The 56392-nt window shown below is 68.7% G+C and carries 52 protein-coding genes and 6 pseudogenes; 41 read left to right on the top strand and 17 right to left on the bottom strand.

The genetic code is table 11. The annotated features are described in order from the left end of the window. Nucleotides 1-200: 200 nt before the first annotated feature. The 4 genes from AB0D85_RS48555 to AB0D85_RS48540 all read right to left on the bottom strand — a co-directional run bounded on the left by AB0D85_RS48555 (nucleotide 201) and on the right by AB0D85_RS48540 (nucleotide 5482). Nucleotides 201-923, bottom strand: coding sequence for a helix-turn-helix domain containing protein (locus tag AB0D85_RS48555; RefSeq protein WP_362336796.1), 723 nt, complete (start codon nucleotides 921-923; stop codon nucleotides 201-203). Next, nucleotides 923-3040, bottom strand: coding sequence for a hypothetical protein (locus AB0D85_RS48550; RefSeq protein WP_362336793.1), 2118 nt, complete (start codon nucleotides 3038-3040; stop codon nucleotides 923-925). The genes AB0D85_RS48555 and AB0D85_RS48550 overlap by 1 nt, the downstream gene beginning before the upstream one ends. A 25-nt stretch (nucleotides 3041-3065) precedes the next feature. Next, complete coding sequence (locus AB0D85_RS48545; protein ID WP_362336790.1) at nucleotides 3066-3665, bottom strand: helix-turn-helix domain-containing protein; 600 nt, start codon at nucleotides 3663-3665, stop codon at nucleotides 3066-3068. Nucleotides 3666-4036: 371 nt separating this feature from the next. After that, a complete protein-coding gene (locus tag AB0D85_RS48540; RefSeq protein WP_362336788.1) occupies nucleotides 4037-5482 on the bottom strand; it encodes a hypothetical protein in 1446 nt (481 codons plus the stop codon). Between the two features lie 750 nt (nucleotides 5483-6232). Between AB0D85_RS48540 and AB0D85_RS48535 the strand changes: the two genes are divergently transcribed. From AB0D85_RS48535 to AB0D85_RS48510, 6 genes are all read left to right on the top strand, one after another. Next, nucleotides 6233-7225, top strand: coding sequence for a hypothetical protein (locus AB0D85_RS48535; protein WP_362336785.1), 993 nt, complete (start codon nucleotides 6233-6235; stop codon nucleotides 7223-7225). A 686-nt stretch (nucleotides 7226-7911) separates the two neighbouring features. Continuing rightward, the gene (locus AB0D85_RS48530) at nucleotides 7912-8571 is read left to right on the top strand and encodes a TnsA-like heteromeric transposase endonuclease subunit (protein WP_362336834.1); all 660 of its coding nucleotides are present in this window, start codon (nucleotides 7912-7914) and stop codon (nucleotides 8569-8571) included. Continuing rightward, nucleotides 8568-9881, top strand: a complete 1314-nt coding sequence (locus AB0D85_RS48525) for a hypothetical protein (protein ID WP_362336782.1) — start codon at nucleotides 8568-8570, stop codon at nucleotides 9879-9881. Before AB0D85_RS48530 ends, AB0D85_RS48525 begins: the two co-directional genes overlap by 4 nt. Before the next feature lie 151 nt (nucleotides 9882-10032). Further along, nucleotides 10033-10731, top strand: coding sequence for a hypothetical protein (locus AB0D85_RS48520; RefSeq protein ID WP_362336780.1), 699 nt, complete (start codon nucleotides 10033-10035; stop codon nucleotides 10729-10731). After that, entirely contained in the window at nucleotides 10719-12275 is a 1557-nt protein-coding gene (locus AB0D85_RS48515) for a replication-relaxation family protein (protein ID WP_362336778.1), read from the top strand. Before AB0D85_RS48520 ends, AB0D85_RS48515 begins: the two co-directional genes overlap by 13 nt. Before the next feature lie 507 nt (nucleotides 12276-12782). Further along, nucleotides 12783-14117, top strand: coding sequence for a 3'-5' exonuclease (locus AB0D85_RS48510; RefSeq protein ID WP_362336775.1), 1335 nt, complete (start codon nucleotides 12783-12785; stop codon nucleotides 14115-14117). 195 nt (nucleotides 14118-14312) lie between these two features. Here AB0D85_RS48510 and AB0D85_RS48505 read toward each other — a convergent pair whose 3' ends face one another. Together AB0D85_RS48505 and AB0D85_RS48500 are read right to left on the bottom strand one after the other, a co-directional pair. Next, nucleotides 14313-14477, bottom strand: coding sequence for a three-helix bundle dimerization domain-containing protein (locus AB0D85_RS48505; protein ID WP_362336831.1), 165 nt, complete (start codon nucleotides 14475-14477; stop codon nucleotides 14313-14315). Between the two features lie 69 nt (nucleotides 14478-14546). Beyond that, nucleotides 14547-14939: a luciferase family protein gene (locus AB0D85_RS48500; protein ID WP_362336772.1), complete on the bottom strand. Its 393-nt coding sequence runs from the start codon at nucleotides 14937-14939 to the stop codon at nucleotides 14547-14549. A gap of 322 nt (nucleotides 14940-15261) precedes the next feature. On the opposite strand from AB0D85_RS48500, the gene AB0D85_RS48495 reads away from it, so the two are divergent. The 7 genes from AB0D85_RS48495 (at nucleotide 15262) to AB0D85_RS48465 (ending at nucleotide 20421) form a co-directional block, all read left to right on the top strand. Then, entirely contained in the window at nucleotides 15262-15426 is a 165-nt protein-coding gene (locus tag AB0D85_RS48495; protein WP_362336769.1) for a hypothetical protein, read from the top strand. Nucleotides 15427-16810: 1384 nt separating this feature from the next. Continuing rightward, entirely contained in the window at nucleotides 16811-17353 is a 543-nt protein-coding gene (locus tag AB0D85_RS48490) for a carbonic anhydrase (protein ID WP_362336766.1), read from the top strand. Nucleotides 17354-17679: 326 nt separating this feature from the next. Continuing rightward, a complete protein-coding gene (locus AB0D85_RS48485) occupies nucleotides 17680-18333 on the top strand; it encodes a hypothetical protein (RefSeq protein ID WP_362336763.1) in 654 nt (217 codons plus the stop codon). Nucleotides 18334-18643: 310 nt separating this feature from the next. Beyond that, the gene (locus AB0D85_RS48480; protein WP_362336760.1) at nucleotides 18644-18973 is read left to right on the top strand and encodes an alpha/beta hydrolase; all 330 of its coding nucleotides are present in this window, start codon (nucleotides 18644-18646) and stop codon (nucleotides 18971-18973) included. A gap of 112 nt (nucleotides 18974-19085) precedes the next feature. After that, nucleotides 19086-19466 (top strand): cyclophilin-like fold protein, encoded by a 381-nt coding sequence (locus AB0D85_RS48475; protein ID WP_362336757.1) that lies wholly within the window; start codon nucleotides 19086-19088, stop codon nucleotides 19464-19466. A 133-nt stretch (nucleotides 19467-19599) separates the two neighbouring features. Next, nucleotides 19600-19803, top strand: coding sequence for a hypothetical protein (locus AB0D85_RS48470; protein WP_362336754.1), 204 nt, complete (start codon nucleotides 19600-19602; stop codon nucleotides 19801-19803). Next, on the top strand, nucleotides 19804-20421 hold the full coding sequence (locus AB0D85_RS48465) for a recombinase family protein (RefSeq protein WP_362336828.1): 618 nt from the start codon (nucleotides 19804-19806) through the stop codon (nucleotides 20419-20421). It begins immediately after the preceding gene. Here the strand turns inward: AB0D85_RS48465 and AB0D85_RS48460 are convergent. The 3 genes from AB0D85_RS48460 to AB0D85_RS48450 all read right to left on the bottom strand — a co-directional run bounded on the left by AB0D85_RS48460 (nucleotide 20390) and on the right by AB0D85_RS48450 (nucleotide 23466). After that, nucleotides 20390-21619, bottom strand: a complete 1230-nt coding sequence (locus AB0D85_RS48460) for a glycosyltransferase (protein WP_362336825.1) — start codon at nucleotides 21617-21619, stop codon at nucleotides 20390-20392. The genes AB0D85_RS48465 and AB0D85_RS48460 overlap by 32 nt on opposite strands. A gap of 490 nt (nucleotides 21620-22109) precedes the next feature. After that, a complete protein-coding gene (locus AB0D85_RS48455) occupies nucleotides 22110-22853 on the bottom strand; it encodes a class I SAM-dependent methyltransferase (protein ID WP_362336751.1) in 744 nt (247 codons plus the stop codon). 136 nt (nucleotides 22854-22989) lie between these two features. Then, nucleotides 22990-23466: an Lrp/AsnC family transcriptional regulator gene (locus tag AB0D85_RS48450; RefSeq protein WP_362336748.1), complete on the bottom strand. Its 477-nt coding sequence runs from the start codon at nucleotides 23464-23466 to the stop codon at nucleotides 22990-22992. A 113-nt stretch (nucleotides 23467-23579) separates the two neighbouring features. Between AB0D85_RS48450 and AB0D85_RS48445 the strand changes: the two genes are divergently transcribed. The 22 genes and pseudogenes from AB0D85_RS48445 (at nucleotide 23580) to AB0D85_RS48340 (ending at nucleotide 44644) form a co-directional block, all read left to right on the top strand. Further along, complete coding sequence (locus tag AB0D85_RS48445) at nucleotides 23580-24137, top strand: alpha/beta fold hydrolase (RefSeq protein ID WP_362336745.1); 558 nt, start codon at nucleotides 23580-23582, stop codon at nucleotides 24135-24137. Nucleotides 24138-24414: 277 nt separating this feature from the next. Then, complete coding sequence (locus AB0D85_RS48440) at nucleotides 24415-24888, top strand: carboxymuconolactone decarboxylase family protein (protein WP_362336742.1); 474 nt, start codon at nucleotides 24415-24417, stop codon at nucleotides 24886-24888. 97 nt (nucleotides 24889-24985) lie between these two features. After that, on the top strand, nucleotides 24986-25471 hold the full coding sequence (locus tag AB0D85_RS48435) for a carboxymuconolactone decarboxylase family protein (protein WP_362336739.1): 486 nt from the start codon (nucleotides 24986-24988) through the stop codon (nucleotides 25469-25471). Nucleotides 25472-25547: 76 nt separating this feature from the next. Next, entirely contained in the window at nucleotides 25548-25910 is a 363-nt protein-coding gene (locus AB0D85_RS48430; protein WP_362336736.1) for a DoxX family protein, read from the top strand. A gap of 315 nt (nucleotides 25911-26225) precedes the next feature. After that, the gene (locus tag AB0D85_RS48425; RefSeq protein ID WP_362336822.1) at nucleotides 26226-27143 is read left to right on the top strand and encodes an RNA polymerase sigma-70 factor; all 918 of its coding nucleotides are present in this window, start codon (nucleotides 26226-26228) and stop codon (nucleotides 27141-27143) included. Nucleotides 27144-27182: 39 nt separating this feature from the next. Further along, nucleotides 27183-27311, top strand: a pseudogene (locus tag AB0D85_RS48420) (RacP protein); the annotation flags it as partial. 56 nt (nucleotides 27312-27367) lie between these two features. Beyond that, nucleotides 27368-27631: pseudogene (locus tag AB0D85_RS48415) on the top strand (transposase); the annotation flags it as partial. A 125-nt stretch (nucleotides 27632-27756) separates the two neighbouring features. Then, nucleotides 27757-29820, top strand: a pseudogene (locus AB0D85_RS48410) (DUF4158 domain-containing protein); the annotation flags it as partial. 206 nt (nucleotides 29821-30026) lie between these two features. Then, nucleotides 30027-30473, top strand: coding sequence for a hypothetical protein (locus tag AB0D85_RS48405; RefSeq protein ID WP_362336734.1), 447 nt, complete (start codon nucleotides 30027-30029; stop codon nucleotides 30471-30473). A gap of 53 nt (nucleotides 30474-30526) precedes the next feature. Beyond that, a complete protein-coding gene (locus tag AB0D85_RS48400) occupies nucleotides 30527-31366 on the top strand; it encodes a transposase family protein (RefSeq protein ID WP_362336731.1) in 840 nt (279 codons plus the stop codon). Between the two features lie 694 nt (nucleotides 31367-32060). Next, complete coding sequence (locus AB0D85_RS48395; RefSeq protein ID WP_362336728.1) at nucleotides 32061-32537, top strand: acetate uptake transporter; 477 nt, start codon at nucleotides 32061-32063, stop codon at nucleotides 32535-32537. A 311-nt stretch (nucleotides 32538-32848) separates the two neighbouring features. Then, nucleotides 32849-33721, top strand: a complete 873-nt coding sequence (locus AB0D85_RS48390; RefSeq protein WP_362336725.1) for an SDR family oxidoreductase — start codon at nucleotides 32849-32851, stop codon at nucleotides 33719-33721. Nucleotides 33722-33867: 146 nt separating this feature from the next. Continuing rightward, nucleotides 33868-35523 carry an NAD-dependent malic enzyme gene (locus AB0D85_RS48385; RefSeq protein ID WP_362336722.1) on the top strand — a complete coding sequence of 552 codons (1656 nt, stop codon included), beginning with the start codon at nucleotides 33868-33870 and terminating at the stop codon, nucleotides 35521-35523. Further along, a complete protein-coding gene (fumC, locus tag AB0D85_RS48380) occupies nucleotides 35520-36977 on the top strand; it encodes a class II fumarate hydratase (RefSeq protein WP_362336719.1) in 1458 nt (485 codons plus the stop codon). Before AB0D85_RS48385 ends, fumC begins: the two co-directional genes overlap by 4 nt. A gap of 24 nt (nucleotides 36978-37001) precedes the next feature. After that, complete coding sequence (locus AB0D85_RS48375; RefSeq protein WP_362336716.1) at nucleotides 37002-37832, top strand: alpha/beta hydrolase; 831 nt, start codon at nucleotides 37002-37004, stop codon at nucleotides 37830-37832. A 66-nt stretch (nucleotides 37833-37898) separates the two neighbouring features. Continuing rightward, on the top strand, nucleotides 37899-39281 hold the full coding sequence (locus tag AB0D85_RS48370; RefSeq protein ID WP_362336713.1) for an NADP-dependent succinic semialdehyde dehydrogenase: 1383 nt from the start codon (nucleotides 37899-37901) through the stop codon (nucleotides 39279-39281). 42 nt (nucleotides 39282-39323) lie between these two features. Further along, nucleotides 39324-40232 (top strand): NAD(P)-dependent oxidoreductase, encoded by a 909-nt coding sequence (locus tag AB0D85_RS48365; protein WP_362336710.1) that lies wholly within the window; start codon nucleotides 39324-39326, stop codon nucleotides 40230-40232. Between the two features lie 61 nt (nucleotides 40233-40293). Continuing rightward, nucleotides 40294-41097: a maleylpyruvate isomerase family mycothiol-dependent enzyme gene (locus AB0D85_RS48360; protein ID WP_362336707.1), complete on the top strand. Its 804-nt coding sequence runs from the start codon at nucleotides 40294-40296 to the stop codon at nucleotides 41095-41097. A 543-nt stretch (nucleotides 41098-41640) separates the two neighbouring features. After that, nucleotides 41641-41901: pseudogene (locus AB0D85_RS48355) on the top strand (Tn3 family transposase); the annotation flags it as partial. Nucleotides 41902-42076: 175 nt separating this feature from the next. Continuing rightward, nucleotides 42077-43765, top strand: coding sequence for a site-specific integrase (locus AB0D85_RS48350; RefSeq protein ID WP_362336704.1), 1689 nt, complete (start codon nucleotides 42077-42079; stop codon nucleotides 43763-43765). 16 nt (nucleotides 43766-43781) lie between these two features. Continuing rightward, nucleotides 43782-44267 (top strand): hypothetical protein, encoded by a 486-nt coding sequence (locus tag AB0D85_RS48345; protein ID WP_362336701.1) that lies wholly within the window; start codon nucleotides 43782-43784, stop codon nucleotides 44265-44267. Between the two features lie 140 nt (nucleotides 44268-44407). Continuing rightward, nucleotides 44408-44644 carry a Tn3 family transposase gene (locus AB0D85_RS48340; protein WP_362336819.1) on the top strand — a complete coding sequence of 79 codons (237 nt, stop codon included), beginning with the start codon at nucleotides 44408-44410 and terminating at the stop codon, nucleotides 44642-44644. Between the two features lie 145 nt (nucleotides 44645-44789). Here the strand turns inward: AB0D85_RS48340 and AB0D85_RS48335 are convergent, their stop codons facing one another. Next, a complete protein-coding gene (locus AB0D85_RS48335; RefSeq protein ID WP_362336698.1) occupies nucleotides 44790-45566 on the bottom strand; it encodes an SDR family oxidoreductase in 777 nt (258 codons plus the stop codon). A 42-nt stretch (nucleotides 45567-45608) separates the two neighbouring features. Continuing rightward, the gene (locus AB0D85_RS48330; protein ID WP_362336695.1) at nucleotides 45609-46448 is read right to left on the bottom strand and encodes an SDR family NAD(P)-dependent oxidoreductase; all 840 of its coding nucleotides are present in this window, start codon (nucleotides 46446-46448) and stop codon (nucleotides 45609-45611) included. A 206-nt stretch (nucleotides 46449-46654) separates the two neighbouring features. Here AB0D85_RS48330 and AB0D85_RS48325 point away from each other — a divergent pair, with 206 nt between their 5' ends. Continuing rightward, nucleotides 46655-47530 carry a helix-turn-helix transcriptional regulator gene (locus AB0D85_RS48325; protein ID WP_362336692.1) on the top strand — a complete coding sequence of 292 codons (876 nt, stop codon included), beginning with the start codon at nucleotides 46655-46657 and terminating at the stop codon, nucleotides 47528-47530. Nucleotides 47531-47629: 99 nt separating this feature from the next. Here AB0D85_RS48325 and AB0D85_RS48320 read toward each other — a convergent pair. After that, nucleotides 47630-48034, bottom strand: a pseudogene (locus AB0D85_RS48320) (site-specific integrase); the annotation flags it as partial. Between the two features lie 28 nt (nucleotides 48035-48062). On the opposite strand from AB0D85_RS48320, the gene AB0D85_RS48315 reads away from it, so the two are divergent. Further along, nucleotides 48063-48287 (top strand): transposase, encoded by a 225-nt coding sequence (locus AB0D85_RS48315; RefSeq protein ID WP_362336689.1) that lies wholly within the window; start codon nucleotides 48063-48065, stop codon nucleotides 48285-48287. A 246-nt stretch (nucleotides 48288-48533) separates the two neighbouring features. Here AB0D85_RS48315 and AB0D85_RS48310 read toward each other — a convergent pair whose 3' ends face one another. From AB0D85_RS48310 to AB0D85_RS48300, 3 genes and pseudogenes are all read right to left on the bottom strand, one after another. After that, a complete protein-coding gene (locus AB0D85_RS48310; RefSeq protein WP_362336686.1) occupies nucleotides 48534-49019 on the bottom strand; it encodes a lysophospholipase in 486 nt (161 codons plus the stop codon). An 85-nt stretch (nucleotides 49020-49104) separates the two neighbouring features. Next, nucleotides 49105-49284, bottom strand: a pseudogene (locus tag AB0D85_RS48305) (alpha/beta hydrolase); the annotation flags it as partial. 253 nt (nucleotides 49285-49537) lie between these two features. Further along, nucleotides 49538-50116: a TetR/AcrR family transcriptional regulator gene (locus AB0D85_RS48300; protein WP_362336683.1), complete on the bottom strand. Its 579-nt coding sequence runs from the start codon at nucleotides 50114-50116 to the stop codon at nucleotides 49538-49540. A 559-nt stretch (nucleotides 50117-50675) separates the two neighbouring features. Here AB0D85_RS48300 and AB0D85_RS48295 point away from each other — a divergent pair. The 4 genes from AB0D85_RS48295 (at nucleotide 50676) to AB0D85_RS48280 (ending at nucleotide 55023) form a co-directional block, all read left to right on the top strand. Continuing rightward, nucleotides 50676-51563, top strand: a complete 888-nt coding sequence (locus AB0D85_RS48295; RefSeq protein WP_362336681.1) for a PDR/VanB family oxidoreductase — start codon at nucleotides 50676-50678, stop codon at nucleotides 51561-51563. Between the two features lie 37 nt (nucleotides 51564-51600). Further along, entirely contained in the window at nucleotides 51601-52377 is a 777-nt protein-coding gene (locus tag AB0D85_RS48290; RefSeq protein ID WP_362336678.1) for a dienelactone hydrolase family protein, read from the top strand. Continuing rightward, a complete protein-coding gene (locus AB0D85_RS48285; protein WP_362336675.1) occupies nucleotides 52377-53327 on the top strand; it encodes an MBL fold metallo-hydrolase in 951 nt (316 codons plus the stop codon). The genes AB0D85_RS48290 and AB0D85_RS48285 overlap by 1 nt, the downstream gene beginning before the upstream one ends. An 88-nt stretch (nucleotides 53328-53415) precedes the next feature. Continuing rightward, nucleotides 53416-55023: a DHA2 family efflux MFS transporter permease subunit gene (locus tag AB0D85_RS48280; RefSeq protein WP_362336672.1), complete on the top strand. Its 1608-nt coding sequence runs from the start codon at nucleotides 53416-53418 to the stop codon at nucleotides 55021-55023. A 147-nt stretch (nucleotides 55024-55170) separates the two neighbouring features. Here AB0D85_RS48280 and AB0D85_RS48275 read toward each other — a convergent pair whose 3' ends face one another. Both AB0D85_RS48275 and AB0D85_RS48270 read right to left on the bottom strand, forming a co-directional pair. Continuing rightward, nucleotides 55171-55323 carry a hypothetical protein gene (locus AB0D85_RS48275; RefSeq protein WP_362336669.1) on the bottom strand — a complete coding sequence of 51 codons (153 nt, stop codon included), beginning with the start codon at nucleotides 55321-55323 and terminating at the stop codon, nucleotides 55171-55173. A 328-nt stretch (nucleotides 55324-55651) separates the two neighbouring features. After that, nucleotides 55652-56239, bottom strand: coding sequence for an SMI1/KNR4 family protein (locus AB0D85_RS48270; protein ID WP_362336666.1), 588 nt, complete (start codon nucleotides 56237-56239; stop codon nucleotides 55652-55654). Between the last annotated feature and the right edge of the window lie 153 nt (nucleotides 56240-56392).

Below are 56392 nucleotides of genomic sequence, written 5' to 3'. Positions count from 1 at the left end.
CTCGCGGGGCTCCGGCATACCGCAGTGCGCGGCTGCGACAGTGCCGAGCAGAGGGGCAACAGGGAAGGCCCTTGGGCCCCTGCCTGTGATTTCCATGCCGCTGCAGTCGGCTGTCCAGCAGGCAGCCGCAGGGCCGTGGTCACTCAGTGACAGCGGGATGCAGGCGCCCGAGGTCTTGCCGAACCCCCGCTCCTGACACGTCAGCGCGGGCGCCAGGTGCGGATTTCCAGGTGGATGATGTGCGCATCCGGGCGGATGCGGCCGGTCTCTACCAGCCATTGGTGGACGGCTGCGGTGACGTCTCCGCCTGCGGCGTCGACGCGTTGAGCGAAGCTGGCGGCGTCGTGCCCGCCGGTCTGGGAGGAGCCGTAGGAGCGCTCCTCGGTGTGATCGGTGCGCTGGATGACATCGCGGCGGATGCCGGGGGAGTCGGTGCGGCTGCCGGAGGGGTGCACGTAGCCGGTCTTGGCCAGGCGGACGGTGAAGGCCAGGCGCAGGCCGTGGCGGACGGCTTCGGCGATCAGGGGGCGCAGGCGGGAGGAGCCGGAGGCGATCGCCTGGGCTCCGACGCGGCCGGTGCCGGAGCCGGTGGGGGTGATCAGGACAGCTTTGCTGCGTACCCGGGCTGTGGCACCGGAGGTGGTGGTGCGGCGGGTGATGTGTCGGCTTGCGATGGAGGCGAGGTCGGTGAGGTCGGTGATGCCGCCTGTCTGGACGGCGGCCAGGACCTGGCGCAGGGCAGGGACGAAAGCTGCGCCTTTGTTCTTTGTGTAGAACTGGGACACCAGGGAGGCGTCACGGTTGATGATGCGGGCGATATCGCGCTTGGTGTAGCCGACTGACTGCAGTTGGTCGGCCAGCTGAGCGGCCTCGTTCAATTCGCGTTGCCCGGTGGGGCGGTTGCGGCGGGGGCGGGGTGGCATCAGGCCTCTCCTGCGCTGGGGGTGAGGGCGGTGCGTCCGGCGTCCCGCAGGGCGAGGAGTTCTGCCTCGGTGGTGGGTGCGGCTACGGGACCGATGAGGTGGCCCTTGAGGAGGTAGTCGCCGGGCTGATGGTGATGCGGCCAAGCCTGCGGCTGGGTGAGGTAGAGGGCGTCGGTGCGGAAGGCGACGACGCTGCCCGGTTCGGTGTGCAGGGCGCCGGCGTAGGTGTTGTCGTCGCGGTGGCGCTGGGTGAGAAGGGCTGCGCGGGCGCCGGACCAGATCGCGGCGGCCCATTCGGGGTGGGCGTTGGGGTCGCGGCTGAAGCCGGTGGGTTTCTGCCAGGTGATCTGTTCGTCGTCGAAGCCGATGATTTCGGCGTCCGGCGGGATGTCGCGTTCCAGGGTGCGGGGGGTGGTGCCGGTGACCATGCGGGGGCGCTGGGCGAAGGAGCCGATGCCGTACAGGAGGATGGCGCGTACCGCGCGGGAGGCGAGGTGGGCGGCGCGGGCCTGCTGGGCGTCGCCCTGGAAGTGGGCCTGGGCGGAGAGGTTGGTCCAGGTCTCTTTGAGTTTCTTGGCCCAGTCGTCGAGGGGTTTGCCGTCCTCCCACAGGATGCCGTCGAGGATTTCGATCTTCCACGGGGTGAGGGGGTTGGTCAGGGCGGTGTGGATTTCGGGGCCGCCGGCCCAGGTGGTGAAGGTCGTGCCCGGGGTTGCCGGGTAGTGCCAGGCGCGGTCGCCCGGTGCGGGGGCGGGCAGGATGCCGACGTGGTTCCAGGTGTCGGGGACGGTGGCCCGCACCTGCCAGTGGCCGCAGCCGTACAGGGCCCGGGTCTGTTCCTTCTCGCTCCAGGAGGCGAAGGTGGCGGCGGTGATCCGGCGGGGGGTGCCGACCGGGGATTTCCAGGTGTGTTTGGCGTAGGCGAAGGTGCGGTCGTACTCGACGAGTTGGGGCAGTTGGTCGGGCACGCGGGGCGGGAGGACGAGTTCGTTGCGTCCCTGGCCGGCGGTGGCGTGCAGCAGGCCGCGCAGTTCCTCGGACAGGACGGGAAAGCCTTCGGCGTGCTGGCCGCGGGTGGGGATGGTGCGGGTCCACAGGTCGCGGCCGGTCTGCGACGGGGAGCCCATGACGACGGCATCGGTCCAGTGGCGGCGCAGCGCCTGCCACAGCAGCACAAACGCGTCCCGGACAGTGGCCGGGTCGTCGCCCCCGGTGTCGAACCACTCCCCCACCGAGCGGATTTCGACGTGGCCCTCGCCGTTGTCGCGCTGGTAGCGGCCGACGGGATGGCGGGCGTGGACGAAGTGCCCGGCCATCCGGTCCTTGCCGCGGCCGGTGTCGGTGCGCCAGCCCGGCGTGGGAGCGTTCAGCCAGGCCGCGACGGCATCCCTCAGGTAGGGGTAGCGGTCGGCGTCACGGTGCCAGGGGTCACCGGCGGTGATGTAGATGCGCTCCGTGCCCTCGGGCAGGGTCTGGAAGACGGCGGTCAGAATAGCGGCGACCGAGGTGTCGGCCAGGTCGAGGCGGTAGGTCTCACTGCGGTGCACCAGCACGCCCGTGTCCGTGTCCAGGAAGACCGTTGACCGGGCCTGCTGGGTGAAGTTCGGCGGCGTAGAAAGCAGGTTCGGAGTGTGCGTGAACCAGCTACTGCCCACAGCCCCCTCGGGGATCGACGGGAGGGCACGCGGCGCGTCCGGGGCTGCGGACTTCGCGCGGGCAGGGTCCTTGGCAGGAGCAGCGGGAGGCGGGACAGCGGCGGGCGGTGCCGGCGGGGCGGCGGCCATCGCGGGCGCCACCGCTCCTGCAGGGGCGGGAGGGTGGGGTGAGCTCTTCGTGCCGTCAGCAGCTGGGACGTCCGGCTCGGAGTGGGCCGGGCCGGTCTCGGCCGTGGTGAGGCGGTCGGGGGCCAACGTGGGGGCCAGGGTGACGATGTCGGCCACGCTCAGTCCGGCCGCCGGGGCGATCCGTTCCGCCTTCGCCTTCACATAGGAGGCCAGTTGGATGATCAGCTTGTCGCGGTCCGCTTCCTGTTTCATCAGTACGGCCCGGGTCCTCTTGATCTGGTCCCGCACGGTGCGCAGATCGGCGAGCGCTGTGCTGTAGCTCTGTGCGTCCATCGGGCGTTCCTTGTCCGGGCCGGGTTCAGTCGACGGTGGCGTGAGTGGAAACGTAGGCGAGGGTTCCGCCCGAGTGGGAGACCAGCCGCGCGCCCAGCAGCTGTTCGGCAAACTGCCGGTCGCCTCCGATCTGGGAGGTGACGCATGTGTGCGGGGCGGCCAGGTCGGTGACGTAGCCAGCCAGACGAGCGTCAGGAAAGGCGTGACGGCCCTCGGAGTTCTTCTCCCACCGCTGAAGGCCAGTCAGGACAGCCACCACGTAGCCCGCGAGCGTGACCGGCAGCACTACCCCGGCCGCGACACTCGCCGGGTCGCACCGCCACCAGCCGCGCAGCGCCTTAAGTAGATCCTCGGGCGGAAGGGCGGCAGCGAAGCCGAGCCAGGAGCGTTCCGGTCCCTCCATCCGCCGGGCCACATCCACCCGCAGGACGGCGATCTCCTCGACCGGCAGTCGATCGAGCGGCGCCTGCCGCCGCGTCTGCAGAGCCTGGACGACCTCAAGCGGGATCATGACGCGTACGCCGCGGCGGGACAGGCCCGGCAGCAGCCCGGCAGCGATGAGGCGGCGGAACGTGGTGATCGCGCAGCCAAGCTCTTCCGCGGCCTGTCCAGTCGTCAGCAGCACTCCACCCCTACCTCATCCCTGATCAGATATCTGATTCGGCATGAAGTGTAGTTCGGAAGACGAAAGGGCGTCAAACTCTTGCTGGCATGGCATGGCCAGATTCGCCGACCCAACCAGCAGAGGACGCGCATACCGGACCATGACCCAGGCCGCCCGCTGCCAGGCAGCGCAGGCGTCCTGCGGACCGCACCGGCTGCGGCCTTTGGCTGCACTTCGGCGGCCCGCAGGCAACAGCGGCTGGCAGCCGGGGAGTTGCCCGCGAACTGCGGTTCGGCAACGGCCGCGACCCGAGGCAACCACATATCGCCGGTTCGCCGGGAGGGCTTACTGGCCAAGCGGAAGCCTGATGTTCTCTGGTCCGCCAGTCCTGGTCAGGTGGAAGAATCGAGTTGATCGAGCCATGCGCGGGCGGCACTGGCTGCACGGCGGATAACCTGCTCATCGGCACCGACCCTGCTGATCACTCCGATCCTGCGGTTAAGGCGTGCGTTCACTTCCCGATGTGTGGCACCTGTCGCTTTGACGAGATCGTTGACCATGGCCGTCAGTCGGACGTGAGGGTTTGGACCGGTATCGACTTCACCGTCATACTCTCGATCCCACTCGGGTTCCGGGTCATATAGTGACTCGCGCTCCGAGCAGTCAGCGCAAAACTCTAAGACTCCCTCGACCTGCGCTTGCCCGCAGCTCACGCAGACCCAGCTGTCGCAGTTCGCGCACGACGTCAAGGCCCCGTCGGAGTCGTGTCCCCAGGCACGTTCCTGCGACGTGCACTGGCCGATGCACGGCCGCGACGCGAAGGAGGGGTTCGCTGCAGGTTCCAGCACGCCGTCGTGGGCCTCGCGAGCAGCCAGTTCTGCCTTCCAGCGGGCACGGTTTTCCTTTCCACGCCGATTGCGTGCCTGCTCGAGGGCTTCCCTTTCTTCAGGCGTGAGGTGGCCAGCGCACGCGGCTACAGGAGAAGGGAGGTCATCGTAGGCTGGCCATTCGGCGACCGGGCGGCGGCATCGGCGACCAGTGGTCTTGCCATACCGGGTACATACTGACGTCTGGCCCCTGACGAGATCCTCCCGGCCGACGGCGGAGGATGCTTCCTTGGCGTGCGTCTTGGACGCCTGCTCGGAGGCTGCTCCCTTGTCCAGCTTTGCCTGCAGGATTTGCCGCCAGTCGTCACCGATCTCGGGAAGCGCAAGAGCGGCACTGACGCCATCGACCTGCAGGCCATGCCGTCCCGCCACGTGCACGAACACCGGCTGAATGGCTGCGAGGACCTCATCGGTGAATTGGGGGACGCGATAGGGCGACACGATGAGAACGGCGTCTGCCCGCCCCCCGGAGCGGTTGCCCGGTATCAGTTCCACGTTTTCTACATCCGCCAGCAGGGCAGCAGCCTCGCTATTGCCCTGCTCATACATCAAGAACGCCGTTTGACCCAGCACGCGATGCAGGGTGGATGCCGCTGACGCGGCTGGCCGGGGCGGCAGGGCAGCAGTGGCGGCAGGTGCATGCGCTGGCACCGCCGTGCTTGCCGGCATGAAATACAGGGGCGCAGGTGGTGTTTGCTCGAGGACCGACTCAACGGCGGCTGGACGGCTGAGAACTTCCTCAAGCACCGCCTCGAGCACGGGCGCGGAGTCCGAACTGACGAAGTTGTCCACCGCGCCCTGGTTGACCCAGGCCAGTGTCAGCGTGGCCCCGTCGTAGAAGGACACGTTCGCGTTCTGACTCAACAAAATCCAGGTGAACCGCCGCCGTTTCTTCACTGCTTCCAGCACCTGCGGCCACAGCTCCTGCACGACCATCGTCTCGTCCGCCATATCCGCTCCCCATGTGATGCGCTTTTAGCAGCGTAGAAAGAGGCACTGACAACTAGGTTCACCACAAGGGCAGTTGGCTTGACCTCGGCAACCGTTGCTGACCCGTCATGACATCGCTGCGTGCGACGAAGCAAAAGCCCCTGATCCGCAGCACCGTCGGTGCCGGGTGGTTCCGGTCGACGGTGCGGGGCACCGGATCGAGTTGATGCACGCGGAGGCCGCCGGCGGAGGCACCACGACTCGAGCAGGGCCAGGTTCAGTCGTCAGACGTGCTGCGGCTGATGTGCCTGCCGCAGACGGCGCGTCGAACACATTTCGAACTTAGAGCGGATCCATACTCGGCAAGATTTTTTCGGTCATTTGTTCCTATGTGTTGCCCGGATTCAACGCGCGTAGCACGCGGCAGTCCGCCGTCTGCCTTTAGTCGACGGGCCCTGGCTGGAAGTTCGGCTCGCTGCTGGTCACCGGCAGGATGTTCCGCCTCGCCTTGGCGTTCGAAATGTCATCAGCGCAGGTTAGAGCGCACTTTTGACGGGCAAGAGTGGGAACTCTGATTCGCGCCCTTGCACAGGGGAGGGGCACTGTAGAGGCAGGGTCTGACAATGGGTCGGTTCGGCCGGTGCGGCGGATATGGCGTGAAGTTTCGGCTACCGCCCGGTACCGCAACCAGACGCTGCATGTGCTGCCGGAACGGTGCGCCAGGATGCGCCTATGAGTCTCACCTCGTCCCTCAAGGAACCGACGTCAGCGATGTCGCAGTTCCTCACCGAGCATCTGCCGGGCGTCGATGATCTGTTATCTGACTACCGCAGGCGTCTGGTCCGTTATCCGGCGCCGGTGGGTCCCGCTGCCGGCATGGGGCAGCGACCGGAGTACCGGATGCTGGGTCACACGATCGACCACCGGCTGCGGATCAGTCTCGGAGCGTCCACCGGCCAGCCGATCAAAGAAGGGATCGTGCGGGCGGCTATCGACGACGACGGCTGGCCGGCTCCTGACGTCATCAGCACGGTGCAGGCAGCGGGCGCGGTGTTACTGAAGGAACTGGACCAGTACGAAAGCAGCGAAGGCCAGCCGCTGGCGTGCGACTCCGAGACGGAGGACCGTCTGGTGCGGCTGTGCCACGTCGCCTCGAGCTTCGAAGCGATCTTCCGCCACGTGGGATGGATACGCGGCAACAGTCTGGGCTCCAGCCGGCCAGGTGCAACGCTGGATGAAATCGTCGATGCCGTACCGCCCTACATCGTCGACGACATCCGCCAGCAGATGAGGTTGGCCGCACATCCCGGCCCCTTCGACGGCCTACGGCAGCTGCCCGCCGCGCAGCGCCTCTGCGGGCCCGTCTTCGACGGCAGCCTCCATGTAGGAGGAGCCGACGCCGACTTCATCCTCCGCGGCCAGTTGATCGACTGTAAAGCCACTATCCGCCCCGAGCGGATGGGCCGCGCTGAGTTCTACCAGCTCGCTGGCTACCTTCTGCTGGACTACAGCGACAGCTACTCCATCGAATCCGTGGGACTGTATCTGTCCCGCCAGGGCGCCCTTATCGACTGGAACGTCGCGGACTTCCTGGGCTTCATGGGCTCACAGCTCGAGCTGCCCGACCTGCGCGCTGCTTGCCGGTACGCGCTGACCGACGGTGCGGCCGACACGCCCCCGCCGCCGGAGGACCAGCGCCGCCTGCTCCCCCGCCCGCGCAACGCACCCCCGGTCCAGGACACCCTCTTTGGCAACCTGCCTTGATCCACTGCGGCTACTCCAGCTGACCCTACGGCAGCCGATAAGCGCAAAGGGCAGCGAGTGGAATGGCTCTTGCCTGCCTCCCGTGAGCGTTCATGCCGATGGCCGTTGCGCGGCAGGATCTGCTGGGCACCCGGTCCAGGACGAGGAACTCCACGAGAGCTGAATGCCTTGGCGGCCATGCCCCGTCGGGTGACGCGCAAGCTCGCTCACGAACGGTGCTATGCCGTGCGCAGAGCTCATCGTGTCTGATCCTGCCCCAAAGTCCGCGGCCGGTATGCGTCTGAAGGAAGACACCGCTGCGAGTCAAGGCCGCTGGGCGCGGCCTGCAGGCGATCAGGCGGGAATCCTGCCCGGCGTTCCGGGCGGCGACAGTGCTCCCATCGGTGATGGCGCTGGAGCCGCTCCGCTTCCGCTTCTTGCAGCCGCGCGCCTTGTTGGTGTGAGCGCGGCGTGCGAGCCACGGCTCGCCGTCGCGGGGCCGACTGGCATCTCCACGGCGTGTGTCCAAACGCCTGCCCTGCCTTCCAAGCAGCGCCTTCCATCCTGATTTCCATGCATACATGAGAGTTATTCGTGATCCCTCTGTCTTTCGAACCACACCAGCAGGCTGATCCCCCGCCACCGCTGAGCATCGGCCGTCGCTTCGCCGATCCGGCACACATGACCGCACGGTTCATCCGCCCTGGCTGGAGACGGCTGGAGAACAGCGGCTGGAGGAGTGCCTGCCGGTACGGCGGTTCCCCGTCTGCAAGGGGCGGCGCTCGGCTCCGGGCTGGTACTGGTCCGCGACCGACAGGTGCCTGGTGCACCATGGGTTCAAAGCCATGCGCACGCAGCTCATGATGCTGGACCACGATCCGGTGGTGACGGCTCTGGCCTGTCGGCCGGTGGAGCTGTCGTGGCACGGCCGGGGTGGCAGGAAGGTGTCGCACGCGCCGCACCTGATGGCACGTCTGGCGGATGGCAGCGGACTGCTGGTGGACTGCGCGAGCCGGTTCAGGGTGGGGCGGCGACTGGTTTGGCGGGCTGCCCACCTGGAGGGTGCTGCGGCCGCCGCAGGCTGGCACTACCGTCTGGTCGGACCGCCGCAGCCGGTGGTGGAGGCCAACGTGCGCTGGCTTGCCGGCTACCGGCATCCGCGGTATGCGCGGGGCCGGTTGCCGGAGGTGGCCGAGTGTTTCCGGGAGCCGACGGCGCTGGCGGAGGGGGTGCGGCTGCTGGGTGATCCGATCGCGGTGTGGCCGTGGGTGTTCCACGCACTTTGGGTGGGCGTGCTGAGCGTGCCGCTGGAACGCCCGCTGCACGAGCGGACCGTCGCGGTGGCATGCGCGGAGGACAGGCGGTGAGCCGGCCCCTGCTCAGGCCCGGCAGCGTCGTGCGCTACGGGGGCCGGGAGTGGACCGTCGCGGGTATCGAGGGATCCTCGGTGTCCGGTGCGCGGATCTGGCTCTCCGGGACGGAGAAGAAGGACGGGCAGGACACGCTGGCGGTGTTCGGGCTGGCGGAGCTGCTCGGCGATGCGTCGTTCGAACCGGTAGGGGGTCCGTCGCGTCTGCGGGTACCGCAGATGGGCCTGCTGTCGACGGTGTCCGAGGACGAGCAGTGGCGTGCGTTCGAACTGGAGCGGCACGTCCGTGAGGTGGAGACGGGGTGTCCCTCCCCGGACGGCACGGCGTCGGTGAGACCTGAGTACGATCCCGTGTCCACCACGCTGGCCCAGCGGGAGCAGGCGAAGGCCGATGAACTGGCCGCGCAGGGCTGGGCGGACGTGAGCCGGGCGACGGTGCGCAGGTGGCGTGCGCGCTACCACGCGGACGGCGTGTGGGGGCTGGCCAAGAAGCGTCGCAGCTCGGCGCGGCTGATCCGCGCCGATCCCCGGGTGGTCGAGGCACTGCGCGCCCTGCTGCCTGTCGAGGCTTCCCGCTCCCGGTCGCGAGGGTGGAAGAAGCGGATGCGCGGGGAGGTGCAGTGGTGGCTGGACGACCACCACGGCGAGCCGGGCCTGCGGACGGTCGGGGTGCCGCCGCAGTCCACGTTCAACAGGCTCCTCGACACGGTGGAGGCATCCCTCGGGTTGCAGGGGACGGTGGCGCAGCGGCGTGCCCGCGCCGCCCGTCCGGCCCCGCCGTTCACCCCGACGCTGGCGCTGCGTCCGGGGGAGATCGTGATGCTGGACAGTTCGCCGCTGGACGTGCTGGTGGTCCTGGACGACGGGGTAGTGGGGCGGCTGGAGCTGACCATCGCCGTGGATGTGGCCATGCGCGGTCTGTGGGGGGTGCTGCGGCCGGTGGGTAGCAAGCTGACGGACGTGGCGGTGCTGCTGGCGCAGATGATGTCGCCGATGGTGATGCGGCCCGGCTGGTCCGCGACTCTGTCGATGGCCTCCTCGGTCGTGCCGCACGAGCGGCTGACCGGCATCGACGAGCGACTGAAGGACGCGTCGGCCCGTCCGGTGATCGTGCCCGAGACGGTCGTGGTCGACCAGGGCAAGGTGTTCGTCTCTGCGGCCACCCGGGCCGCGTGCGAGAGCCTGGGGGTCTCACTGCAGCCGGTGCCTCCGGCCAACGGACCGGCCAAGGGCCATGTGGAAAGGCCATTCGGTTCGATCAATTCACTGTTCTGCCAGTGGCTGCCGGCTACACCGGTTCGAACGTGAGTGAGCGCGGCTCCAAGGTCGAGCAGGAGCCGCTGTGGACCGTGGCCGAACTCCAGGCATTGTGGGAGGAGTTCCTCGTGTACTGGCACCACCGCCCGCACGCGGGGCTTCGGCATCCGCTGATGCCGAGAAGGCTCTCACCCCGAACCAGATGTGGGCAGCACTGCTGCCCGTCGCCGGATACGTGCCGGTGCCTTTGTCGGCGGACGACTTCATGGAGCTGCTGCCGGTGCGCTGGCAGCCGATCACCGATGCCGGTATCCGGTTCGACTACCGCACCTACGACGGCAGCTGCCTCAACGGACACCGCGGGCAGCACTCCGGGGTGCAGGCGCAAAAGGGCCTGTGGGAGGTGCACTACAACCCCTACGACCCGGTCCGGATCTGGGTCCGGCTGCCAGAGGGGTTCCGTGAGGTGGGGTGGGTCCATGCCACCTCGATCGCCCTCCCGTTCACGCACCACGTCTGGGAACACATCTGCAAGGTGGTCGAGCGCACCGGTTCGCGTGAGGAACACGAGGCCGAACTGGCCCTGGCCCTGGACGCCTTCCTCAGGCGGGCCGCGGGCAAAGAGAAGCTGTCCACCGTTGAGCGGCGGGTGATGGCAAAGTCCCGCGCCTCGGAGACCTTGCCGGTGCCCGAGGGCGAGATCAACGTGCTGGACGTGCTCGCCCCATCGTTTGGGCTGCCCGGTGTGTACGCGGCGCCGGATCCCGACGACGAGACCCTGCCGGACGAGGACGACGATGACGAGACCGTCGTCGGTGACGGGCCGGAGGCCGGCCATGTCCCGGGAGGGTCTCTCATCCTCAGTGACCAGGACCTTGAGGAGGACCAGTGGCTGCCGTAACTGCTGCCGTGAGCGGCGACTTCTCCGACGGCGATGTCACTCCCGGCGCGGTCACGGACTGCGTCCGGTGGCAGGAGTACGTCTGCCGTCTGCGTGTGACCGCCCCTCCGGTGGACGACCCGTCCTGGGACCGTACGAGGCTGCTGGATTACCACTCGGAGTTCGTCACCCTCAAGACGCCTTCCATGGAGCGGGCGAAGGCGGAGCTGAAGGTGACTCTGCTGGTGAACAACCGGCAGTCGAGCACGGCCCGGCGCGGGCTGATCATGTCCGGGCCACCGGGGGCGGGAAAGTCGACCACGCTCATGGAACTCGGTCGGTCCTTCGAACTGAGCGAACGGCGCCGGCGGCCGGGCCTGGAGGGCTCCATGCCCGTGCTGTTCGCTTCCGTCCCGCCCACCTACACGCCCAGGAACCTGGCCAAGGTCCTCGCCCGGTTCGCCGGAATTCCCGTCCATGACCGGATGACCGAACACACCATCACCAACGCCGTGTGTCACGTCCTGTACGAGCGGGGCACCCGGTTGGTGTTCATCGACGACGTGCACCTGCTCAACACCCGTACCCGGCCCGGCGCCGACACCTCCGACCAGGTCAAGACCCCGATGGAACGAGTACCCGCGACGTTCGTGCTGGCCGGCGTCAACGTGGAGGACTCACCGCTGCTCACCGGGCCCCGCGGCGCCCAACTCGCCGCCCGCTGCAAACTCCTGCGCACTCCCCCACTGCTCAACGGCACCCCGGAACAGAAGAAGACGTGGCGCACGCTCCTGGGCGACGTGGAGGGGGCACTGCGGCTGGCCGACCGCGTCACCTTGCCGCAGGCCGGGCGGACCCGGGTGTGGTTCCCGATCGCGTACGGTGTGCAGCTCGCTTGTGAGTGGCCCGAGCTGCGTGGGCGCCGGCCGTCCAGGACGGTGTCCGATCCGACCGCCGTGCGGCTGAAGGCCGGCCACACGCTGACGGTGACCGAGACCGCGCTGGTCTTCCTCGAGGACGCCCGGCGCCGCGGCGATGTGTGCGAGCCGCTGGACTGGATCCCTGAGGTCCACCATCCGGTCGGGAGCGGCGAGGCGGTCATCCCCGACGCGCTCCTGTACTACCGAACCGGGCCCGTCGGCGGTGACGCCGGGTCCATGCTGCGGGCGTTCGTGGAAGTCGACCGGGCCACTATGGGCCCGGAGCGCCTAGCCGCCAAGCTGACCGCGTACGAACGCCTCCACCGCTATGTGCCCGTGGTCCCGGGGCGCCGACCGACCTTCCAGGAACCGGCGGCTGAGGAGTGGCGGCGGCGCTACCCGCTCTTCCCCCGCGTTCTGTTCGTCCTGGACGGCACCGGCCCGGCCGGTGTCGAGAACCGGATCCGCGCCCTGCGCGCCGGGGTTGGGCTGCTGGCGCCGTCCCGCTTCATGTACGACGTCCCCGTCCTCGCGGCGCCGTTGGCCGACCTGCTCCAGTACGGCCCCTCCGGACCCGTGTGGCGGCCCGTCCACGAACCCGGCCGGCGAGTGCGCTGGACCGAGCCCGGGCACCGGCCGACCTGACGTGCGGCCGCCGCAGACGCGGCACGGGTCTGTCCTTCGCCCGCAGACCCTCTGCAGCGAAGCAGTCGGCCACCCGACCAGCACGTACCCGCCCCTTGTCGACCTGGTCAGCCGCGTATCCGAACGCCAACGGCCAACCAGCCGAAGCAACACGAGGGGCACCAAGAAGGGCACTACGAGAAGCACCACGAAGGACACCAAGAGGGGCAACACGAGAAGCAGCCAGCCAGGGACGCACCTCGCTGACCAGCCGTGGTCGGGGCTGGACCCGGTACGGCGGGAGGCGTGGTCGGGCTCATGGTCGGGGCGACCACGCTGCCGACCACGCCCTGGCGACTCCAGGGCTCAGCCGGACGCCCGGACGGGTGACTTTTCCCCTCGCGTACGCGAGCGGGTATCTAAGCGCATCCGCGTAACTTGCCTGCTTCTCTTGGTACTTGACACTAATTCATGCGTTATGTCACGTTCCATTGCGATTGGTCGCCGCTAGGCCGAAGGAAGCAATTCGTGAACGAGGTGTTGACCGCGTCGGCGGACCGGGAGGACGACGTCGCCCCGGACCGGGCAGCCCGGGGCGAGCCGCTGAAGTTCGTGAAGGGAGTGCCGGTGTACACGAGCGGCAGGGCACCGGCGTACCCGCGGACCAAGGCCCAACTGGGCGCGGTGCGGCGCAAGCCCGCTGCGGGACAGCAGCCAGCCGCGTACGTCTACGTCCACTGGTACGGGACCCGGATCGCGCTGTGGGACCCAGAACATGCGGTGAAGATGCGGCCGCTGTCGGCTCTGCAGCGCCGCCAGATGCAGCAGCGCCGCACCTGCACCGACTGCGGCGAGGTGTTCCCCGTTCCGGTGTGGGGGATGTGCGGCGTGTGCGAGGACAGGGAAGCCCGGCGCCGGGCCGACCTGCGGAGCCGGACTTGCCAGGACTGCGGCACCGTCTTCCGGACGCCGACGCCCGCCAGGAGCTGGGGCGACGGGATGTGCCTGGCGTGCGACGAACGCCTTGAGCGCGGACGGCGGGTGGCGCGGTCGCTGGTAGAGCGCTCGTGCCGGCGGTGCCTGGTGCAGCTGTACCCGCTCACGGTGTGGCCGGCGATAAGCGAGCGCGAGCAGGCGATTGCCGACTGGCACTGCACCCCGTGCGACCAGGAGATCGAACGCGAGCGCGTCGAGGCGCAGCGGCTGGCGGACCGGGCCCGGTGGGGCGACCTCGGGCCGACCATCGCGTGGGCGCAGAAGATCCTCGCCGACCCGGATGCCTACGCGATCCTGGACACCGAGACGACCGGCCTGAGCGCGACGTCGCGGATCGTGGAGATCGCCGTCACCACGGCGTCCGGGACGGTGCTGCTCGACACGCTGATCAACCCCGGCGGCGAGCCGATCCCGGCGGAGGCCACGGCGATTCACAAAATCACGGACGCCATGGTCGAAGACGCGCCCACCTTCTCCGAGGTCCTCCCCCGCCTCACCGAGGCCCTCGCCGGGCGCCGGATCGTGATCTACAACCGGGCGTACGACACCGGCCGGCTGGGGTGGGAGCTCCACCTTCACCACCAGGCCCGCGGCACGGTCGACTTCACCAAACAGCCCCGGTACGGCGCCCGGCGGCATCCGGCCGCACAGGCCTGGCTGGACGCACAGGAGTGGGAGGAGTGCGCGATGGAGCAGTACGCCATTTTCTACGGCGACTGGCACGACTACTTCGGCAGCTACACCTGGCAGAAGCTGGGCGGCGGCCACCGGGCCCTGGGCGATACCCATACCGTCATCCGGCGACTCGAGGAAATGGCCGCCTACCCCAGTCCCTTCGACCCGGTGGCGGAGCACGCCGCAGCGTGACACCGTCAGGGCCGCGCTCGTTGAGCAGTGCCTGCGGAGCAAGGGATGAGCCTCCGGGACCGGCCAGGTCCCGGAGACTTCGCCATCCCGCCCCCCGCCGACAGCCGCGGCGTAAGCGTTCGTTGCTCAGATGCCCAACACCTTCACTTCGATCATCTGCTGTACTGCAACGGCTCCTGGGTGGTCGCTGCGTCGTCAGCCGGAAGATTCGGCGAGGATGCGCCTGGCCTTGCGCTCGACCAATACAGGGACGAACTCCCGCACGGGCCGATCACTGAAGGACGCGTGTGCCTTGGTTACGGCTGCCTCGACTTCGGCCGGACCGTGAGTCGCACTAAAGGCATCCTTCAGGCGCTCCACTACTCCGCGGATGGCGTCGTCCTCGCGCGCTTGGTCAGCCACAGTGCCACCTGCCTAAAAGAGTTGCCCTCAGCCGTCACCAAGATTCTGGCGCGCAACGACCGCGCCGTTGTGATCATTGCATCGGGTTCGTGGACTATCGCTTGGATCAGGCCATGCCTGGTGCGCCTGGAGAGCAAGGCTGACCAGGGTCATGAGCAGGTCGACATCCGCCGCGAAATTGAGGCGCAGCGTCACCCAGTGAGAGTCGGGCACCAGCTGGATCGCGGCTGCCGTGAGGTGCTCTTCAAACCGCCGGATAGCCCGTACGGTGAGGCAAAGGTCAACGTCGCGGTCGGAATGGAAGTGAGCGATTTCCCCGTGGGCTGAGCCGAGTGCCCGCCCCACGCCGCAGCTGGGCTCCGCCTCGGTCAGGTCGGGCCAAGTCGCCAGTTGGGTGAAAGCCCGCGCGGCCAACGTCATGCACCCATCATGGCCCGCTCACATCACGGACACTAGAACGTGTGGGATTCGTAACCACACCGCAGCGTACGGATGTCCGAATCAAGCCATGCACCCCGTTTAGCCTATCTAGGTGGCCAGGGGAGTGACCTTCACGGAAGCTCATCAAAAGCAACGGAAAGGTTGTCACGGAGTGAAGGGAAGGTAAATGCGCCACGCCTCATCTAAGAACTGGGCCCTGCAATGGGTACTCAGAGCGCGACAGGTTCCCCACGGCGCGGTCGTGGCGGGGCTCATCGTGGATCTCGCGACCGATGTCCGTCAGGACGCTCACATTCATACCGTGCAGTTTCCGCTTCACCCCGCGGCCCGGGCCTTGGGCGTCCAGCCCGTATTGGTGCGCACCGCCCTGCACCGGCTCGCCGAGGCCGAGATGGTCCAGTTCCGCATCGACGACCACTCGGCCGACGGACCACGAGTGACCGTCAGCGTGCTCCCAGTGGCCTAGTCACCCGACTCGATGGCCAATCACCGCTGCACATGGCCAGCTGTTGCCCCGTCTCAAACGATCTGGCCCCGGCCCAGACCGTTAACCTGGAGCGACCAGGTCAGTTGAGACGTGAGCATGCCGAGGATCTCGGCTGTTCTGGTCCTTGGTGAGTGGATGCCGGACGTTGTCTCAGCTGATCCGGTTCGGTTCCGTCGTCCGACGTCAGGGATGACGACGGCCCTGGGCGGGAGGAACCGCACCGCTACCTCACCCCCGCTGTCAGAGCGATCCCGAAGCCGATGGACCACTTCCTGAGCCGCCTGCCCTCCGAACATGGCACGAGGAGAGTTACGCTGCGGTCCCGCAAAGGCAGAGCAGGTCCTGTCACGAAGCGATCGGAGCCACCACCGTGCCCGGCAGAGCAGTGCGATCCGGTGCAACCAGGTTGCTGTGGGTGGCCGCCCTGACCATTGGTACGGTCGCAGGATGTGCGTCACCGAAGGTGTGCAACGGGCCGAATGAGCCCGCTCCGGACGTGCTGTTGGATGTCGCACCGTGGGTGGCATCGCATCAACAGGCGACCGTGCGTGCCTGCGTCAACGGCCGATGCCAGGCGATAGCGGGCACGTCTCCCTCCGCGCACTCGCTGTTCTTGCCGACGTCGGCAGGACCGGACGCCGGACGTACCGTCACGGTGACCGTCACGGCGGACGAGGGCGACAAGCAGGCGCTCCGGGTTAGCAGAAGAGTCCGGCCAGTCCATCAGACGGAGGATGGGCCGTGCGGCAGGGTCGGGTGGTGGCAGACCCCGATGACACTGACTGCTACCGGAGAGCTTCAGGTGCGCTCACGATGATGCGATCGGGGCGCGAGGACTCTGGAGTTCGCAGCGAACCAGATCATCTGACACGACAAGTGAATCGGACCAGATCACTTGAGACAGGGACCAGATCGGCAGAGACGGGACAGATCACCCCGGCACAGCCGTAAGTGTCCTGTCCCATCGCAGTTAGTCGTCCGCGTGGCGCTGACCTGGGCGGACTGGATTGAGTGAGGCGCGTGGACTCGGTTCGTTGAGACAGACTGCATCTGTCCGTCTCATGTGATCACAGTTGATCCGGTTCGCTCGAGACGACGCCGATAGACCGCCGCCATGGCTTCGGACTGAAGCGCTCGTTCGCGGCGGGCCTTCAGGTCGGCGACGCTCGGCTCGCCCTTGCGGGGCGAGCCCGCCTGGCGCACGATCCCCTCGTGGGCGATGGTGGCGCCTAGGACGGCTTGCTGCCGCCCGCCTGCGGTTCATGGCCGAACAGGCCGGCTCGCGCATCACGGACATTGACGCCGCGCACGTGGTGCCGGTCTCACAGCCCCAGGCTGCCACCGCCTCCTGAAGGAACCAGCCATGTCGAACTTCACCCCGTACCTGGAGCGCAACCAGGCTTTCGCGGCCTCCGGTGCCCAGGCCGACGTTCCCCAGGTCCCGTTCATCCCCTTCAAGCAGCTGTACCTGATCATCTGCATCGATCCGCGCGTGGAGCCCGCGGCTGTGTTGGGCGCCCGACTCGGAGAAGCGATCGTCGCACGTAACGTCGGCGGCCGTGTGACGCCAGCGGTCGTCAAGGACCTCGCCTGGATCGTGCACCTGCACGAGAACAAGACCCCCGATGCTGACTGGTTCGAGATCGCCGTCATCCACCACACCGACTGCGGCTCGGGACTGCTCGCCGACGACGATCTGCGCGCCGGCTACGCCGCCCGCGGCGGCTGGGACGAACAGACCTCCTTGGAGATGGCCGTCCTGGAGCCGTCCGAGACGGTCCAGAAAGACATCACCAAGCTGCGCTCGGCACCCGAGCTCGCGCCGGCCATCGGCAACATCAAGATCGGCGGCTACGCCTACGACCTCGGGACCGGGAAGATCGCCACCGTCGTACAGCCCGGCTGAGCAGGACACGGTCGGCCCCGACAGACCCGGCCTGCGACGAGACGGAGGCAACTGCGTCCGACAGAGCAGTTCCCGGCCGTCCGGCACCCACTCGCCCGCACCCGTCGACAGGGCAGCCGCAGACGAATACTGCTGAACTGGCATGTCTCAGACGAGATCCTCCACAAAGTCGCAGCGTACCGCCGAAGGATCTCTTACTCAGGACACTAGCTTCGCGGAGGCAAAAGCTCGAGCGACTCGGTTCGTTGAGACAACGACTCGATTGAGTGAGACAGGACAGTAAGTGCTCGTATCCCAGACCCGGGCGGACGGGACACTGGAGGGGCATGTCGCGAGGACTCGGGCGAGTACAGCGGGCCGTGCTGGCGTACGTGCGCAGCGAGCCCGGCGGCCTCAGCGGTATCGACGGCACCCCGATAGCCGCCTCGGTCACCGGCCTCGCCCGCGTCGTCTACGCAGTCGAGCAGCCGACCGACGCCCAGCGTGCCGCCGTACAGAGGGCGGTCCGCCTCCTTGAGGCCGGCGGCCACGTCGAAGTCCACCGCCTGCCCGTCGACCGCACCTACACCCAGCAGCGCGCCCATCCCCGCTTCCGGCCGCCGCGCTACGACCGGCGCCTCGCGGTGTGCACGGGCAAGGACGGCCGCCCGGGGTGCGCGGCAGGCGACCGGCCGTCGATGTACTTCACCGCGGACGTCGTGGCGATGTTCATCGACCACTTCGGCACACTCACCGAGGACGACCGGCAGCTGTGGCGGGCCACCGCGCACGGCTGGCACCTGTACCCCGTCCCGCTGCCCCGGCCCTCGGACGACTACCGCACGTACGAAGTCGAGATCACCGAACTGTGCGTACGGCGGGTCCTGACCGACGAAGAGCGGGCTGAGGCCGAACAGCGGGCGCAGGCCTTCATCCGGCCCCACGTCGCCGCCGTCCGGGCCGCCCGCCGGGGCGGTCAGTCATCCTCTGCCGTTCCGTGACACGCGGACGAACCCGAGACGGTGCATCGTCTCGCTCTCTCAGTCCTCGGACAAACGGGAACGATCGGCAGACTCCGGCAGTGTGATGACGAGCAGCAGAGCGGCCGGGTGGGGCCGTGCGAAGTCGCCCTCCCTTGGCTGCAAACAGCTGGTCAGCTTACTGAAGGGCGCTACGGTGGAGATTATGGCGTGCGTGGCCGGTCCAGATTTCGTCAAAGAGATATATGCGCCCGGGGATGTCCCGAAAGGCACCGTTCACAAGGGTGACGCGCTCTGAGGCTTCGATGCCGCCGGCTTCCCCGAACGCAGCATGTACCGCGAGGGCACCGAGTACTACCGCACCCCCCGCGGCCAGCACCCGCGCTCCGCCAACTGGTCCGTGGTCCGCACCGATGTCCTGGCCCAGTACAGCGCCTTCGCGCACCAGAACTGGATCTCCCCGCGTCCGCTGCTGATGATCGCCGGCACGGACGCCGACACCCGCTACTTCAGCGAGGAGGCCATCGCGCAGGCCGCCGAGCCGAAGGAACTGTTCCTCATCGAGGGCGCGACCCACATCGACCTGTACGACAGGGACGCGTACGTGACCCCCGCCATCGCCAAGCTGTCGGAGTTCTACGGCAAGCACCTCGGCCAGTAACCCCCGGCGAAGCGGCGCCCAGCGGCCGGCCCGCCCCACCCGGCAGGCCGGCCGCACCCTGCTGTCAGAAACAACCCTGCCCCGCCAGGCGGCCACGAAAGGAAGACCCGGCATGCCACACCAGACCGCTGAGCACGGCACTCCGGTCACGCTGACCGTCGGCAGCACCGTGATCCCCGCCACCCTGAACAACACTCTCACCGCCCGGCGGTTCAAGGAAAAGCTGCCCTTCACCATCACCTTGCAGCGGTACGCCGACGACTACTGCGGGCCCGCCGCACCACTGGAGACCGACGAGGCCGGACAGCAAGCCGGCTGGAAGAACGGCGACATCGGCTACTTCGGCGGCTGGTTCACCATTCTCTTCGACGGCCAAGAGCACTCCCGGAGCACCACCGGAGTAATGATCATCGGCCGCGTCGACGACGGCCACCTCGACACCGTCCGCAAGCTTGACAGCTCGATCACCGTCACGGTCGCCCCGACCTCATAAGCCTGAGGTTGTTTCATAGGTGTTCGCTCGGGAAACACGGCGACGGTCGCCGGTCATACTGCGGGTTCCATGTTTCATGAGTCGTTGCAAACTGCCGGAGGGCTGAAACGCCCTCTCGAAACAGTCAGGGCTCGTGAGTGACGACTTCAAGCGCGTGAAATGGCACAACTGCCCGATGTCCATCTGCGCCACCCCGGCGGGCTCGCCGTGCCGCACGGGCAAGGGCAAGGGCAACGTGGCCATCCAGCACCACACCGCCCACTTCCGCCTCGTGCCCCAACTCGCCAAGGCCCTTGGCGTCCCCACCCCCGCCGTGCGCAAGCCCGGCTCGGCCTAGATCGAACTGCCCCGCGCCGACGGCGTACGCGTCACCCTCGTCGTTCACGAGCACAAGCGGCTCGGCCTCGGCATCGAACTGACGATCCTGGCCGAGGAACTGCAGGCGAGCGACGTCGGGCTTAAGTTCCTCACGGGTGAGCTCCAGGGCTCGCTCGACCCCTCGGGCTTCGTGTTCACCATGCTGGCCGCCCTGTTCGGCATGGAACGCGCGTACATCCGCGACCGCACCCTCGAAGGCCACGAATCCGCCCGCCAGCGCGGCATGACCATCGGGGGCGCGGGCGTCACCGACGATCACATGCTGTCCATGGCCCTCCGCCTTCGGGATCAGGAGATGAGCCTGCGCGACATCGCCGCCCGCCTTGTCATCACCACCGGCAAGAAGAAGGGCCAACACCCCTCGCCCGCGACCGTCATGAGGATGCTGCGCGAACACGACGAGCAGACCACGCGCCTTTGGCGTCGCAGAAGACTGGCTGCCCTCGACCTCCGGTCATGGGGCAAGATCATTCATTCGCCTTCAATCTACCAACACCGAGGGCCTGCCAACGCCGGCTTTCCCTTGCTCGGCGATCCCGCGCGGTTCACGCGGACACTGCCGGCCTTTCTCGGCTGACCGCGTCGAGCAGCAGCTTCGCGGCCACCGCCGCCCCGTCGGTGCGGATCGTGTCAGCCACGGCGGCCGCTCGTGTGGGGGTCTCGGGGGCCAGGGCCGCCCTCAGCACGGCCGACAAGGACTCGAAGGTCGCAGTCGGACCGTCGTGCGCCGCGCCGATGCCCAGCTCGACCACCCGGCCGGCCCAGTACGGCTGGTCCGCCAACTGAGGTACCACCACCTGAGGCGCGCCGGCCCGGGCCGCCGTCGCCGTGGTACCCGCGCCGCCATGGTGCACGACGGCGGCCACCCGGCCGAACAGTGCCTGATGGTTGACCTCGCCGACGGCGAAGCAGTCCTCCCGGTCGTCGATCAGCGTCAGGTCCGCCCAGCCGCGCCCGATGACGACGCGGCGGCCCTGCGCGCGAACCGTCTCGATGGCCACCTGAGCGACATCCGTCGAGGCGTGCATCGGCATACTTCCGAAGCCCACGTACACCGGTGGCGCGCCGGCGGCCAGGAACGCCACCAACTCGGGCGGGAGCGGGCGTTCGTCCGGCAGGACCCATGCGCCGGTCTGGACGACGTCGAGGTCGGGTGTCTCCTGCCACGGGTCCAGGACCGGGTCCGTCGCCAGCCATGGCTGGTCGCCGATGACGTAGCCGCGGACGTGCTTCACCGGGGGCATACCGGCCGCCGCCCGGTTCATGTTGAGCGCCTCGCCGAACAGCGCGTCGATGCTCTGGGCGTCCAGATCCCACAGCACCCGGTTATCGGTCACCTCCGGCGGGAACGGCCGCCCCGCATACGCCAGCGGCCGGCGGTGCGGCGCCGGCAGGGTGAGCTGCTGGAAGGTCACGGAGACGGACCGGATGCCCAGCATCTCGGCCACCGACAGCGCACCGGCTGCGGCCGGCATCATCCCGGTCGCCACCAGCCCGTCGCATCCCTTGGCCGCCGCGGTGACCGCGTCGAACTGCCCGGCGATCACCTCGGCCGCGCGCTGCGGCAGGCCAGACGCCGGCGGGGCCTCCTTCGTCCACGCCCGCGCCGACCGGCTGACGGGCACCAGCGGCACGCCCACACCGTCCAACCGCCGCGCGAAGTCCTCGTCCGGAGGCGCGCACACCCGCACCTCAGCGCCGAGTTCCCGTAACCGCACCGCGAGTCCCACCAGCGGTTCGACGTCCCCGCGCGACCCATACGTCGACAACAACACACGCACTTCGCGACACCCATTTCCGTAGCTTCCGGCTTCGGCCAGCGATTCTGCGGCACACCGGGGGCCTTGCCGCAAGCCCCCAGTCCGCTATACGTTGAGCATGGCAAGGAGTGGGTGACCCCTCTGCCTTGGGACACCTTCTTCGCACCCAGCTCTCGCTCATAGACGGTGGAGCTTCGTGGCCATGGACCACGACTGCGCTGGCCGGACGCCTGCAATCTTTGATGGCACAGACACGGCTGGCTCAATGGCCTCGGCATCCCCCATGTCGGCCCGCCCGGACCGCAGCAACCTGCCAACGGGTTCTTCGGCGCACTGCATGCGGACCACCAGGGACGGCAGCGTCGCCGACGACGTCGGTGCCCCGCCCGTTCGAGCGTTTCGCTTCGTCGAGGCCGACGTACGTGCAGCCCGGGGCGGGCGGTCCGTTCGTCAGACCGTGCGCCCCGGGGCGGGCGGTGTTGTGCGTGGGGTGGATCGGGCTGGTTCAGGCGCGGTTCGGGGTTTGGCGCAGGACCAAGGAGACGAAGCCCCAGGTGTCTCGGTATGCGTGTAGCCATTCGTTGCGGCGGGTGGTGGCCATTGTCAGTGCTTCGGTGCCGTCCGGGTGGTCGGGGTGGTCGAGGGCCCATGCGGCGAGTGAGCCCCAGCAGGCCCATTCGTAGTCGTCCAACTCGCGGCGGGTGCTGACATGCCCGTCGATGGGGGTCCATCCGTCCGCGACGACGCGGTCCACGGTGGTCGCGAGGTCGGTGAAGTCCCCGAGCATCTCGATGGCTTCGCGGGACGGGGCGTGTTGCCAGAATCCGTCGCCGATCAGGACACACCCGCCGGGGGCCAGGTGCTTGCGCGCTGCGGCGAGGGTGGGGAGCAGGCCGCCGAAGGCGTGCGCGGCTCCGAAGCTCAGGACGACGTCGAACGGCTCGGCACTGGTGAAGTCCTCGGCCTTCATGTGGTGCAGGACAAGGCGCTTTTCGACGCCGAGATCGGTCGCTGTGCTGCGGGCCTGGGCCAGGGCGTACTCGGAGATATCGACGCCCTCGGCGTGCAGGTGCGGGTGTGCGGCCAGGGCCCGCAAGAGCCACTCCCCTGAGCCGCAGCCGAGATCGAGTGCGCGCTCACTGCCGTGGGCAAGGCCGCGGTCCAGCAGTCGGCGGACCGAGTGGTCGTCGAGCGGGGACTTGATCGGGTGCTCGGCATGGGCGATCGCGGACATCTGTTCACGGTTCATCGGCGGAGCATGGCAGGGGCATTGGCCGCACGCACCTCGTTTTCCGTCGTGCTCTGGAGCCTTGCGGGGCAACCGCCGATCCACCGATGCCGCACCCCTCGCGGGCTTCCGGCCCGGTCGTGCGCTGTGGGGCGGATCACCGGGGCCGATCAAGGCTTCGGGTTCCTGCGTTGCCGGCGTCCCTCAGCGGCCTCGGGGGGTAGGCGCGCAGCACGAGGGAGGTAGTGACCGGGCCGTAGCGGGCGAGTGCGTCGACAACTTCCTCCAGGCGTCGCACCTGCGGGCAGTAGACATCGAAGATGAGGCAGTCCTCCCCGGTGACTCGCAGGGTGGAGGCGATCTCGGGTGTCCGGGAGGCGAGGTCCAGGGCGTGCGAGAGCTGGGCGTGGGTGGTGCGCAGCCGAATGACTGCATGGAGGTGCAGGCCGAGCGCCACCGGGTCGACGGCGGCACGGTAGCCGGTGATGACGCCGTGCTTCTCCAGTCGTTGGATGCATGCGCTGGCCGCGGGCTGGGAGAGCCCCACGCGTCGGCCTACCTCGGCGCCCGTCAGCCTGCCTTCGGCCTGAAGCAACTCAAGGATGTCCCGGTCGATCTGGTCGAGTGATTCCATCGTTGTCCGCACCATCTTCTTTGACATCACTTGCGCCGCGGCCACCGCCCCGATGCTTCCGCCAGGATCTGCAGCAGGCACCCCACCGGATCGCAGGGTTAACGAGTGAAACGGTGGGACGAGTGGTCGCGTACGTCATCATCCCCGGAATCGACGGGTCGGACGAGCAACACTGGCAGACCGTGTGGGAGCGTCAGCGGAGTGGATCGGCCGTGAGGATCTCCCCGACCTCGTGGTCCGAGCCCGATCTGGACGACTGGGTCGGCGCTGTCCAGGCGGCCTACGACCAGGCCTCCCGGCATGACAGCCAGGTGGTGCTGGTAGCCCACAGCCTGGGCTGCTGGGCGGCATCCACCTGGCTGAACAGGAACACGTCACGCCCCACGGGCAGCGCCTTCCTGGTCGCCCCGCCGGATCCGCGAGGGCCGGCGTTCCCACGCCAGACCGCCCCGACGTTCGCCGAGGTATCGGCACAGCCGCTGTTGACCCCGACCCTGGTCGTGGGCAGTAGCAACGACGCGTACTGCACCCCCGAGGCGGCCGTCGACCTCACGACGCGATGGGGAGCCCGATGGCACCTGGCCGGCGCCGTCGGACACATCAACTCCGCTGCGGGCCTGGGCCCATGGCAGCAAGGCCGTGAACTCCTGACCTCGCTGACCTCGCAATGATCACCGGCACAGGAACCTCGACCGAGAGGCGCCGAACGTGGTTCGGCCTCGGACACCGGGAACAGGGCGCGTCGCCGCGCACCGCTCGGCACAGCGCCACGCGGGATGAAGACGCTGACGCTTCCCCCACCTGACCCACACACATGACGCCAGTTCCACCCGCTGCGTGACACCCGTCCTCGGCGACGTAGGTCACACCCCCGGGCTGTCACACCGCCCGGGCCGCCGGCGTCTCCTGTTCGGCTTCGCCCGACGACGACTGTGCAAGGAGCGCACCATGACCGCTCGTTTGAGCTTGTTCGACACACCCAGCTCGGCCAAGGCCGCCGCCCAATTCGGCACGGCGAGCACGACCCTCCTGCAGGAGTCGAGCCTGCCCGCGGCCACCCAGAAACTCGTGCTGTTGCGGGCCAGCCAGGTCAACGGCGACAGCTACGCCACCGATGTCTGGGCCAAGAACGCCACAGCCGCCGGCGAGACCGCGGTCCGCCTCCACCTGGTCGCCGCCTGGCGCGAGTCCACCGTCTTCACCGACGCCGAACGCGCCGCCTTGGAACTCACCGAGCAGGGCACCCGCATCGCTGACGCGGCCGGCGCCGTCAGCGACGAGGCCTGGGCCGAGGCCGCCAAACACCACACCGAGGATCAACTGTCCGATCTGGTGGTGCTCATCGCCCTGATCAACGCGACCAACCGGATGAGCGTCATCACCCGGCAGCCCGGCGGCACCTACCAGCCCGACCGTCTCTAGAGGCCGCGGCGTCCGCAACGCGCCAACGCACAAAAGGACTTACGCAGCGCGGAAGTCCCGCGCGACACCCCCGCATCCACACTGAGGGACATCGACCATGGAACCCCGCTTCAACCTGCTGGACAACGCTCTCGGCGCCAAGATCGCCAAGCGGATCTACAACGTCGCTCTCGCGATCACCGACTCGCCGCTGCCCCAGGCCACCCAGAACCTGGTGATGCTGCGCGCCAGCCAGATCAACGGCTGCGGCTTCTGCGTCGACTACCACTCCACGGACGCCGCGGCCGCCGGCGAGACCGCAGTCCGCCTCCACCTGGTCGCCGCCTGGCACGAGTCCACCGTCTTCACCGACGCCGAACGCGCCGCGCTGGCGCTGACGGAGGAAGGCACCCGCCTCGCCGACACCGGCCTGGGCGTGTCCGTCCAGACCTGGACCAGCGCGCGCGAACACTACGACGACGACCAGATCGCCGCGCTGGTCTCCCTGATCGCCATGATCAACGCCAACAACCGGCTCAACGTGATCATCCGCAACCCCGGCGGCTCGTACCACAGCGGACAGTTCGCCGACATGGCCGACTGACCAGAAGACACCGCCCAGCCCGGGACCACCCACCCGGGCTGGGACATCGGCGCAACGACGACATCCAAGGAAGACCATGAACCTCGCCCTGTGGATCGCCGCCATCCTGCTCACCCTGGTCGCACTGACCGGCGGCATCACGAAGTCCTTCGTCCCGAAGCAGAAGCTCGCCACCATCCACGGCGCTGAATGGACCGCCGGATTCGGCGCCAACGCCATCAGAGCGCTGGGAGCAACCGAGCTCCTGGCCGCCCTCGGCCTGATCCTGCCCAGAGCCCTCGGCATCGCACCAGTGGTGGTCCCCGTGACCGCCACCTGCTGGATCGCCCTGATGGTCGGCGCAATGATCACCCACAGCCGTCTCGACCAGTACAAGCTCGTTGCGGTGAACGTCGTCTACCTCGCCATTGCGGCCTTCATCGCGGTGGGACGCTACTGACACAAGGAAGACGCCCGATCCGGTCGGACGCACCCGAGGCGGGGGCCGTCCCCGGCGAGCGCCGACGGAGCGCGCCTCGCCCATGGCGAACATGACCCAAGGGTGCCAGGCGGCGGCCGGGTTGACCTGCGCCACGGTCTCACCGGCCACACCCGTGCCGATGAGTGTCGATGCAAAAGGCCGAAGCCGTTGATCCGGCTCAGTCGCAACTGCATCCGCTGCCGACGTCACAAACCGGTGCCCGGCAGCGTCTCGTGTGCGAAACGAACAAGCGCGAACAGGCAGGAGCCCGGGATGATCGAGCACAACGAACCGATGCGTGACACGGCCGAATCCGACACCGAGCCTGCTGCCTTCGACCGCTGTGCAGACTCTGCCACCGAGACGTTCCTCGCCCACCGCAACCTGCTGTTCACAGTCGCCTACGAGATGCTCGGCTCCGCGGCGGACGCGGAGGACGTCCTACAGGAAACCTGGCTGCGCTGGGCAGACGTCGACCATGACACGGTGCGGGACCAGCGCGCCTACCTCGTCCAGATCACCACCCGCCAGGCGCTGACCCGGCTGCGAACGCTGCGCCGCCGTAAGGAGTCGTACCTCGGTCCCTGGCTGCCGGAGCCGCTGCTGACCTCCCCAGACGTAGCTGACGACGTCGAACTGGCCGACAGCGTGTCGATGGCGATGCTGCTGGTCTTGGAGACACTCAGGCCAACCGAGCGGGCGGTGTTCGTCCTGCGAGAGGTCTTCGACCTCGCCTACGACGAGATCGCCGAAGCCGTCGACAAGACCCAGGCCGCCGTCCGTCAGATCGCGCACCGGGCCCGATCCCACGTCGCGGCGCGCCGACCGCATGCCATCATGTCCCCCGCCGAGACCCGGGCTGTCCTCACCGCCTTCCGACAGGCCATCGAAACGGGCGACCCGCAGCGCCTGCTCGACATCATCGCGCCGGACATCGTCTTGCTGACCGACGGCGGAGGGGTCGTGCAGGCCGCGCTGGCCCCGGTCATCGGCGCCCACACCGTGGCAGACGTGCTGGGCCGGATCAACGCCGGCATGGAACTGCAGCCCACGCAGATCAACGGCTACCCGGCGCTCGTCCTGCGACTGCACGGAACGATCGACACCATCATGGCGGCACACGTCGCCGACGGCCTCATCACCGGCCTCTACGCCGTACGCAATCCCGAGAAGCTGTCGCGCATCGACCACGAAGCCGCCTTGAGCCGCTGAGCACCCAGCAGTCCGACCGAGACGGCTCTGGGCTCCTATCTCGAAACCGGCGTCGTCGCCCCGCACGCGGCCCTCCAGCCGAAGGGCCGCTGGATCAAGCACCTGAACACCCAGCTCAGCTCCGTCGAGTCCACCCTCGATGTGATCGCCGACTACACCGACGCCTGACCGGCGGGGCCGGCCGCGAAGCGGCCAGCCCCGCCCCGTCTCTGAGAGGAGGGAAGTTGCCGCGGCCACGCTGCTACCCCTCCGACACCTGGGACGACGAATGGGCCCTGATCGAGGCCCTGTTGCCGACACCGGCCTGCGAGACGACAACGGGGGGCCGTCCCGAGAAGCACCCCCACCGGGAGATCGTGGACGCGATCCGCTATGTCGTGGACACCGGCTGCAAGTGGCGGGCCCTGCCGAAGGACTTCCCGCCCTGGCGCACCTGTTACGGGTTCATGGCCCGCTGGGCTGCCGCCGGCGTCGTCGGACAGATCCGGGGGCTGAGGAACATCCGTGTCAGATCGTGCGCTAAGGGTTCGCTGGGCGGTTTGGTGCTTTGACCTGGGGTGATTGAGCGTCGGAGCCTTCGTGGGTCGTTGTTGTCGATCTTCGGAGAGCTGTTGTGGCGGTCGAGTTCCTGACGGATGAGCAGGCGGCCCGGTACGGGTCGTTCCACGAGGCGCCCTCGCGGGCGGAGCTGGAGCGGTACTTCTTCCTGGACGACGCGGACCGGGAGGCGGTGCAGGCCAAGCGCCGTTCACACAACCGGCTCGGGTTCGCGGTCCAGCTGACGAGCGTGCGGTTCCTGGGCCGGTTCATGTCAGACCCGCGGCAGGTGCCGGCGGAGGTGGCCGAGTACCTGGCCGGGCAGTTGGAGATCGCGGACGCCTCGTGCCTGAAGCTGTACGGCGAGCGGGACGGTACGGCCCGTACCCACGCTGGGGAGATCCAGGAGGCCGGGGGCTGGCGGGACTTCGCCGAGGTCCGCGAGGAGCTGGCGGGCTGGCTGGACGCGCGGACATGGACGACGGGGGACGGTCCGAAGGCGCTGTTCGACGCGGCGGGCTGGCTGCGCGAGGGTCGGGTGCTGCTGCCGGGGGCAAGCCGTCTGGCCCGGCTGGTGGGGGCGGTGCGGGAGGCGGCGAACCAGCGGTTGTGGGACACCCTCTACGGGATGCTGAGCGTCGGGCAGCAGGCGGTGCTGGACTGCCTGCTGACGGTGCCGCCCGGCGAGCGGGTCTCGGAGCTGGACCGGCTGCGGCGCGGACCGGTGCGGATCTCGGGCCCCCAGATGAAGCGGGCCCTGGAGCGGGCGGAGGAGATCGCCGCGCTCGGGATGGACGCCCTGGACGTGTCGGGGATACCGCCGCGGCGCCTGGCGGAATTGTCGCGGTACGGGGTGGAAGGCAAGGCGTCGCTGCTGCGTCGGCACTCGGATGCTCGGCGGCTGGCGACGCTGCTGGCCACCACGGTGTACCTCACGTCGCGGGCGGTGAATGACGCGCTGGACCTGCTGGAGGTCCTGATCGCGACGAAGCTGCTGGCCAGGGCGGAGCGCGAGAGCGCGAAGGAGAAACTGAAGACCTTGCCGCGCGTGGAGCGGGCGTCGGCGAAGCTGGCGACCGCGTTCCAGGTCGTGTTCGACACCACCTCCGAGCAGGTCGACACAGACACGGGGGAGATCGCGCCGCCGAAGGTGGCGAGCCTGGACGCGATGTGGGCGGAGATCGAGCAGGTGGTGCCCCGCCACGAGCTGGCCGCGGCGATCGCCGCGCTGTTCGAGCTGACTCCGCCGCTGGACTCCGACGCCGACGAGGCATGGCGGGCGATGCTGGTGGGCCGGTTCGGGACCGTCCGGCCGTTCCTGCGGCTGCTGGATAGCGTGGTGGACTTCGACGCCACCCCCGAGAGCGAGGCCGTGCTGAACGCGCTGCGGTCGCTGCCGGAGCTGATGGGCCGCAAGAAGGTGGGCCCGGCCGAGATCGACACCGGTCTGCTGACCGGGTCGTGGCGGCGCCTGGTGCTCTCGGCCCCGCACCTGGAGCCGGGCACGGCGGATTGGAAGGCGTACACGTTCTGCGTCCTGGAGCAGCTGCACCGGATGCTGCGGAGCAAGCAGGTGTTCGCGAAGAACTCGTCCAAGTGGGGCGACCCCAGGGCGAAGCTGCTGGCCGGTGAGGCGTGGGAGCAGGCCCGGCCGACCGTGCTGGCCTCGCTGAACCTGCCCGGTGAGGCGGGCGGGCACCTGGCGGCGCGGGCCGCGCTGCTGGACGGCACCTACCGGGAGGTCGCCGGCCGGGTCCCGGACAACGCGCAGATCGTCTTCGACGACGACGGGCGGCTGCACTTCGCGGCCCTGGAGCCGGAACCCGAACCGGCCTCCCTGCTGGACCTGCGGGTGGCTGTGAACGCGATGCTGCCGCGTGTGGACCTGCCCGAGGTGCTGCTGGAGGTGTTCTCCTGGACCGGCGCTGACCAGGCGTTCACCTCGGTCACCGGCGGCGAGGCGAGGCTGAAGGACCTGCACGTCACGATCGCCGCGCTGCTGGTCGCCCACGGTTGCAACGTCGGCTACACCCCGGTCCTGGGCGGCGTGGACGCGCTGAAGTACGGGCGGCTGTCCCACGTCGACCAGACGTACCTGCGGCTGGCGACCTACCGGGCCGCGAACGCCGCCCTCATTGAGCGGTGTGCATCATGAAGTCGCAGGTCACGGGACTGGCGTGAATGGCGAGTTACGTACTCCTGCCGGTCGGCTGCCGATGACCATGGCGTAGATCATCGGGCAGGTCCGGCTCCGGCGTGATGCCGGGTTCGGCTGCACCCACGACCGGCCCCCGGCTACGATCCGTGAGCAGGTCGGCACGCCGCGAGAAAGCGGGAGGGCGCGGGATGCAGGAGACGCTGTGGATCACCGCCCGTCGGAGCGAACTAGAAGCCCTCGCCGAGGAGTTGGCCAAGCAACTCCAGGAGGTCCAGGCCGAGCGGGATGAACCGGCGATCGCGGAGCGCGTGTTGAACCGCCTGGCCGAGCAGGCTCGGGCTGACGCCGGGCCTGTCGCTCCGGTACCGGCGAAGGTGGCCGGGCGGGCAGTCCTGCTCATCCCGCACCGCAGCGACGCGGCCGACGAGGGCGCACTGCCCGGCGACTACCGCAAGATCCTGGCGATCGTGCGGGAGGCCGACTGCCCGGTGCAGGTCAGGGCGGTTGGCGAGCGGCTGGGTCTGGACGCCTCGGTGCGCGGCAAGCTGGAACCTCTGCGGGCGAAGATGACCAAGCTCGCCGACCGCGGCTGGCTACACAAACGCCCTGACGGGCAGTTCACCGCACGTCTGTAGCCGCGCGAGGCCGGGGTGTAACTGACCGACCCCCGGCGGCAGTTGAGTTTGGTGTGAAGAAAAACAACAGTTCCGTCGAGGGCCCTGACGGCCTTGTCTACACCGCCCGCCTGCCTCTGTCGAGTGCCACCCTGCACTGGCTCGCCGGCCTGATACGCGGCCACTTGAAGAAGATCGGCTCGCGGTGGCGGGCCCTGTCCGCAGGGAAGATCGCCGCCATCGTGTTGGCGGTGCTGCGCTGTGACCAGCGGCCGGGTGATCTGGCCGGCGGCAACGGGATACACCGCACGACCGTGACACGGTGGGTCAGGGAGGCCGTCGGCCTGCTGGCCGCCCGCGCCCCACGCGTGGACCGGGCCCTGAAGAAGATCACCCGCACGGGCGGCGGAGTCGTACTGCTGGACGGCACGTTGGTCCGCACACGGCGGCGCACCGGGACACAGAACCGGAAGAACTACTCCGGCAAGCACAAACACCATGGCCTGCTCGTGATCGCGCTCACCGACGACAAGGGCCGACTGCTCTGGGTCTCGGCGGCCCGGCCCGGGCGGACCTCGGAGATCACCGCCTGCCGTCACGACAAGCTCACACAGAAGTTGCGGGCGGCCGGGCTCGGAGCCATCGCCGACCTGGGATTCATCGGACTCGACGACAGTGATTCCGACGCCGACCCGGCGGTGATCACCGGATACAAGGCCGCCCGGAACCGGCCGCTGACGCGAGGGCAGAAGCTGTCCAACAAGGCATTGGCGGCCGTCCGGGCGCCGGTCGAACGCGGGTTTGCCCACCTGAAGAACTGGCGCGTCCTCGGCAAGATACGCACCGACCCGAAGTGGGCGACCGCCCTGGTGAGGGCGCTGCTGGTCCTGACAAACCGCGAAGTCGCCCGCTGACCGACGATCTTGACCGAAGTCATCCGCCCACGACCAGCCTGAGCATCCTGAACCCCGCGCATACCAAGCCCCGTGACCAGCAAATTCACCACACCGCTCATCCGCCTACGACGCCCAGGTCGCCGCACGCCTACCGCAAGGGCGCCGATGCAACAAGGCGGCCAACCTCGTCACCGAAACGGACGAGGGCCCCGAGGACATCATCATGCGCATGCTCGAAGGAGACCTCCTTCCGGCCTGTGAGTACAAGCCCTGGTACGTAGACCACAGGCCATGGGTCAAGCTCTTCGCCCCGGCGCTCGCCGCAGCCGCCGCAGACACGGACATCCCAGACTCGGAAGCGAGCGCGGAAGGTGACGCCGCGGACGCCCCGACAGAGGCTGCGCCGGACACCGACCAAGCTCGCCGCAGGTAGAGGACGGAACAGGTGCATCGCCGCGGAAACCCGCCTCTCGAACCACCAAGAGGAGGGCCAAGTGACCATCGACTCCGACCACCTGTGCGCCCACCCCGGCGAACGGCGCGACGTAGCTCGATGCGCGGCCACATACCTTCACCGGACCTACGACACGGCGCGCCAGCCATCGGTAGCGGCACCTTCCAACTCGGCGAGAAAACCAGCGGTCCAACCGTCGATGGCTTGTCAAGCGGCCACCACACCCACTGCCGATCATCCAGCGTGGCATCGGGATGCGTGGCAAGCAGGCTCGGCGCCACCGCTTTCACCGTGCTGGGCGCGTTCTGGCTGTGCTTCGTGGTCTACGCCAGGTTCGTCATCGTTACTCTGCCCGCTGAACAGGTGCACACGGGGACGGGTCATTTCCTGCTGCCGTGGGCAGTGATCCTCCTCGTCCTCACGCTTGCGGCAGTTCGAACGACGGCCGTGCTCCTGGCCGCATTCATCACCACCACCATCAACGTTTCCCTCCTCACGGCAGGCGAGTTCGTCGAATCCACCACGTTGATCAGGGTTGCGAGCGGCTTCGGCTTCCTCACCGCGGCGCTCGGCCTATACGGTGCGTTCGCGGGCCTCGTCAACGGAACATGGGGCCGACATGTGGTCCCGACCTACCCGGACCCGGGCAAACGCCTCGAATGGCTTGCCCGCAGCAAGCCACGCCCTACGTCGGTGACCTCGTCGGCGGCGGAGAACCCTGAGTTCTCCCACTGAGCCGCGGTGCAACGTGAGCTCCGGGTGAGATACCGAAACGGCGGCGGGCCGGGCCGGGTTCGCTGAGTTGCTGGGAGCCGCATGCGGCCCCAGACTGGACATTAGGTACGGCGTGGGGGCCGCCGGGGCCCGATCTGAAGATCCTGGTGGCGCTGCGTGTGGCAGGCGGCTTCGAGGTTCGACCGCAGCCGCCTCACCCAGCCTCACCGTCTCCAAGCCACCGTGAGGTGCCTGCCGTTGAGCGTTTCCCGCAGTGTGCCGGTCCCTGAAGCGCCGTGGAGCGACGGAGGACGCGAAAGGAACGACTCCACATGGCGAATTCAGCATTCAAGGACCTGAAGAAGGTCCTCATAACGGGAGCAGGCACCGGCTTCGGGTTCGAGGCCGCCATGCGCCTCGCCGAGAAGGGCTTCGACGTGATCGCCGGGGTGGAGATCTACGCACAGGTGCAGACGCTGAAATGGCAGGCGGCGCAGCGCGGAGTCAAACTTCAGGTCGTGAAGCTCGACGTCACGAACGACGGAGACCGCCACAAGGCCCTCGACTGGGGTGTGGAGATCCTGGTGAACAACGCCGGAGTGGGCGAGGGTGGCTCCACGGTCGACATTCCCGAGGCGAACATCCGGCACCAGTTCGAGGTCAACGTCACGGGTCCGCTGGTCCTCACCCAGGGCATCGTCAAGCAGATGATCAGGCGCGGGGCCGGCCGCGTCGTGTGGGTGTCCTCCCGGGAGGGCCTGAACGTCAATCCCTTCACCGGCATCTACTCCGCCTCGAAGCACGCGATCGAGGCCATCGCCGAGACCATGGCCTACGAGTTGCAGGAGCACAACATCGAAGTCGCCACGGTCAACCCGGGCCCCTTCCTGACCGGCTTCAACGACCGCATGTTCCAGACCTGGGAGAGCTGGGAGGACGACCCCTCGCAGCGCCTCTTCGACTACTCCAAGCTCGCCTTCCCCCGCCCGCAGTTCGACCCGGAAGCGGTGTTCGCCACGCTGACGGCCGTTGCCGCCGGGGAGGTCGACAGCTACCGCAACCTGGAGCCCAAATCGATGCTTGAGGAGACCAAGCAGCTCCAGGCGGTTCCCTGGGAGCGCAAGGTCACGGACGGCCTCGGGACCCGGCACCCGGCCATCCAGCACTCCTACGAGATGAAGCCCGAGACTCCCGTGACCGTCTAGGAGCCGAGGACCGCGGCACGGGCGGCCGTGGACGCAAAGCAAGGGCGCGGCGGGAACCGACCCGGGGCCCGGGACGGTTTCCCGCCGTGTGGGGCCGTGCTCGCTCATGAGCGCGCAGCACTCGCAACAGCTGGAGGTAGACCACGATGCGTGTCAAGCCGACCGTGCTGCAGGATCGCTATCACAATCGCGGTACCGCGTACACGCTGGCGGAGCGGGCGAGGCTGGGGATCACGGGGCGGCTGCCGGCAGCGGTGGAGACCCTCGACGCGCAGGCCCGCCGGGCCTACGCACAACTGCTGCAGCAGCCTTCCGACCTGCACAAGTACATCTACCTCAACGAGGTCCACGACCGGAACCAGGTGCTGTACTTCAAGCTGCTCGCCGAACATCTGGAGGAGCTGCTCCCGGTCGTCTACGACCCCACGGTCGGCGAGGCGATCGAGAAGTGGTCGGTCGACTACCGCGACTCGCGCGCGGTGTACCTGTCGATCGATCGCGCGGACGACATGAAGGCCTCGTTCCAGTCGCTGGGCCTCGGCGCGGACGATGTCGATCTGATCGTCGTCTCCGATGCCCAGGAGATCCTGGGCATCGGAGACTGGGGCGTCAACGGGACGGACATCTCCATCGGGAAACTCGCCGTCTACACGGCCGCCGCGGGCATCGACCCCAGCCGCGTCATCGCCGTGAACCTCGACGTGGGGACGGACAACGAGCAGTTGCTCAACAATCCGTCCTATCTGGGCAACCGGCACGCACGGATCAGCGGCCGGCGCTACGACGACTTCATCGCCCGGTACCTTCAGACCGTGTCCGAGCTGTTTCCGAACGCGCTCCTGCACTTCGAGGACTTCGGGCCGTCGAACGCCCGGCGGATCCTGGTGGAGAACACCGACAACTACCGGATCTTCAACGACGACATGCAGGGCACCGGCGCGATCGTGATGGCCTCGGTGTTCTCGGCCCTGAAAGTCACCGGAGGACGCTGGCCGGAGCAGCGGCTCGTCGTGTTCGGGGCGGGCACCGCCGGCACCGGCATGGCCGACCAGATCCACGCGGCGATGCTCAGGGACGGCGCGACCCCCGAGCAGGCGAAGAAGAACATCTGGCTGATCGACATCCACGGCCTGGTGACCGATGACATGCCGGACCTCCCCGACTATCAGCAGGTCTACGCGCGGCCGAAGTCCGAGGTCGGCGGGTGGGGCGACGGTGAGATCGATCTTCTCACCACGATCCGACACGTCAAGCCCACCATCCTCATCGGTACCTCCACGGCCCACGGCGCGTTCACCGAGGACGTCGTGCGGGCGCTGGCGGAGGGGGTCGAGCGCCCGATCCTGCTGCCCTTGTCGAATCCGACGAGTCGTATCGAGGTCATGCCGTCGGACGCGGTGCCCTGGACCGACGGCAGGGCGCTGATGGCGGTCGGCATTCCGGTCGAGCCGGTGCAGTACAAGGGGATCTCCTACGAGATCGGGCAGGCGAACAACGCCCTCCTGTACCCGGGGCTCGGTCTCGGCACGATCGTGTCCGGTGCCAGCCGTGTCACGGACAACATGCTGCTCGCCGCCGCCGAGGCGGTCGCGAGCCAGGTCGATGTGTCGGCGCCCGGAGCATCGCTCCTGCCGCCGGTCGCGAACCTGAGGGCCTCGTCCGCGACGGTCGCGGTCGCCGTCGCCAGAGCCGCGGCAGCGGACGGTGTCGCGACAAAGTCCCACGACAACCTCATCCAGGCGGTCCAGGACGCGATGTGGGACCCGGTCTACGACCCGGACGACCTGGAGGGCGGGCCATGAGCGACAACCGGTCGACCCCGGAGATGAAGGATCTGCCGATCGGGATCCAGGCCGGTGGGACCCGGGAGGAATTCGACAGTATGGGCACGGTCGACGTGCCGGCAGACCGGTACTGGGGGGCGCAGACGCAGCGCTCGCTCCTCCACTTCTCCATCGGCGGCGACCGGATGCCGAAGGAGGTGTACCACGCCTACGGCTACGTGAAGAAGGCGGCAGCGCTCGTCAACGCTGCCGCCGGACGGCTGCCCGCCTGGAAGGAGCAGGCCATCGTGCGGGCGGCGGAGGAGGCCATCGCGGGCAGGCTCGACGACCACTTTCCGCTCTACGTCTGGCAGACGGGGTCGGGCACCCAGAGCAACATGAACGTCAACGAGGTCATCTCCAACCGTGCGTCGCAGTTGCTCGGCGGCACGCTCGGGACCCAGCAGCCGGTAGCCCCGAACGACGACGTCAACATGGGGCAGTCCAGCAACGACAGCTTCCCCACCGCGATGCACGTCGCCTCCGTCCAGGAGATCGACGAACACCTGCTGCCGCAGGCCCGGGAACTCGCCGCGTCCATCGAGGCGAAGGCCGCGGAATGGGCCGAGGTCGTCAAGATCGGCCGCACGCACCTGGAGGACGCCGTACCGCTCACCGTCGGGCAGGAGTGGTCCGGCTACGCGGCGCAACTGCGGGCCTGCATCGAGGAGATCGAGCACAGCCGTGCTGGCCTGCTCGAACTCGCGCTGGGAGGCACCGCCGTCGGCACGGGGCTGAACGCGCCCGAAGGCTTCAGCCGCGACGTCGCCGCCAAGATCGCTGAGCTGACCAGCAAGTCGTTCGTCACGGCCGAGAACAAGTTCATGGCACAGGGGTCCCTGGACCCGATGGTGCGGGCGCACGGCGCGCTGCGCGGACTGGCCGTCGCCCTGATGAAGATCGCCAACGACATGCGGTGGCTGGCCTCGGGCCCGCGTACCGGCTTCGCGGAACTGGAGCTCCCGCAGAACGAACCCGGTTCCTCGATCATGCCCGGCAAGGTCAACCCGACCCAGTGCGAAGCCATCGTCATGATCGCCATCCAGGTGCTCGGCAACGACACGGCGGTCGCCTTCGCCGGCAGCCAGGGCAACTTCGAGCTGAACGCCATGCGCCCGGTGATCATCAACAACTTCCTCCATTCCACGCGCATCCTCGCCGACGGCATGGAGAAGTTCCGCACCTTCTCCGTCAGCGGTACGCAACTCAACCGGGAGAGGATCGGACAGTACGTGGAGGAGAGCTTGATGCTGGTCACGGCTCTGAGCCCCGTCATCGGGTACCAGAACGCGGCACACATCGCCGAAGCCGCGCTGGCCCATGACCAGACGCTCAGGGAGGCCGCGCTGGCAAGCGGTCACGTCGACGAGAAGACGTTCGACTCCGTCGTCGACCCCCTTGCCATGGTCGGCCACGGCGCGTCCGGCGCCTGACACGAGGCTTCTCAAGGAGATGTCATGCCCTTCGTCACCGTAGGCCAGGAGAATTCCGGGTCGATCGAGCTGTACTACGAGGACCACGGATCGGGCCGGCCGGTCGTTCTCATCGCGGGCTACCCGCTCAGCGGCCGGGCATGGGAGCGCCAGGAGCGCGCTCTGCTGGCCGTGGGACGCCGCGTGATCACGTACGACCGGCGGGGGTTCGGGCGCTCCAGTCAGCCGGTCACCGGCTACGACTACGACACGTTCGCGGCGGACCTGGACAAGCTCCTGTCCGCGCTGGACCTGAACGACGTCGACCTGGCCGGCCACTCGATGGGCGGCGGTGAGATCGCGCGCTATCTCGGAACGTACGGCGGGGGCAGGATCCGCAAGGCCGTGATCATCTCAGGCGTGCCTCCGTACCTGCTCAACACACCCGAGGATCCCTTCGGGGCTCCCCAGGAGCTGTTCGACGAGATCGCCGGCGCGCTGACCACGGACCGGTTCGCGTACTTCACCGAGTGGAACAAGAACTTCTTCAACCTCGACGACACGTTGGGCAACCTGGTGAGTCCCGAGGTGGTGCAGGACGCCTGGAACTCCGCGGCGTCCGCGTCCCCGACCGGCGCCGTCGCCTGCGTGGCGACGTGGTACACCGACTTCCGCGAGGACCTGCCGAAGATCGACGTCCCCGTGCTGGTCATGCACGGCACCAACGACCACATCCTGCCGATCGAAGCCACCGGTGCCCGTACCCACGAAATGATCAAGGGAGCCCAGTACGTCACCGTCGAAGGCGCGGGACACGGCCTGTGCTGGACGCACGCGGACACGGTCAACGCGCACCTGCTCGAGTTCCTGGCCTGAGACCGACTGCGTATGTCCATGTCCTCAGCTTTTGCGGGGCGTTGGACGCGGTCGTAGCCTCGATATATGGCTATTGCGACGACGGATCCCGTGACGGGTGAGGTTCTCAAGAGCTTCGACGAACTCACCCCGGAGCAACTGGACGAGAAGCTCGCCCGTGCCGCCGCGGCCGCGGCCGAGTACCGGCTGACGAGCGTGGAGCAGCGCGCCGGATGGCTCGGCCGGGCGGCCGATGTACTGGAGAAGGACGCGGACGCCGTCAGCCGCATGATCACGACCGAGATGGGCAAGACCCTCAAAGCGGCGCAGGAAGAGGTGGCGAAGTGCGTGCGGGGGCTGCGCTTCTACTCCGCCGAGGGGCCGGGGTTCCTGCGCGACCAGCAGGGTGACGCCGAAAGCGTGGGCGCCCGGCAGACGTTCGTGACGTACCAGCCGATCGGCGTGGTGCTGGCCGTGATGCCGTGGAACCTGCCGTTGTGGCAGGCCATGCGGTTCGCGGCGCCCGCCCTGATGGCGGGGAACGTCGGAATCCTCAAGCACGCCTCGAACGTGCCGCAGTGTGCCCTGTACATGGAACGGCTCTTCCGCGAGGCGGGGTTCCCCGACGACGTGTTCCAGACGCTGCTGATCTCCGCGCGCAGGGTGGAACAGGTGCTGCGGGACGACCGCGTGGCGGCGGCGACACTGACCGGCAGCGAGCCGGCCGGGCGGTCGGTGGCGACCATCGCCGGTCAGGAGATCAAGAAGGTCGTCCTCGAACTCGGCGGATCCGACCCGTTCATCGTGATGCCGTCGGCGGACCTGGAGCGGGCCACGGACGTGGCGGTGCGGGCGCGGACCCTGAACAACGGGCAGTCGTGCATCAACGGCAAGCGGTTCTTCGTCCACCAGGACATCGCGGAGCAGTTCCTGGAGAAGTTCACCGCGAAGATGGCCGCGCTCGTCGTGGGCGACCCGATGGACGACGCCACGGACGTCGGTCCGCTCGCCACCGAGTCGGGCCGGGAGGACGTGGAGGCGTACGTCGACGACGCGGTCGGCAAGGGCGCGACCGCCCTCACCGGCGGGAAGCGGCCCGACCGGCCGGGCTGGTTCTACCCGCCGACCGTGCTGACCGGCATCACGCCGCAGATGAAGATGTTCCACGAGGAGGTCTTCGGCCCCGTCGCGCAGGTCTTCACCGTCTCCTCGCTGGAGGAGGCCCTCCAGATGACCAACGCGCACCCGTACGGGCTCGGTTCGAACCTGTGGAGCGAGGATCCCGCAGAGCGTGAGCTGTTCGTCCGCGACGTGCAGTCCGGAATGGCGTTCATCAACGGCAACACCACCAGCTACCCGGAGATCCCCTTCGGCGGCGTGAAGCGCAGTGGCTACGGACGGGAGCTGTCCGACCTGGGCATGCGCGAGTTCATGAACGCCAAGACGGTGTGGGTCGGTCAGAGCGCCTGAGCACGTGGGGCACCGGACGACGCTGACGTGGAGGACTGATTCATGAGCACACGCGACACCGGGCCGAGAGGACACGGGCGCCCCGTCGTGGCGGTGCTGGGGATCGGCACCATGGGCGACGCGATGGCCAGGAACATTGCCGCCGCGGGGCTCGAACTGCGGGTGTGGAACCGCAGCCGCGAGCCCGCCGAGGCGCTCGCCGAGATCGGCGCCGTCGTCTGCGAGACCCCCGCCGAGGCGTGCCGGGGAGCAAAGGTCATGCTGACCATCCTCGCCAACGAGCGGATCGTCGCCGAGACCGTCGACCAGGCCCGCGAAGGCATCGACCGGGACGCCGTGTGGCTGCAGTGCTGCACCGTCTCACCCGCGGGCAGCCGGCGCATGGCGGACAAGGCCACGGCGATGGGCGTGGCCTACGTGGAGGCGCCGCTGCTCGGCACGAAGGAACCCGCGGTCGCCGGAACCCTGACCATCCTGGCCGCCGCGTCCGACATGTGCGCAGGCGAGCGTGTCCAACCGGTGCTGGACGCCGTCGGCACGCGCACCGTCTGGCTCGACGCGATCAGCCAGCCCAGCAGCCTCAAGCTCGCCTACAACTCCTGGGTGCTGACCACCGTCGAGGGCGTCGCCGAGGCCCTGGCACTCGCCGAGGGCCTGGGCGTCGACCCGCGCCAATTGATCAACGTCATCAACGGCAGTGCACTGAACAGCACCTACGTGCAGTCCAAGGGCCCGAAGATGATCAGCGACGACCTCGACACCCCTTCCTTCCCCCTGGAGGCGGCGGCCAAGGACGCCGGCCTGATCGCCGACGCGGCGCGGGATGCGGGGCTGGAGCTTGGAATCGTCGAAGTGATGCGTGATCGGCTGCAGTTGGCAGTGAGCAACGGCCTGGGCCGGGCGGACGTGGCAGCGACGTACCGGATGTCCCGTCGGGCGCCGGCAGCGTGACACTGGCGGATGGCTCGCGCGGTGGCCTGCCGCGAGGAGTCCGCGTGGAAGGAAGAGGCTGATGAGTCGAGAGGGTGTCGCCTCGGCGCGGCGCAGCAGCGAGCAGCTGTCGGCGATTGTGCCTCGGGTGGACGACCGCGGGTGGGAGTCTCCATCGGCCTGTGCGGGCTGGCGCGTCATCGACGTGCTCGCCCACCTGGGCGCGCTCGCTCATGAGGCCGTAGATCCTCCCACCCCGGATCCGTCCTGGCCAAAGAACCGCGAGCGCTACCACGACATGAGGGTCGACGAGCGCCGCGGCCGCAGTCACGCCGAGGTGATCGAGGAGTGGCGTCGCTTCACCCCACGGCAACTGGAGATCCTGGAGGCGGGACAGCAGGTGCCACAGGCGGACGAACCGGTACTGGTACCGGGCCTGGGCACCTATCCCCGGCACCTGCTGGCCAACACCATGGCGTTCAACGTCCTGTGCCACCTACGCTACGACATGCTCGAACCCAGCGGTCCACTACCCTTCACGGTCCCTCCGCCCGACGACGAGCTGGTGGCGCCGGCGGTCGAGTTCATGCTCGCCGGCATCCCGCAGATGCAGGGGGGCGAACTCACCGCCACCGTCAGCCGACCGCTCGTACTAGAGTTCACCGGACCGGGCGCCACGACCGCCACCGTAGTTCCTGCCGACGGACCGGACGGCCTGCTGACGGTGGAGCCAGGTGCCGCGGACGGCGCCGCCGCCCGGATCCACAGCACGGCGACCGACTTCATTGCATGGGGCACGACCCGGACCGCCTGGCGAGACCACTGCCGGATCACCGGCGAGGCGGCCACTGCAGAACCGTTCCTGGACTGCCTCAACATCGTGTGAGGAAGGGCGAAGACCCCGTATCTTCACCGCACGAAGTTCGTGTCTGCGCCGGCCGTCTCGTCGCCCACGTCGCCGCAGAGATGGCGTTCCCTGCCCCAGGGGCGCGGGAATGTCCGCCCAAAGAAGGCGGACGACTGGATGGGGATTTGACGTCGCAGGTCGCTGATCAGCCGCGCCCGCAGCAGGCCAGTGGGTGCGGGCGCGCTCGGCGGGGACGGCGCTCGCACGTGCTTGACGCCTGTGACGCCCGCGTGCGAGCCGCTTCGCCGCGACTGCCGCCACTGCGCGGACTGCAAACGCGCATCCGGCGGCGAGATGGCGACGTTCGCACTACACGGACCTGGAATACGGGGCTCGGTGCGGTTGCCGCCCAGCCCCCAAGCCCCGCGCGGCCGGCTCGGCAGAACCCAAGAACGGCTCCGACTGACAAGTCAGACGATCTTCACCTTGGACACCGGCCGACGACCAGTACGAGTAACTCTCCCGACCCTCACGCCAGCCCCGTGACCAGCAACTTCATGATGCACGCCGCCCATTGGGCACCAGGCGTCCATCGGCCTCGCGCAGGCGTGGGGCGGGGGTCTGGTCGCCTCGGTGGACGGGATGCGGTTCGTCGTCCCTGTCCCCAGCGTGTACGCCCGGCCGAACCCGAAGTACTTCGGGCGCCGGGGCGGCGCGACCTGGCTCAACATGATTAACGACCAGGCCGCCGGACTCGGCGGGAAGGTCGTGGCCGGCACCCCGCGCGACTCGCTGTACGTGTTGGACATCCTCTACGACCGCGACGGCGGCAAACGCCCGGAGCGGCACCGTCCACGACATCACCATCGGCGACTGCGTCGAGCTGCAGCACGCCATCGGCGAGCACCAGACCAACGGCTACCACGGCAAGCACCTCTTCTACGCGCTCCTCGCGGGCCACGGCGTCTTCGGCCCCGACGCCCCGGCACGGCTGAAGACGGTGATGCTGCCGGGGCAGTTGACACCGGCAGCCCTGGTCGACCGGCAGGGCATCACCTGCACCGCGATACGAGACCTCCTGGTCGACTACCTCACCGAGCGCGCGGTGGACGTCGACTACACCACGCTGGAGGACATGGCCCGCACCCTGGCCGGACTGTTCTGGCGCGACCTGGAGAAACACCACCCCGGCATCGACTCGCTGCGGCTGGACGCCGACACCGTCACCGCCTGGCGGGAGCGCGTCCGCATGGTCCGTGACCGGCACGACACCCCCATCCGGCCGCGGGTCAACTCACACACAGTGTTCGGCTGGGTCCGCACGTTCTACCAGGATCTCGCCCGCTGGGCCGCCGACGAGCCGACACGCTGGGGCCCGTGGGTCGCACCCTGCCCGGTCCGCCACAGCGACACCGACCACAGCAAGAACCGCGCCCGCCGCAAGGCGGCCATGGACCAACGAACCCGTACCCTGCTACCCGCACTCCCGGCCCTGGTCAAAGCTGTCGAATGCCAGCTCAAGGATGCCCAGACCTGTCTCGCCACAGGGCGGGAGACCCCGGCCGGAGCCCCGTTCACCACTCCGGCGGGCGAGACCCTCCTCCGCCGGGCCGGGGTGTCCTCCCGCATCTACGCTGACGCCCCCGCCGCCGGCCGGCGCCGGGACCTGACCGTGAAAGAGGAACGCGCCTTCTGGGCGCGGGCCATCGTCGAAGTCCTCCGCCACACGGGTATACGCATCGAGGAAGCACTCGAACTCACCCATCACAGCTTCGTCGCCTACCAGCTGCCCACCACCGGTGAGATCGTGCCCATGCTCCAGGTCGCCCCATCCAAGCTCGACCAGGAGCGGCTGCTGCTGGTCTCGCCAGAGCTCGGCGAGGTGCTCACTGCGATCATTCATCGCGTCCGGCGCGGGCAGCAGGCCATGCCCCTGGTCTCCGCCTACGACAGTCTGGAACGGCTCTGGAGTGCACCGATGCCGTTCCTCTTCCAGCGCCGCTGCGGCCCGGAGGACCGGGCCATCCCGCGCAACTACATCTACACCTGCCTCAACGACGCCCTCGCCGCGAGCGGGCTGACCGGGCCCGGCAACCGGCAGCTGCGATACACGCCCCACGACTTCCGAAGAATCTTCGTGACCGACGCCCTCCGCTCCGGCCTGCCCCCGCACATCGCAGCCCGCATCTGCGGCCACCGGATGGTCGACACAACCCTCGGCTATGCCGCGATCTATCCCGAGGACGTCATCAACCACCACCGGTCCTTCATCGCCCGCCGCCGGGCGCTGCGACCCGGGGAGGAGTACCGCGAGCCCACCACCCAGGAGTGGCAGGACTTCCTCGCCCACTTCGAGCTGCGGAAGGTCGCCCTCGGAGTCTGCGCACGCGACTTCGGCACCCCCTGCGTCCATGAACACGCCTGCGTCCGCTGCCCTGTCCTGCGGCCCGATCCCGAGCAGATGCCCCGCCTGGAGGAGATCCACGCGAACCTGCTCGACCGCCTCCAGGAGGCCAAGGAACAGGGATGGCTCGGCGAGGTCGCCGCGATCGAGGCCAGCCTCGCCGCCGCCGAACAGAAGCTCGCCGCCATGCGCGACCTCGCGGCCCGGCACACCACCGTCCACCTGGGCATGCCCGATCTCCGTGGCGTCGTCGCGCGCATCGACTCCGAGCAGCGAAACGAAGATGCGAAGGGGCAGTCCTGAGCACTACAACGAGGGGATGACCGTCTTCCTCTGTTCCAAGTGCGGCACCGCGATCACGCCGGAGCTCACCGAGCTTGCCGCCGTCCCTGACGTCTCCGACGACGAGCGCGACCGGGACAAGGAGACACGCCGGGCACCTTCCACCGTTCCGCGGGGCCACTACGCGATCGATCCCGAGCCCTGGGGACCTCCCTACGTCGTGCAGGACGATCAGGAGGACCCGAAGCCGGCTCACTCGCGCGGACCTGTGGTCTGCCGTGAAGAAGGCTTCGTCATCTCGGCCGGCAGCCGACACACAGTGCTGGTGCACCCTGATGACGCCGCCGGCCTTCAGCCACTGCCCAACTGGGAGAACAGCAGTGGGTGCTGCGGACCGACAGGCGACGAGGGTCTCAACCGGGCCTGCCCCTGCGGCGCTCCGGTCGCGACCCTCACGGCCGACTGTTTCGGGCCCCTCGAACTACACCTCGACCCCGTCCGGACCTACGCGTTCTCCCAGTAGGACCGCGAAGCGCGCCGGGCGTCATGCACGACACGCCCGACGGAACCCGTCCACCCAACTTCTTCACGACTACTTTCCGTGGTGAACGACGGCTCACAGGCAGACCTACCGCCGCGTTGGGCTAGTTCGGATAAGACCAGATCGGCGCGCTCGGCCTGGTCATCAACGCCCTCGTGCTGTTCCACACGAGATACATGGACGCTGCCGTCACGCAGCTCCGCAGCGACGGCTTCGAGGTCCGCGACGAGGACGTTGCCCGGCTGTCGCCGTTCGTGCGCCACCACATCAACGTGCTCGGCCGGTACTCCTTCCAGCTCCCCGAGTTGCCCGGAGGGCTGCGGCCCCTGCGCGACAAGCACGCCACCGACGACGATTGAGCGCCGGGAGCCAGCAGGCCACGGGACTCAGCCTCTGGACACACCAGAGGCTGAGTCGTTGACCAGCACGCATGACGGCCGTGCCCTGACCGGTGTGAGCCTGGGGGCGACCCCAGCAGCGCAGGTACACCGCCTGTTTGTTGCGCTACACGGGCTGGGCCGTGGGCAGGATGGTCAGTTCGCTGATGTTGACGTGTCGGGGAAGAGCGGCAATGAAGGCAACGGTCTCTGCGATGTCGGTGCTGCGCAGGCACTCGATGTCGTGGAGCAGGCCGACCATCAGGGCGCTGGCGTCGGGGTCGGTGACGTGGTCGGGTAGTTCGGTGTCGACCATGCCGGGCTCGATGGCGCTCACCCGCACGTTCTTCGGGCCCAGTTCGACTCGGATGAGACGGGTGAGGTGGCTGATGTACGCCTTGGTCCCCGAGTAGATCGAGAACCTCTCCAGAATGCGTGTCGCCGCGATGGAGGAGGTGTTGATCAGGTCGGCGGGCTTTCCACGCTCAGCGCTGGCAGTCAAGTGCGGGAGGAAGGCAGCGATCACGTTCATCACTCCCGTGACGTTGAGATCGATCTGCCGCTGCCAGTCCTCGACCTTGAGCTCGTCGATGGCAGAGATCAACTGGACGCCCGCGTTGTTGAACACCAGGTCCGCCGGTCCCAGCATGGCCGCCACCTGGTCGGCGGCTGTGCGGACGGCTGCCCGGTCGGTGACATCGGCGGACAGGGGTATGGCCTTTCCACCGGCCGCGGTGATGTCGGCGGCGAGGGAGGCGAGCTTTTCCTGGCGGCGTGCGATGACGGCGACAGAGGCTCCAAGTTCGGCGAGTCGGCGGGCGGTGGCCGCCCCCATGCCGCTGGAGGCTCCGGTGACCACGGCCACACGGCCGTCCAACGGCCGGCTGGTAAGCAGGTACGTCATGACGAGAGATACTTCCTGTTGCTCGGAATTGGTTTGGGGTGGTCAGGCAGCGTCGTCGCAGGCCGTGGCGGCGGACTTGTCCTGCCAGGCCGCGAGGTCGTCCTGAAGGCTGCGGATCTTGACCAACTGGCGTTCGATCGCGTCGCGCCCCAGGGCCAGGTGCCCAGGCAGCTTGTCCTGGCAGGTCACCTCATAGATCAGGGCGGCGCCCTTGACGGGGTCGCCGAGCTGAGTGTGGTTGGCGGTGTCGACCCAGTCCAGGGTGGCGTGGGCCGGCGTGCCGTCGTAGGCGGGGATACGCTCGGCCGCGGTCGACAAGGAGCTGGCGTCGAGGAAGTCGGTGCGGAAGACCCCGGGCTCCACGACCATGCTCTGGATCCCGAACGGCTCCAATTCCACCGCGAGCGCCTCACTGACACCGGCCACAGCGAACTTCGACGCGCTGTACATGCTCACCCCGGGCTCGCCCTCGAAGCCGGAACGGGAGCCGATGTTCACGACCTTTCCGGCTCCGGCCGCCCTCATCGCGGGCAGGACCGCGCGGGTGACGTTGATCAGCCCGAAGACGTTGAGATCGAACAGGGACCGCGCCTCGGCGTCCGTGATCTCCTCCAGCGCCCCGAGCAGACCGCGCCCCGCGTTGTTGACGAGGACGTCGATCGTGCCGAAGCGCTCCACAGCCGTCTCGACCGCGGCGGTGATGTCCTCGCCGCGGGTGACGTCGAGGGCGACACCCAGGACTCGGTCGTGCTGGTACAGCTCGTCCGGCAGCTTCCGCGGGTCACGGGCGGCGACCACGACGTTGTCGCCGCCGTTCAGTGCCGCTCGCGCGATCTCCAGCCCCAGCCCGCGGGAGCCGCCGGTGATGAACCACGTTGTCATGAAGGTATCTCCATCCGTTCGCTTCGCCCGGACCCCCCTTGCGGTGGCGGGCTCCGGCATCCACTGAACCAACTCTGAGCAGGCAAAAGAGGCCTCAAAAGGGCCCGCCTGATCGGGGGACAAAATGGGCCACCCTCCCGCCACCGAATCCTCAGTGAACGCGCGACCCTGGATGTATGGACCGTGAGCACCCCACCAGCGCACCCATGGCGGAATTTCTCCGCTCCGCCCGCACCCGCCTCACCCCGCGGGAAGCCGGGCTCGACGACCCGGGCCTGGGCCGACGCCGGGTATCCGGACTGCGTCGGGAGGAACTCGCTCGGCTGGCCGGGGTGAGCGTGGACTACTACACCCGCCTCGAACAAGGGCGCAGCCGCAGCGCCTCCACGGAGGTCCTCGACGCGCTCGCCACCGCCCTGCACCTGGACGACGCTGAGCGCAGTCACCTGCACACCCTCGCCCGGCCACGGCCCCGGCCAGCCCGCCGGCGCCCCCGCCCCCAGCGCGTCCACCCCGCCACCTGGGACTTGCTGGACACCCTCCAGCAGACCGGCCACCCCGGTTTCATCCTCGGACGACGCCTCGACGTGCTGGCCCACAACCCACTCGCCGGACGCCTGATCACCGACTTCCGCGCCCTCCCCGCGGCCGAGCGGAACCAGGCCCGCTTCGTCTTCCTCGACCCGCACGCGCGCGAGCTGTACCGCGACTGGCCCCGCGTCGCCGCGGACACCGCCGCCATGCTCCGCCTCGACGCGGGCCGTCACCCGGACGACCCGGCCCTGAGCACCCTGGTCGGAGAGCTGTCCGTACACAGCGAGGAGTTCCGCCGCTTCTGGTCGGACAACAAGGTCCACCAGCGCACGACCGGCACCAAGGACTACCACCACCCGCTCGTCGGCGACCTCACCGTCACCTACCAGGCCCTCACCCCCGCAGACGACCCCGACCAGATCCTCTTCGTCTACGGCACCGAACCCGGCAGCCCGTCCGAGACCGCCCTGCGCCTGCTGGCCCAATGGAGCAGGACGGCAGCCGATACCGGCAGCGTCACAGCGCAAGCGCCAAGAGCGCACGACTGACACAAGCCCGCTCCGGTCGTCAAAAGGTACGTGACGCATCCGACGCAGAGCGGTCTCTCCCCCACGCCCCGGCGCTTCGCACTCCGGGACAGTGAGCGATCAGCGGCTGGCGCCGCCCGGGGCAAGCAGGCTGGTCAGCTCAGAGATCGCCTCCGAGGAGGGCTCGAAGTAGCGGCGGACATTCTCGGGCTTCTTGTGCCGGGACTTCGCCATCAGCATCAGCAGAGAGGCGCCCTGCTCCCCGAGGTGGGTCAGGGCGGAATGGCGGTACTCGTGCAGGTCCCAGCCGGTCCCCGGCCCGCGCACCGCGGTGTGCTCATCCAGCAGGGCGCGGGCCTGGCCGTAGGAGAGGCGGGCAAGGCCGGTGTCCGGGCACACGTCGCGCGGGCTGACGACCTTCCGCGGGCCGGGACGGCGGTGGGTGACGAACACTGGCCCCCGGGTACGGCCACGCAGCAGCCGGGGCAGCAGGCGGGCGGTGCCGGCGTCCCAGTAGACGGTCTCCCTCATCCTTCAGTCCGCCCTGGTCTTCGTGAACACCCTGATGCTCCAGGACATCCTCGGCGAACCGGATTGGGCAGGCCTCCTCACACCCGCCGACCGGCGCGGCCTGACCCCGCTGTTCTGGTCTCATGTACGCCCGTGCGGGGAGGTCAACCTCGACATGGACACCCGCCTCGACCTTGCCGCGGCTGCGGTGCCGGCGCTACGGAGACCGGCCGGCGGTGCCGCGCGATCCGCCGTCGGGAACGGGTGAGCCGGGGCATGCGCGGATTGCGTCGGCGTCCTGCATGCCGTGCCTCGGACGCGTGGCTGCCCCGGGCCTGCTCCTGAGCAACCGTGCTGGCCTCCCCTCCGAGGGCCGCCAGGCCCGCCGGAAGGGCGAGTGCGTGTCGAGCCGGGCGTGCGAGAGCGAACCCGGCATCCTGATTTCTGCGACGGCGGCCGGTGCAGCAGCGTCACCCTCGTCGGTCAGGATGGCCCGTACTCGGGTGGGTGTGTGTCAGGCGGTGTGCTGGGTGGTGAAGTCCGCGATGGCGTCCTGCATCTGCTGAAGGCCCGGTTCTTCCAGGGGGTAGTGGCCGGCGTTGTCCAGCATGAAGGTGGTGACGGGGACCTTGGTGATGCGGGAGAGCACGGGCAGGCTCAGGTGGTGGGGGCTCCAGTGGTCTTCGGCGGGCTGGGTCAGCAGGACCGGGCACGCGTCGAAGTCCTCGGGCTCGACGGCCGGGGCGTAGTTCATGTAGCGGTCCAGGAAGCGGATGCTGACCCAGTTCGCGGCGGAGGTGCGGTCCTTCATGAAGACCTTCATGGCGCCCGGGTCGTTGGCGAGGGCGGACATCTTGCCGGCCAGGCTCATGGGGTACCTCGCCTTGGCGGCCGGGGTCCTGGCCGCCAGGCCCATGAAGGGGACGCCCGCGCGTGCGGTGAGCCTGTCGTGGGAGGACTCGTCGCGGACCTGCTGGTTGCGCTGGTCGAGGAAGGTCATGCCGACGATGCCGGCGAGGGTTTTGCGGGGGGGCCTTGGCGGCGACGTGGTAGGTGAGCATGCCGCCTGCGCTGAGCCCGTAGAGCACGATCGGGCGGTCGTCGCGGGACTGCTCGAAGGCGAGGAAGTCGACGACGAGGTCGACCCAGTCGTCGTAGGAGGGTGTGATGCCCGGCTTGACCTGGGTGAGGCCGTAGCCGAGGTTGTCCAGGGCGACGGTCTCGAAGCCGCGCCGGGCGAGCGGGGCGCCGAGGATGAGGGACATCTGGCGGCCGTTGGTGCCGACCCCGTGGTGCAGGACGACCTTGGCCTTGGCGGTGGGGTTCGGGTAGCGGTCGAGGTGGACGCGGTGTCCGCGCCAGTCCCAGAACTCCTCCTCGGGTGCAGTGTCGTCGCTCAGGCGCAGGCAGGCGGGCAGGAACTCCTGGAGGTCGCGCCATGCCTGCTGATCGCGGTAGAGGGTGGTTGCGGAGGTGGTGCTCATGACGGGTGCCTTCCGGCTGCGGCCTGCTGGCGGGTCAGGCGGGGACTGAGTCGGGGGAGGGGCGGCCCAGTGCCCCTTGGGTGATCATCTGCACGCCGGTCCTGAGGTCGCGGCGGGCCGTGTCGGCGTCGCGCAGGTCGTCCTCCAGGCCCCGGATGAAGGTGAGCAGGACGGCGGCCGCCTGTGGGGCGGTCCGGGGGACGACCGTGGCCAGGGCCGAGGTGATCAGCTCGGCCAGGTGGTCGGTGTAGGCGTTGATCAGTTCGGGGGTGTGGGCGGAGGCGGCGGACAGCAGTTCGTAGGCGTGCAGGGGGCTGTCGCTCCACAGCCGGATGGCGACCTCCAGTTTCACCGTGAGCACGCCGAGCACCTTCTCCTCGGGCGTGTCCGCGGCGTGTGCCGCCTCTTCGGCCGCCGCCGAGGCCCGCTCCAGCTTCGTCTGGACGACCTTGGCGAATGCTGCGTCCTTGGTCCCGGCGTACTTGTAGACGGTCGGACGCGACAGCTGCGCCTCTTCGACGATGTCGGACACCGTCGTGCGGCGGAAGCCGTTGCGGCAGAAGCAGCGGTAGGCACTGTCGAGTACGACCTGGGCGGACGGAACTTTCGGCATGGCTACACATTTAACACTCGAAGCTAGATTTGTAAACTCGGCTTGTGTCATGCGTGCCGAAAGACGTACCGGGCCGGCCGTCGATGCGGCGGGGTCTCGCCAGTCAGGCGCCGGGCCATGGCCCGAGTGCCCGAAGTAGAGGCGCCGACCGGCTTCAGGGGGGCACTTCTTCGCACCGTTGCCTGTGCACGTGAACTCTCGGCGGCCGGTGCCGGAGTCCTTGCCGCACCCCCGGGCGGTACGCACGGTGTCCCTTTTCACCCGGCCTGCGACTGTCCTAAAAGTGCCGTCACCTCTGCTCCTGAGGTAACGAATCGGTAAACCACTGGTCTGTGTATCCGCTAGGGTTCACCGCGGAAACGCCGTCCGTTGCCTTGCCTTCCGTCGTGCGCGCTCCTGACCTGAGCAGTTCAGCGTCACCTGCGCCCCGGAACAGCCGACTGCGTGGGTGACGCTCCGTCTCCTGTGAAAGCGGGAACAGAGCTTGAGCAACCTCCCCCTTCGTGAATACGAGAGTTCACTCGTCGTCGCGGATCGGACCGAAGCCGCCCAGGACGTCGTGACACTCACGTTGCGCCGTCCCGACGGCGGTCCGCTGCCCGCGTGGCATCCCGGCGCGCACATCGACCTGCTGCTCGACAGCGGGCTCGCGCGCACCTATTCGCTGTGCGGCGACCCCGGCGACCGCACTGCGTGGCGTGTCGGCGTCCTGCGGACCGCGGACAGCCGCGGCGGATCGGCCTACGTCCACTACAAGCTGCACGTCGGCTGCCGCGTGCGGGTGCGGGGCCCGCGCAACAACTTCGACTTCAAGTCGGCCCGGCGCTATCTCTTCGTGGCCGGCGGCATCGGCATCACGCCGATCCTGCCGATGACGGCCGCCACGGAGGCCGCGGGTGCGGACTGGCGGCTGCTGTACGGCGGTCGGTCCCGTTCCTCGATGGCCTTCCTCGGCGAACTCGCCGCGTACGGCGACGCGGTGGCGGTACACCCGCAGGACCAGTACGGCCTGCTCGATCTCGATGCCTTCCTCGGCGAGCCCGGCGAGGAGACCCTGGTGTACTGCTGCGGCCCCGAACCGCTGCTGGCCGCGGTGGCACAGCGGTGCCGGAGCTGGCCCGCCGGAGTACTGCGGGTCGAGCGGTTCCGGGTGCCGGAGCAGGAACGGGTCTGTGAGGACGGCCCCTTCGAGGTGGTCTGCTCGCAGTCCGGCGTCACCGTCCAGGTGCCGCCAGGGGCAAGCGTGCTGGAGGCCGTGCGGGCGGCCGGCGTCGACGCCCTGTCCTCGTGCTCCGAGGGCATCTGCGGCACCTGCGAGACCGAGGTCCTGGAAGGCGTGCCCGACCACCGCGATTTCGTGCTCGGCGAGGAGGAGCGGGCCTCGGGCGAGACCATGATGATCTGCGTCTCCCGCGCCCGCACCCCACGACTGGTCCTCGAGCTGTGACCCGGCCGTCCCGCTGTGCGCGCCCTGGAGGACAACGGTGAGCGTTGCCGAAGAAACTATCGACCTCAGCCCGCTGAGCGGCGCCACCGGCGGCTCCCGGCGGCTGGCCGGGCATCTCGCCCGCCCGGCCGGTGAGGGACCCTGGCCGGGAGTGGTGGTCGTCCACGAGGCCCTCGGCGTGGACGAGGTAATGCTGCGTCAGACCCGGCGGCTCGCCGGGGCCGGGTACCTCGCCCTCATGCCGGACCTGTTCACCCAGGGCGGCGCGCGCCGCTGTCTGGTGGCCACCATGCGGGCCGCGATGTCGGGGAAGGGGCGCGCCTACCAGGACATCGCAGCGGCCCGCGAGTACCTCGCCGGGCACCCCGGCTGCACCGGAGCGGTAGGCGTCATCGGCTTCGGCATGGGCGGCTCGTTCGCCCTGATGACAGCCGGCCGCGGCATGTTCGACGCGGTCTCCGCCAACTACGGCCTGCTCCCCAAGGACGTGAACGCCGTCCTGGCCGGTGCCTGCCCCGTCGTGGGCAGCTACGGCGGCCGTGACCGCATGCTGCAGGGTTCCGCCACCCGGCTCGCCACGGCGCTGGACCGGCTCGGCGTCGTCCACGACGTCAAGGAGTACCCGGACGCCGGCCACTCCTTCCTCAACGATGCCGAAGTCGGCCCCCGGGCCCTGCGCCCGCTGATACGCGTCACCGGCATGGGACCGCACCCCGCATCCGCCGCCGACGCCTGGCAGCGCATCGAATCCTTCTTCCACACCCACCTCACGACCTCTACCCGTACGAACACCCCCCACGAGAAAGCAGAGTGATGAGCACCGCCGAAACCCAGCAGAGCCCCGAGCAGACCGACGAGGCGCCCGGAGCGGAGAAGGGCTGGCACGTCGACGACCGCTGCCTGAACTGCAACATCGCCCGCCAGTACGCCCCCGGCCTGATCGCCTACGCCCCCGGCGGCAACTACGGCGGCGTCTCCACGGTCGTACGCCAGCCGGAGACGGAGGAGGAGGTACGGCAGATGTACCGGGCCGCGCACGCCTGCCCGACCCGCTCCGTGCACCCGCCCGCCGGTGAATGGGCGCCCGACTCCGACCCGTACCCGCTGCCTCTGGACGAGGACGGCATCGTGCTGCTGTGCGGGCATGCCTCCCCGCAGACCTACGGCGCGACCTCCTACCTCCTGCGCCGCCCGGACGGCACCGCCATGATGATCGACACCCCGCGCTGGCGGCCCGCGCTCGCCCGTCGCTACGAGCAGAAGGTCGGCACGATCACCGACGTGCTGCTCACCCACCTCGACCACGTGGCGCACGGCCGTAAGTACGCCGACGCCTTCGGCGCCCGGCTGTGGATCCACGAGGGCGACCTGCACTCCCGCCCGGACGCCGACTCCGTCATCCGCGGCCAGGACCCGGTGGAGATCGGACCCGGCGTGATCGCCCACCCGTTCCCCGGCCACACCGAGGGCAGCACGCTGTTCATTGCGGACGACAGGTTCTGCTTCACCGGGGACGCCTTCTTCTGGTCCACCGCCGAGCAGGACCTGGAGGTCGCCGACAGCGTCGTCTACGACTCCATCAAGACGCTCGCCGCGTCCGTGCAGCGCGGCGCGCAGGAGCTGACCTTCGAGTGGGTGCTGCCCGGCCACGGCAGCTACCACCACCTGCCCGCCGAAGAGATGCGGGAGCGGATGCGGGCCCTGGGCCTACGGGCCGAGACCTACCCCGAACAGGAAGTCGACTACGGCAAAGTCCGCTACTGACCGCCGCACCCGCTCACTAACCCTCACCCACTCCGCAGGCCCGGGGCACGCCCCTGCCCCGGGTCTGCGGCCTGCCCGAGCGGAACCCATGACCGACACCCTCCCCGCGCCGACCCAGGCACCGGCCGGCCCCCGCGCGGCACTGGCCGCCCTCTCCCTGAGCCTGTTCACGATCGTCGTGGACGTGTCCATCGTGGCCGTGGCGATCCCAGCCATGGTCAGCGGCCTCGGCGCCGGTCTCACCTCCGTCGTCTGGGTGACCAGCGCCTACCTCCTCGCCTACGCCGTGCCGATGCTCTTCACCAGCCGCCTCGGCGACCGCTACGGGCCCAAACGCGTCCTCGTGGCCGGACTCGCCGTCTTCACCGCCGCTTCCCTGGGCTCCGCGCTGTCCGCCGGCGTCGGAATGCTGATCGCCGCCCGCGCGGTCCAGGGCCTGGGCGCGGCACTGCTCACCCCGCAGACCCTCACCCTGATCACCCACCTGTACCCGGGCGGCGAACGCGGCCGGGCCATGGGCGTCCTCGGCGGGGTGTCCGGTCTGGCGACCGTCGCGGGCCCGCTTCTCGGCGGCGTCCTGGTCGACGGCCTCGGCTGGCAGGGCATCTTCTACGTCAACGTCCTCGTCGGCAGCGCGGCCCTCGCCCTGAGCCTGCGCGTGATACCGGACGTGCGCCCCGGCCACACCCACCGCTTCGACCTGCCCGGCATCCTGCTGTCCGGCACCGGACTCTTCCTGATCGTCTTCGCCGTCCAGAACGGCCGCACCCACCACTGGGGACCGCTGATCGGCCCGGTCACCGTGACCCACACCATCACCGCCGGCCTGCTCCTGCTGGCCACCTTCGTCCTCTCGCAGGGCAGGACCCGCACCGAGCCCCTGGTACCGCTGGCCCTGTTCAAAGACCGCGGCTTCTCCACCGGCACACTCGTCACGACGGTCCTCGGCTTCGCCCTGACCGGCATGTTCCTGCCCCTGGTCGTCCACCTGCAGTCCGCGCTCACCCTGACGCCCACCCGGGCGGGACTGCTGACCGCACCCATGGCACTCCTCTCGGGCCTCATGGCCCCCTTCGCCGGCCGCCTCTCCGACCGCGTCAGCGGCAGAATCCTGCTGGCCGTCGGCCTGGCAGCGATGGCCTCCGGCCTCACCCTGACCGCACTGTGCACCGACTCCGGCACCCCCGCCTGGCAGCTGCTGCCCGGCCTGCTGCTGACCGGACTGGGGATGGGCCTCGTCCTCGTCCCCGTCAACACCGTGGCCATGACATCCGTCCCCGCCGAGCTGCGCAGTACCGCTTCCGGAGTCTTCTTCACCGCCCGCCAGCTCGGCTCCGTCCTCGGCAGCGCGGCCGTCGGCGCCCTCCTCCAGGCTCGCATCGAGGCCCGCGTGACCCAGGCAGCAGCCACCGCCGCACAGCAGCTGCCCGCCCCCTACAGAACAGACTTCGCCGCCGGCCTGCGCGACGCCGCCGAAACGGGTCAGACAGGCGGCACACACCTGCCGCTGCCCCCGGGCCTTCCCGGCGACCTCCATCCCCGCACCCAGGACCTCGCCTCACACGCCATGCAGACCGGACTCGCCCACGCCGCGGCAGACGCCCTCATCCTGGTGATCGCCGTGCTGATCCTCGGCATACCGGCAACCGCCGGGGTGCCAGCGGGCAGAGCCCGCACCCCACGCGCCTCGAAGTAGACCGTGCGGACCGACAAGTCCCTGCGGCGGCGCCCGCCCCGCCCGGCCGTCGCTGGCTTCACCGATACCGACGAGCCAGGCAGCCGGGATGCGGTTGCCGACCAGACACACGGGCTCGGCCCGGACCCCGGCCCATGACCAGGCAGGTCAGAGACCGGTCAGCTCGCAGAGAAGGGCATCAAGGTGCGCGACGAAAAGGTCAGCTTCGAGACGACCAGGAACGACCGGGCAAAGCTGAACACCGACAAGTTCGACGAGCCACAGTCCCTGACCCGTCAGCGCGGTCGCGAACAGCACCACGCTCCGGCTCCGCCGCCCGACTACGGCCTCCCCGATCACCCGCCACCGAGGCGACGGGACAGCGTCGGACAGAAGCGAAGCGCCGCACCCCCTTTCCCGGTGTCGGCAAACGAATGGTGACAAGCGTCGTACACGTCCAATGAACCTTGACTTTCCGGGGCCTGTCGGCGGCTCGGATCCAATCAGATCCGATGCCGGATGATGACAGGGTTTACTGACAGCGAGGGTGGAATGCAACCACCACAACGGGGAGCCCTGGTCTACAAGCGGGTGGCTTTGTTCACGAGAACGGGTTCTGGCACACATTCCGTGTAGCTGTTACGGAGAGTCAGATCTTCGGAGCCATGCGATGGCGGTTTGGATGGGCACGAAGCGGCGGCGAGGTGAGTTCCAGGGCCCGGTTATCACGGCCGGCGCTCATGTGGTTGAGCCAGCGTTCGTACCAGTCGAGGAAGTCGGTGGCGGAGGAGACGTTGGGGCCCCAAAAGCCGTCGCTGTTACCGATGAGGACCCGGCCGGCGAGGGGGCCGGTCACCGCGATGACGCATACGTCGGTGCAGCCCATCTCGATGATGTGGAGGAAGAGATCTCGTCCGTGGGCCCTGGGGTCTGTGCCGTCGAAGCCGCAGGGTGTCCCTGGTTCTCCGCGCGGATTCATGGCCAGCAGGGAACACTGCTTCAGCGGCATGAGGCCGTAGAACGGTGCCGCGCCTGAGCCGCCGATGTGCGTGAGGAACTGCCGATAGGCGTCGGGCAGAACGATGTCGTGCTCGGCCTCGAACGCAACGACGCTGCTTTCCGTCAACTTCGGACCGAGGCAGAACTTGTGCTGCTCTTCCCCGAAGGAGTGGCTGCGCAGTGGTTGGAAAGGGATCGCGGCCAGCTTGCGACGCAGGCGGGGTATGCGGGGATCCATCGTGCTCTTCTCTCGTCCCCATCACCCTATGGGTGGCTGTGGTCAGCTGGCCAGAAGATCTCGGCGTCGGGTGAAAACTGGCCGCTGAACGGCGGATCAAAAGGGACCCATTTCGCGATCTTCTGACCAGCCTGATCTTGAACGTCAAGATCG

The organism is Streptomyces sp. NPDC048277 (genome assembly GCF_040652235.1).
Taxonomy (GTDB): domain Bacteria; phylum Actinomycetota; class Actinomycetes; order Streptomycetales; family Streptomycetaceae; genus Streptomyces.
The sequence above is the reverse complement of the archived record's forward strand: the minus strand, read 5'-3'. Positions and strand labels throughout refer to the sequence as shown.

What these genes read in the sequence shown, in the direction of transcription:
- AB0D85_RS48555 (WP_362336796.1), bottom strand. Translation starts at nt 923, where the DNA reads ATGCCACCCCGCCCCCGCCGCAACCGCCCCACCGGGCAACGCGAATTG.
- AB0D85_RS48550 (WP_362336793.1), bottom strand. Translation starts at nt 3,040, where the DNA reads ATGGACGCACAGAGCTACAGCACAGCGCTCGCCGATCTGCGCACCGTG.
- AB0D85_RS48540 (WP_362336788.1), bottom strand. Translation starts at nt 5,482, where the DNA reads ATGGCGGACGAGACGATGGTCGTGCAGGAGCTGTGGCCGCAGGTGCTG.
- AB0D85_RS48535 (WP_362336785.1), top strand. Translation starts at nt 6,233, where the DNA reads ATGTCGCAGTTCCTCACCGAGCATCTGCCGGGCGTCGATGATCTGTTA.
- AB0D85_RS48520 (WP_362336780.1), top strand. Translation starts at nt 10,033, where the DNA reads ATGTGGGCAGCACTGCTGCCCGTCGCCGGATACGTGCCGGTGCCTTTG.
- AB0D85_RS48500 (WP_362336772.1), bottom strand. Translation starts at nt 14,939, where the DNA reads ATGACGTTGGCCGCGCGGGCTTTCACCCAACTGGCGACTTGGCCCGAC.
- AB0D85_RS48490 (WP_362336766.1), top strand. Translation starts at nt 16,811, where the DNA reads ATGTCGAACTTCACCCCGTACCTGGAGCGCAACCAGGCTTTCGCGGCC.
- AB0D85_RS48485 (WP_362336763.1), top strand. Translation starts at nt 17,680, where the DNA reads ATGTCGCGAGGACTCGGGCGAGTACAGCGGGCCGTGCTGGCGTACGTG.
- AB0D85_RS48480 (WP_362336760.1), top strand. Translation starts at nt 18,644, where the DNA reads ATGTACCGCGAGGGCACCGAGTACTACCGCACCCCCCGCGGCCAGCAC.
- AB0D85_RS48475 (WP_362336757.1), top strand. Translation starts at nt 19,086, where the DNA reads ATGCCACACCAGACCGCTGAGCACGGCACTCCGGTCACGCTGACCGTC.
- AB0D85_RS48455 (WP_362336751.1), bottom strand. Translation starts at nt 22,853, where the DNA reads ATGAACCGTGAACAGATGTCCGCGATCGCCCATGCCGAGCACCCGATC.
- AB0D85_RS48450 (WP_362336748.1), bottom strand. Translation starts at nt 23,466, where the DNA reads ATGGAATCACTCGACCAGATCGACCGGGACATCCTTGAGTTGCTTCAG.
- AB0D85_RS48440 (WP_362336742.1), top strand. Translation starts at nt 24,415, where the DNA reads ATGACCGCTCGTTTGAGCTTGTTCGACACACCCAGCTCGGCCAAGGCC.
- AB0D85_RS48435 (WP_362336739.1), top strand. Translation starts at nt 24,986, where the DNA reads ATGGAACCCCGCTTCAACCTGCTGGACAACGCTCTCGGCGCCAAGATC.
- AB0D85_RS48430 (WP_362336736.1), top strand. Translation starts at nt 25,548, where the DNA reads ATGAACCTCGCCCTGTGGATCGCCGCCATCCTGCTCACCCTGGTCGCA.
- AB0D85_RS48425 (WP_362336822.1), top strand. Translation starts at nt 26,226, where the DNA reads ATGCGTGACACGGCCGAATCCGACACCGAGCCTGCTGCCTTCGACCGC.
- AB0D85_RS48405 (WP_362336734.1), top strand. Translation starts at nt 30,027, where the DNA reads ATGCAGGAGACGCTGTGGATCACCGCCCGTCGGAGCGAACTAGAAGCC.
- AB0D85_RS48390 (WP_362336725.1), top strand. Translation starts at nt 32,849, where the DNA reads ATGGCGAATTCAGCATTCAAGGACCTGAAGAAGGTCCTCATAACGGGA.
- AB0D85_RS48385 (WP_362336722.1), top strand. Translation starts at nt 33,868, where the DNA reads ATGCGTGTCAAGCCGACCGTGCTGCAGGATCGCTATCACAATCGCGGT.
- fumC (WP_362336719.1), top strand. Translation starts at nt 35,520, where the DNA reads ATGAGCGACAACCGGTCGACCCCGGAGATGAAGGATCTGCCGATCGGG.
- AB0D85_RS48375 (WP_362336716.1), top strand. Translation starts at nt 37,002, where the DNA reads ATGCCCTTCGTCACCGTAGGCCAGGAGAATTCCGGGTCGATCGAGCTG.
- AB0D85_RS48370 (WP_362336713.1), top strand. Translation starts at nt 37,899, where the DNA reads ATGGCTATTGCGACGACGGATCCCGTGACGGGTGAGGTTCTCAAGAGC.
- AB0D85_RS48365 (WP_362336710.1), top strand. Translation starts at nt 39,324, where the DNA reads ATGAGCACACGCGACACCGGGCCGAGAGGACACGGGCGCCCCGTCGTG.
- AB0D85_RS48360 (WP_362336707.1), top strand. Translation starts at nt 40,294, where the DNA reads ATGAGTCGAGAGGGTGTCGCCTCGGCGCGGCGCAGCAGCGAGCAGCTG.
- AB0D85_RS48345 (WP_362336701.1), top strand. Translation starts at nt 43,782, where the DNA reads ATGACCGTCTTCCTCTGTTCCAAGTGCGGCACCGCGATCACGCCGGAG.
- AB0D85_RS48335 (WP_362336698.1), bottom strand. Translation starts at nt 45,566, where the DNA reads ATGACGTACCTGCTTACCAGCCGGCCGTTGGACGGCCGTGTGGCCGTG.
- AB0D85_RS48330 (WP_362336695.1), bottom strand. Translation starts at nt 46,448, where the DNA reads ATGACAACGTGGTTCATCACCGGCGGCTCCCGCGGGCTGGGGCTGGAG.
- AB0D85_RS48325 (WP_362336692.1), top strand. Translation starts at nt 46,655, where the DNA reads ATGGCGGAATTTCTCCGCTCCGCCCGCACCCGCCTCACCCCGCGGGAA.
- AB0D85_RS48310 (WP_362336686.1), bottom strand. Translation starts at nt 49,019, where the DNA reads ATGACCTTCCTCGACCAGCGCAACCAGCAGGTCCGCGACGAGTCCTCC.
- AB0D85_RS48300 (WP_362336683.1), bottom strand. Translation starts at nt 50,116, where the DNA reads ATGCCGAAAGTTCCGTCCGCCCAGGTCGTACTCGACAGTGCCTACCGC.
- AB0D85_RS48285 (WP_362336675.1), top strand. Translation starts at nt 52,377, where the DNA reads ATGAGCACCGCCGAAACCCAGCAGAGCCCCGAGCAGACCGACGAGGCG.
- AB0D85_RS48280 (WP_362336672.1), top strand. Translation starts at nt 53,416, where the DNA reads ATGACCGACACCCTCCCCGCGCCGACCCAGGCACCGGCCGGCCCCCGC.
- AB0D85_RS48270 (WP_362336666.1), bottom strand. Translation starts at nt 56,239, where the DNA reads ATGGATCCCCGCATACCCCGCCTGCGTCGCAAGCTGGCCGCGATCCCT.